This window comes from Pseudoalteromonas sp. NZS127 (genome assembly GCF_015864805.1).
GTDB lineage: Bacteria > Pseudomonadota > Gammaproteobacteria > Enterobacterales > Alteromonadaceae > Pseudoalteromonas > Pseudoalteromonas nigrifaciens.
On the sequence record NZ_JADYWN010000006.1, the window covers coordinates 1 to 57,671 of the forward strand.

At 40.0% G+C, this 57,671-nt stretch carries 46 protein-coding genes and 2 pseudogenes (1 of these 48 running past the window's edge); 28 read left to right on the forward strand and 20 right to left on the reverse strand.

Annotated features, from left to right (window positions below):
* Positions 1–326: 326 nt before the first annotated feature.
* The 4 genes from I6E78_RS07485 to cobU all read left to right on the forward strand — a co-directional run bounded on the left by I6E78_RS07485 (position 327) and on the right by cobU (position 3,449).
* A complete protein-coding gene (locus tag I6E78_RS07485) occupies positions 327–947 on the forward strand; it encodes a histidine phosphatase family protein (RefSeq protein ID WP_225741021.1) in 621 nt (206 codons plus the stop codon).
* A gap of 90 nt (positions 948–1,037) precedes the next feature.
* Entirely contained in the window at positions 1,038–2,099 is a 1,062-nt protein-coding gene (gene cobT, locus I6E78_RS07490; protein WP_011329622.1) for a nicotinate-nucleotide--dimethylbenzimidazole phosphoribosyltransferase, read from the forward strand.
* A 1-nt stretch (position 2,100) separates the two neighbouring features.
* Positions 2,101–2,925, forward strand: a complete 825-nt coding sequence (locus I6E78_RS07495; RefSeq protein WP_197182231.1) for an adenosylcobinamide-GDP ribazoletransferase — start codon at positions 2,101–2,103, stop codon at positions 2,923–2,925.
* Entirely contained in the window at positions 2,922–3,449 is a 528-nt protein-coding gene (gene cobU / locus I6E78_RS07500; RefSeq protein ID WP_182678602.1) for a bifunctional adenosylcobinamide kinase/adenosylcobinamide-phosphate guanylyltransferase, read from the forward strand. The genes I6E78_RS07495 and cobU overlap by 4 nt, the downstream gene beginning before the upstream one ends.
* An 87-nt stretch (positions 3,450–3,536) precedes the next feature.
* On the opposite strand, the gene I6E78_RS07505 is transcribed toward cobU, so the two are convergent.
* Positions 3,537–4,064: a sugar O-acetyltransferase gene (locus I6E78_RS07505; protein ID WP_011329619.1), complete on the reverse strand. Its 528-nt coding sequence runs from the start codon at positions 4,062–4,064 to the stop codon at positions 3,537–3,539.
* 158 nt (positions 4,065–4,222) lie between these two features.
* Between I6E78_RS07505 and I6E78_RS07510 the strand changes: the two genes are divergently transcribed.
* The 4 genes from I6E78_RS07510 (at position 4,223) to I6E78_RS07525 (ending at position 9,920) form a co-directional block, all read left to right on the forward strand.
* Complete coding sequence (locus tag I6E78_RS07510; RefSeq protein WP_041454627.1) at positions 4,223–4,987, forward strand: DeoR/GlpR family DNA-binding transcription regulator; 765 nt, start codon at positions 4,223–4,225, stop codon at positions 4,985–4,987.
* Between the two features lie 60 nt (positions 4,988–5,047).
* Positions 5,048–6,868, forward strand: a complete 1,821-nt coding sequence (glmS, locus tag I6E78_RS07515) for a glutamine--fructose-6-phosphate transaminase (isomerizing) (protein ID WP_197182232.1) — start codon at positions 5,048–5,050, stop codon at positions 6,866–6,868.
* Positions 6,869–7,066: 198 nt separating this feature from the next.
* A complete protein-coding gene (locus tag I6E78_RS07520) occupies positions 7,067–8,443 on the forward strand; it encodes a KAP family P-loop NTPase fold protein (RefSeq protein ID WP_197182233.1) in 1,377 nt (458 codons plus the stop codon).
* A gap of 172 nt (positions 8,444–8,615) precedes the next feature.
* Positions 8,616–9,920 carry a DEAD/DEAH box helicase gene (locus I6E78_RS07525; protein ID WP_089368909.1) on the forward strand — a complete coding sequence of 435 codons (1,305 nt, stop codon included), beginning with the start codon at positions 8,616–8,618 and terminating at the stop codon, positions 9,918–9,920.
* An 83-nt stretch (positions 9,921–10,003) separates the two neighbouring features.
* On the opposite strand, the gene I6E78_RS07530 is transcribed toward I6E78_RS07525, so the two are convergent.
* From I6E78_RS07530 to I6E78_RS07560, 6 genes and pseudogenes are all read right to left on the reverse strand, one after another.
* Positions 10,004–10,249, reverse strand: coding sequence for a DUF3297 family protein (locus tag I6E78_RS07530; RefSeq protein ID WP_172459242.1), 246 nt, complete (start codon positions 10,247–10,249; stop codon positions 10,004–10,006).
* Positions 10,250–10,406: 157 nt separating this feature from the next.
* On the reverse strand, positions 10,407–12,656 hold the full coding sequence (gene rnr, locus I6E78_RS07535; RefSeq protein WP_197182234.1) for a ribonuclease R: 2,250 nt from the start codon (positions 12,654–12,656) through the stop codon (positions 10,407–10,409).
* Between the two features lie 271 nt (positions 12,657–12,927).
* Entirely contained in the window at positions 12,928–13,137 is a 210-nt protein-coding gene (locus tag I6E78_RS07540; protein WP_007377377.1) for a cold-shock protein, read from the reverse strand.
* Positions 13,138–13,324: 187 nt separating this feature from the next.
* Positions 13,325–13,589, reverse strand: a pseudogene (locus I6E78_RS07550) (cold-shock protein).
* 187 nt (positions 13,590–13,776) lie between these two features.
* Positions 13,777–13,986 (reverse strand): cold-shock protein, encoded by a 210-nt coding sequence (locus tag I6E78_RS07555; protein WP_011329604.1) that lies wholly within the window; start codon positions 13,984–13,986, stop codon positions 13,777–13,779.
* 187 nt (positions 13,987–14,173) lie between these two features.
* Complete coding sequence (locus I6E78_RS07560; RefSeq protein ID WP_011329603.1) at positions 14,174–14,383, reverse strand: cold-shock protein; 210 nt, start codon at positions 14,381–14,383, stop codon at positions 14,174–14,176.
* Between the two features lie 439 nt (positions 14,384–14,822).
* Between I6E78_RS07560 and I6E78_RS07565 the strand changes: the two genes are divergently transcribed.
* From I6E78_RS07565 to I6E78_RS07575, 3 genes are all read left to right on the forward strand, one after another.
* Positions 14,823–16,412 carry an alkaline phosphatase gene (locus tag I6E78_RS07565; RefSeq protein ID WP_011329602.1) on the forward strand — a complete coding sequence of 530 codons (1,590 nt, stop codon included), beginning with the start codon at positions 14,823–14,825 and terminating at the stop codon, positions 16,410–16,412.
* 11 nt (positions 16,413–16,423) lie between these two features.
* Complete coding sequence (locus I6E78_RS07570; RefSeq protein ID WP_197182236.1) at positions 16,424–18,217, forward strand: alkaline phosphatase; 1,794 nt, start codon at positions 16,424–16,426, stop codon at positions 18,215–18,217.
* 134 nt (positions 18,218–18,351) lie between these two features.
* Complete coding sequence (locus tag I6E78_RS07575) at positions 18,352–19,065, forward strand: hypothetical protein (RefSeq protein WP_197182237.1); 714 nt, start codon at positions 18,352–18,354, stop codon at positions 19,063–19,065.
* Here the strand turns inward: I6E78_RS07575 and I6E78_RS07580 are convergent.
* The 8 genes from I6E78_RS07580 to I6E78_RS07615 form a co-directional block, all read right to left on the reverse strand.
* On the reverse strand, positions 19,040–20,932 hold the full coding sequence (locus I6E78_RS07580; RefSeq protein ID WP_011329599.1) for a monovalent cation:proton antiporter-2 (CPA2) family protein: 1,893 nt from the start codon (positions 20,930–20,932) through the stop codon (positions 19,040–19,042). The genes I6E78_RS07575 and I6E78_RS07580 overlap by 26 nt on opposite strands.
* A gap of 283 nt (positions 20,933–21,215) precedes the next feature.
* Positions 21,216–23,747 carry a TonB-dependent receptor plug domain-containing protein gene (locus I6E78_RS07585; RefSeq protein ID WP_182684138.1) on the reverse strand — a complete coding sequence of 844 codons (2,532 nt, stop codon included), beginning with the start codon at positions 23,745–23,747 and terminating at the stop codon, positions 21,216–21,218.
* A gap of 291 nt (positions 23,748–24,038) precedes the next feature.
* Complete coding sequence (locus I6E78_RS07590; RefSeq protein WP_011329597.1) at positions 24,039–24,881, reverse strand: DUF4198 domain-containing protein; 843 nt, start codon at positions 24,879–24,881, stop codon at positions 24,039–24,041.
* A 51-nt stretch (positions 24,882–24,932) separates the two neighbouring features.
* Positions 24,933–25,442 carry a DUF2271 domain-containing protein gene (locus I6E78_RS07595; protein WP_089368903.1) on the reverse strand — a complete coding sequence of 170 codons (510 nt, stop codon included), beginning with the start codon at positions 25,440–25,442 and terminating at the stop codon, positions 24,933–24,935.
* Complete coding sequence (locus tag I6E78_RS07600) at positions 25,442–26,074, reverse strand: PepSY-associated TM helix domain-containing protein (RefSeq protein WP_011329595.1); 633 nt, start codon at positions 26,072–26,074, stop codon at positions 25,442–25,444. Before I6E78_RS07600 ends, I6E78_RS07595 begins: the two co-directional genes overlap by 1 nt.
* Before the next feature lie 127 nt (positions 26,075–26,201).
* The gene (locus I6E78_RS07605; protein WP_041454623.1) at positions 26,202–26,597 is read right to left on the reverse strand and encodes a YbaN family protein; all 396 of its coding nucleotides are present in this window, start codon (positions 26,595–26,597) and stop codon (positions 26,202–26,204) included.
* A gap of 184 nt (positions 26,598–26,781) precedes the next feature.
* Positions 26,782–28,101 (reverse strand): porin, encoded by a 1,320-nt coding sequence (locus I6E78_RS07610; RefSeq protein WP_011329593.1) that lies wholly within the window; start codon positions 28,099–28,101, stop codon positions 26,782–26,784.
* A gap of 62 nt (positions 28,102–28,163) precedes the next feature.
* Complete coding sequence (locus I6E78_RS07615; RefSeq protein ID WP_011329592.1) at positions 28,164–28,643, reverse strand: MarR family winged helix-turn-helix transcriptional regulator; 480 nt, start codon at positions 28,641–28,643, stop codon at positions 28,164–28,166.
* Positions 28,644–29,094: 451 nt separating this feature from the next.
* Here I6E78_RS07615 and I6E78_RS07620 point away from each other — a divergent pair, with 451 nt between their 5' ends.
* The 4 genes from I6E78_RS07620 to I6E78_RS07635 all read left to right on the forward strand — a co-directional run bounded on the left by I6E78_RS07620 (position 29,095) and on the right by I6E78_RS07635 (position 35,005).
* Positions 29,095–29,949 (forward strand): D-hexose-6-phosphate mutarotase, encoded by an 855-nt coding sequence (locus tag I6E78_RS07620; protein WP_011329591.1) that lies wholly within the window; start codon positions 29,095–29,097, stop codon positions 29,947–29,949.
* Between the two features lie 44 nt (positions 29,950–29,993).
* Complete coding sequence (locus I6E78_RS07625) at positions 29,994–30,527, forward strand: PH domain-containing protein (protein ID WP_086993164.1); 534 nt, start codon at positions 29,994–29,996, stop codon at positions 30,525–30,527.
* Positions 30,520–32,055, forward strand: a complete 1,536-nt coding sequence (locus I6E78_RS07630; protein WP_182678583.1) for a PH domain-containing protein — start codon at positions 30,520–30,522, stop codon at positions 32,053–32,055. The genes I6E78_RS07625 and I6E78_RS07630 overlap by 8 nt, the downstream gene beginning before the upstream one ends.
* A 118-nt stretch (positions 32,056–32,173) precedes the next feature.
* Positions 32,174–35,005 (forward strand): TolB family protein, encoded by a 2,832-nt coding sequence (locus I6E78_RS07635; RefSeq protein ID WP_197182238.1) that lies wholly within the window; start codon positions 32,174–32,176, stop codon positions 35,003–35,005.
* A gap of 74 nt (positions 35,006–35,079) precedes the next feature.
* Here the strand turns inward: I6E78_RS07635 and I6E78_RS07640 are convergent, their stop codons facing one another.
* A complete protein-coding gene (locus I6E78_RS07640; protein WP_011329587.1) occupies positions 35,080–36,255 on the reverse strand; it encodes a tetratricopeptide repeat protein in 1,176 nt (391 codons plus the stop codon).
* Positions 36,256–36,341: 86 nt separating this feature from the next.
* Positions 36,342–37,475 (reverse strand): PepSY-associated TM helix domain-containing protein, encoded by a 1,134-nt coding sequence (locus tag I6E78_RS07645; protein WP_197182239.1) that lies wholly within the window; start codon positions 37,473–37,475, stop codon positions 36,342–36,344.
* A gap of 283 nt (positions 37,476–37,758) precedes the next feature.
* Here I6E78_RS07645 and I6E78_RS07650 point away from each other — a divergent pair, with 283 nt between their 5' ends.
* The 6 genes from I6E78_RS07650 (at position 37,759) to I6E78_RS07675 (ending at position 47,048) form a co-directional block, all read left to right on the forward strand.
* Positions 37,759–38,373, forward strand: coding sequence for a PQ-loop domain-containing transporter (locus I6E78_RS07650; protein WP_011329585.1), 615 nt, complete (start codon positions 37,759–37,761; stop codon positions 38,371–38,373).
* Positions 38,374–38,446: 73 nt separating this feature from the next.
* The gene (locus I6E78_RS07655; protein WP_089368898.1) at positions 38,447–39,235 is read left to right on the forward strand and encodes a PhzF family phenazine biosynthesis protein; all 789 of its coding nucleotides are present in this window, start codon (positions 38,447–38,449) and stop codon (positions 39,233–39,235) included.
* Positions 39,236–39,581: 346 nt separating this feature from the next.
* Positions 39,582–40,766, forward strand: a complete 1,185-nt coding sequence (locus tag I6E78_RS07660) for an efflux RND transporter periplasmic adaptor subunit (protein ID WP_011329583.1) — start codon at positions 39,582–39,584, stop codon at positions 40,764–40,766.
* A gap of 11 nt (positions 40,767–40,777) precedes the next feature.
* A complete protein-coding gene (locus I6E78_RS07665; RefSeq protein WP_197182240.1) occupies positions 40,778–43,903 on the forward strand; it encodes an efflux RND transporter permease subunit in 3,126 nt (1,041 codons plus the stop codon).
* 265 nt (positions 43,904–44,168) lie between these two features.
* Positions 44,169–44,735 (forward strand): chitin-binding protein, encoded by a 567-nt coding sequence (locus I6E78_RS07670; protein ID WP_086993163.1) that lies wholly within the window; start codon positions 44,169–44,171, stop codon positions 44,733–44,735.
* A 234-nt stretch (positions 44,736–44,969) separates the two neighbouring features.
* Entirely contained in the window at positions 44,970–47,048 is a 2,079-nt protein-coding gene (locus I6E78_RS07675; RefSeq protein ID WP_197182241.1) for a S9 family peptidase, read from the forward strand.
* 104 nt (positions 47,049–47,152) lie between these two features.
* On the opposite strand, the gene I6E78_RS07680 is transcribed toward I6E78_RS07675, so the two are convergent.
* Positions 47,153–47,626 carry a Dps family protein gene (locus I6E78_RS07680; protein WP_011329579.1) on the reverse strand — a complete coding sequence of 158 codons (474 nt, stop codon included), beginning with the start codon at positions 47,624–47,626 and terminating at the stop codon, positions 47,153–47,155.
* Positions 47,627–47,966: 340 nt separating this feature from the next.
* Between I6E78_RS07680 and I6E78_RS07685 the strand changes: the two genes are divergently transcribed.
* On the forward strand, positions 47,967–48,176 hold the full coding sequence (locus tag I6E78_RS07685; protein ID WP_011329578.1) for a hypothetical protein: 210 nt from the start codon (positions 47,967–47,969) through the stop codon (positions 48,174–48,176).
* On the opposite strand, the gene I6E78_RS07690 is transcribed toward I6E78_RS07685, so the two are convergent.
* Positions 48,173–48,778, reverse strand: a complete 606-nt coding sequence (locus I6E78_RS07690; RefSeq protein ID WP_197182242.1) for a PGAP1-like alpha/beta domain-containing protein — start codon at positions 48,776–48,778, stop codon at positions 48,173–48,175. The genes I6E78_RS07685 and I6E78_RS07690 overlap by 4 nt on opposite strands.
* 21 nt (positions 48,779–48,799) lie before the next feature.
* Positions 48,800–49,336, reverse strand: coding sequence for a YaeQ family protein (locus tag I6E78_RS07695; protein ID WP_058374423.1), 537 nt, complete (start codon positions 49,334–49,336; stop codon positions 48,800–48,802).
* Positions 49,337–49,475: 139 nt separating this feature from the next.
* Between I6E78_RS07695 and I6E78_RS07700 the strand changes: the two are divergent.
* The 6 genes and pseudogenes from I6E78_RS07700 to I6E78_RS07725 all read left to right on the forward strand — a co-directional run.
* Positions 49,476–49,628: pseudogene (locus I6E78_RS07700) on the forward strand (helix-turn-helix transcriptional regulator); the annotation flags it as partial.
* A gap of 165 nt (positions 49,629–49,793) precedes the next feature.
* Positions 49,794–51,350, forward strand: a complete 1,557-nt coding sequence (locus tag I6E78_RS07705; RefSeq protein WP_197182243.1) for a type I restriction-modification system subunit M — start codon at positions 49,794–49,796, stop codon at positions 51,348–51,350.
* Complete coding sequence (locus I6E78_RS07710; protein WP_197182244.1) at positions 51,347–52,594, forward strand: restriction endonuclease subunit S; 1,248 nt, start codon at positions 51,347–51,349, stop codon at positions 52,592–52,594. Before I6E78_RS07705 ends, I6E78_RS07710 begins: the two co-directional genes overlap by 4 nt.
* Positions 52,595–54,241 (forward strand): AAA family ATPase, encoded by a 1,647-nt coding sequence (locus tag I6E78_RS07715; RefSeq protein ID WP_231617960.1) that lies wholly within the window; start codon positions 52,595–52,597, stop codon positions 54,239–54,241.
* 4 nt (positions 54,242–54,245) lie between these two features.
* Positions 54,246–55,286, forward strand: coding sequence for a virulence RhuM family protein (locus tag I6E78_RS07720; protein ID WP_231617961.1), 1,041 nt, complete (start codon positions 54,246–54,248; stop codon positions 55,284–55,286).
* Positions 55,283–57,671, forward strand: partial view of an HsdR family type I site-specific deoxyribonuclease gene (locus I6E78_RS07725; protein WP_197182246.1) — the 5' portion only. 725 nt of this gene lie beyond the right edge of the window; only the first 2,389 of its 3,114 coding nucleotides appear in the window; the start codon lies at positions 55,283–55,285; its stop codon lies beyond the right edge, outside the window. The genes I6E78_RS07720 and I6E78_RS07725 overlap by 4 nt, the downstream gene beginning before the upstream one ends.

A 57,671-nucleotide genomic window follows, 5' to 3' on the forward strand; every position in this document is an offset into this window, starting at 1 on the left:
GAAGTGTGGGTGAATAATGTACACAAGTCTCCCGCGTAGGTTGGGCGAGCGTAGCGACACCCGACACTCAAATCATGAAAACATCACCACTAGCCAATGAATGTGGTGCATTTGCACTGTGGCTCTCCACTGCTGTGGGCACCACGACATTCTACTGCGTTGTCGCTACGAAGTAGCGCGCCGACTCCAAATCGAGATAGCCCGATTGAAAATAATCGGTTTTTTTACGTCTGCAGAAAAGTAAAATTCAAGTCATTAATAAGTAAAACTCAAAGATAAAAAAATACTATGCTGATAAACTCAAAGTACATTTATTTTAGACTTGTATGAGCATGACAGCATTTTCTAGCCGAGTTTATTTACTGCGACATGGTGAGCTTACGACTAAAGATGTTTTAGCGGGGCATACCGATTTTATATTGAGTAAAAAAGGGTTTGAGCAGTTAAATATCGCCTGTGGCAGGTTAGCAAATATTGATTTAGTTACCTCATCGTCTTTAAAGCGCTGTAGTGAGTTTGCTCGGCAATTTTGTGATTTTAATAAAATACCACTGAATATAACCGACGATATTAAAGAGTTTAACTTTGGTGATTGGGATGGCCAAAGCTATGATGAACTGTGGCAGCATACTAAAACACCGACAATTGGTGACTTTTGGCAAAGCCCTTGGCTCGTGACGCCACCTAACGGTGAAAGCATGGCTCATTTTTATCAGCGCATAACAACGTGGTGGCAGCAATTATTAGTTAATACTATTTGCCAAGGTACTCGCTCACAACTTGTAATTACGCATGCAGGAGTAATAAAGCAATTACTCGCTATTATTTGTCAGGTGCCAAAACAGTTAAATTATCAAAATATATTTACTGTGGGTTATGGCAAGGTTATTTGTATCGATATATTTTTTGATGAAAATGGCCAAGCTTGGCCTAAAATTATTTTTTAAAAACGCCTGATCCTCTTTTATCACAATGATATCAGTTGTGGGATTTAGCAGTTATCTTTTTACTTTTTTGAAAACGTGAGTTGCTACACAATGTTTAAAATAGCCCCTTTGAATAATCAATTTGACCACCTTATTCACAATAAAATAAATAATAAAACCAAACCCCTAGGGGCACTAGGTCAGCTTGAACTGATTGCATTACAGTTAGTAAAAATACTATCTCAAACGATAAAGAGTGACGTTGAATTTACTGCATTTAAAGCTGAGATTTGTAACCCTACTTTAGTTGTTTTTGCTGGAGATCATGGGATTGCAGCGCAAGGAGTATCAATTGCACCGAGTGAAGTAACTGCACAAATGGTCGCTAACTTTGTCGCTGGCGGCGCTGCTATAAATATATTTTGTCAGCAACTTGGCTGGCAACTTGAGGTTGTTGATTGCGGTATATTAGAAAAAAGCCCTGCTAGCAAGGTACATGATTGCCGACTTGGTAATATAACCGCCCCGCTTAACTTACACATGGCCATGAGCACTGCGCAAGTAAAGCAAGGGTTTAGTAATGCTAAGTCACTGGTTTTACAGCTTAAACAACAAGGCTGTAATACATTGGCTATGGGGGAGATGGGAATTGGCAATACCACGAGTGCCGCAGCTATTATGGCAGCAATATTAAATTTACCTGTGACGCAATGTGTGGGTAGAGGCACTGGCGTGAGTGACGAATTAATTGCGCGTAAAATCAATGTTGTTGAGCAAGCATTACAACTGCATAAGGCCCACTTGGCTGATCCAATAGCGCTGCTTGCTGCAGTGGGTGGCTTTGAAATTGTGCATATTACCGGTGCAATGCTAGCGGCGGCAGAGCAAGGTATGGCCGTTATTGTTGATGGCTTTATTTGTAGTGCTGCGGCTATGGTTGCGATTAAAATTAACCCTATAGTAAAAGAGTATTTAATTTTTGCTCATTGTTCTAATGAACAAGGCCATCAACAAATGTTAAGCAAGCTTGAAGTTAAACCCTTGCTACAATTAGATTTACGCTTAGGTGAAGGCACTGGCGCAGCATTGAGCTTACCTTTGCTACAAGCCGCTCTTGGCTTTTATAACCACATGGCAAGCTTTGCAGATGCCGGTGTTGAGCAGGTTGTATAATATGAGTGACAGTTCACTTTTAGATACCCCAAATAATAAATTACAAACCAAGGTCACGCAGTGGCAGTTAGTATTATTGGCGATTAGCTTTTTAACCCGCATTCCGGTTGCTTTGCGTTTTAATGTTACTAACACCCACCTTAATCAAGCCAGTCGCTATTTTGCATTAGTAGGCTTGTTACTTGGTGGGTTGTTGGCACTTAGTTACTGTGTTTTTCAGCTGTTGTTACCGCCGTCTTTAAGTGTGTTATTAATGATGGCTTTTGGCTTGCTATTAACTGGCGCGTTTCATGAAGATGGCTGGGCTGATGTGTGGGATGGCTTTGGCGGCGGTTGGCAGGTAGAGCAAAAATTAACTATCATGAAAGATAGCCGTTTGGGTACTTATGGAGCTGCGGCATTATTTATAATATTACTGATTAAGTTTCAGAGTCTGGTATTACTTAGTACTTCGCTCACAGCCATTATAACTGCGATATTGCTGGGTCAGTGTTTAAGTCGGGTAATAGCAACCAGTTTAATTATGAGCATGGATTACGTGAGTGAGGATGCCACCTCAAAAGTTAAGCCTATCGCTATGCATTTGTCGTTTAACAGCTTAGCTATTTTAACGCTCACTGCAGTCATTTTATTACTGAGTTTAATTTGCTTAAATATTATTGTATGGCAAACAGCGGTGATTATTATTGTCGTGTTGCTCATTTTACGCAGTGTATTAGTACGCTGGTTTAAGCGCCAGCTAGGTGGTTATACTGGAGATTGTTTAGGCGCGGCGCAGCAGTTATCTGAGGTGGTTATTTACTTAACCTTAGTGGGCTTATTATGAGCAACAACCATGCACTTATTTTAGGTGGTGCCCGCAGTGGTAAAAGTCGTTTTGCAGAACAGTTAGCGATTAAGAGTAATAAATCGGTGATTTATCTGGCCACTGCACAGCCTAATGACGATGAAATGCAAGTACGTATTACGCGCCATCAAAAAGACCGCCCAGCAAACTGGCAATTAGTTGAAGAGCCCATAGCGCTTGCCAAACTACTTAAAGCCCATAGTAAAGCTGATAACTGTATATTGGTAGATTGTTTAACGCTATGGCTTACAAACTGTTTATGCCATAGCGACAAGCATTGCTGGCAAACGCAAAAAGCTGAGTTATTAGCTCAACTTAAAAGCTTACCAGGGCAAGTTATTTTTGTAAGTAACGAAGTGGGGCACGGTATAGTTCCGCTTGGCGAATTAAGCCGTACATTTGTAGACGAATCTGGCTGGTTACACCAAGCATTAGCTGCGCAGGTTTCCCAAGTTGAGTTTATTATGGCGGGTTTAGCGCTTACATTAAAAAATAAACAATAAACCCCTCCCTTAGAAACACACTGCTTAGTTATATATTGTACAACCTGCAGAGTAGGCTTTGTAGGTTGTTTTTAACGAATTACTGCTTCAAATATCTTTAACTTTAACCGCAGGATTTCCAACCACCACGGTGTTGGCAGCCACATTTTTTGTTACTATCGAGCCCGCTCCAATAACGGCGTTATCGCCAATAGTTATTCCAGCTAAAATAATTACGCCTGCACCAACCCATACATTATTACCTATACTAATTGGCTGGCTAAAGTTTTCTTTACTTAATCTTTGCTGCGGATCTAGCGCGTGAGATACAGCTAGCAATTGTACATTAGGGCCTATTAAACAGTCGTTACCAATACTAATGGCCGACTCAGGTAGCGGAGAATCTAAAATGGTGCAGTTAATATTTATAAAGGTACGATCACCAATAATAAGTGTACTACCATAATCGCAGTGAAACCCTGCTTCAATAATTACCTCTTCACCGCAATCAAAAAATAAGCTTTTAATACGCTTTAAATTGCCCTTACTGGGGCTTTTATTAAATAAACGGCAGATATCGCCGGCGAGCTTACGCTGAGTTAAATATTCTTTACTGATACTATTAAATAATTGCATATACTTTACTTTATTCGGCTATTACCCCTAGCTTACCGTATTTTAAGTTTTATTATAATTTGATTAAATTGCTTTATTTTTGCTCGTTCACTTGCCATTTAACTAGTTTCGTTTAAAATTGCGCATCTTTCGAAACGAAACTTAATTGCATATCACTTATGACTAAACGAAACACCCAGCAACGACGTCACAATATATTGGCTCAGGTTAATGAGCTTGGTGAAGTGGTCGTGGAAAAATTAGCTGAGCAGTTTCAAACCTCAGAAGTGACCATTCGAAAAGATTTAACTGCGCTTGAAAAAAGTGGCCTGTTACTGCGCCGTTATGGTGGAGCTATTGCATTACCAAAAGAGATAGTAAGCGATGAGATTGATTCTAAGCGTAAAGTGGCTATAGCCAAGGCTGCAGCCGCACTGATCAAAGATCATAACCGCATTATTATTGATAGCGGGCGCACTACAGCAGCAATGATCCCAGAGCTTGCAAGTAAACAAGGCCTAGTTGTAATGACGAATGCTATTAAAGTTGCTAATCGCTTGCTAGCGCTCGAAAACGAGCCAACATTATTGATGACCGGTGGGACATGGGATCCGCATTCAGAGTCGTTTCAGGGGCAAGTTGCAGAAAGCGTACTATGCTCTTACGACTTTGATCAGCTATTTATTGGTGCCGATGGCATAGACGTAAAGCGCGGTACTACTACCTTTAACGAACTAGTTGGCTTAAGCCAAGTAATGGCAAAAGCAGCACGTGAAGTTATAGTGATGGTTGAATCAGATAAAATTGGCCGAAAAATCCCAAATTTAGAATTACCGTGGCAAATAGTAACCACCTTAATAACCGACAATGGCTTAGCAGACGATAAACGCAAAGCAATTGAGGAATGTGGTGTAAAACTAATTTGTGCAGAGATTATGGAATAGCCCGTTAACTTGAATTCAGGTTATAAGCGGGCAAATATTTAAAAAATTAATGGAGACACTATGTGTGGAATAGTTGGGGCAGTTGCAGAACGTCCAGTAAATAAAATTTTAGTTGAAGGCCTTAAACGCCTTGAGTACCGTGGTTACGATTCAGCAGGCGTAGCACTGCTTGATGGCAACACCCTTAAAACTGTAAAAGCAGTTGGTAAAGTAGTAAACCTAGAATCAGCACTTGAGCAATCAGGTGTTAGCGGCCATACAGGTATTGCACACACTCGCTGGGCTACTCACGGTAGTGTAACTGAAGCCAATGCACATCCACATGTTTCAAGCGGCCAGCTAGCACTAGTACACAATGGTATTATTGAAAATCACGTAAGCTTGCGCGCCGCACTTAAAGGCGACGGTTACGAATTTTTATCAGACACCGACACTGAAGTAATGGTGCATTTAATTCATCAGCTTCGTCAGCAACACAAAACCTTACTCGCATCAGTACAAGCTGCCGTTAAGCAATTTGAAGGTGCATTTGGTACAGTTGTATTTGATAAAGACAACAGCAACGAAATTATTGTAGCGCGCTCAGGCAGCCCACTTGTTATAGGTTTAGGGCTTGGCGAAAACTTTATTGCCTCTGATCAATTGGCACTACTACCGGTTACTCGCAGCTTTATATTTTTAGAAGAAGGCGACGTAGCACGTATTACACGTGACACAGTAGAAATTTTTGATGCCGATGGCAACGCTGTAGAGCGTGAAGTGGTTGAATCAAACATCACTCAAGATGCATCAGGCAAAGGCGATTACCGCCATTACATGCTAAAAGAAATTTACGAGCAGCCACTTGCTGTACGTAATACCCTTGAAGGGCGTTTAAACAACGACCGAGTAGCAATTGACGCTTTTGGCGACAGTGCACAACAAATATTTAAAGATGTAAAACACGTACAAATTATTGCCTGTGGTACGTCTTACCATTCGGGTATGGTTGCACGTTACTGGCTTGAGCAATTTGCAGGCGTAAGCTGTAATGTAGAAATTGCCTCAGAATTTCGCTACCGCCAGTCGTTTGTACACGAAAAAAGCCTACTAGTAACTATTTCACAATCAGGCGAAACAGCCGATACACTTGCTGCACTGCGTTTAGCAAAGCAACAAGGTTACATGGCGTCAATGACCATTTGTAACGTACCTGGCTCATCACTTGTACGCGAATCAGACCTTGCCTTTATGACCAAAGCCGGCGCCGAAATTGGCGTAGCATCTACTAAAGCGTTTACTACGCAATTAGTTGGTTTGTTAATGCTTACTGCGTCTATAGCGCAAGAAAAAGGCTTTGATCAAAGCGCAATTGTTAATGCAATTAAAGTACTACCTGCAAAATTAGAAGAAACTTTACAGCTTGCAGATAGCATTGCCGAGTTAGCAGAAGAGTTTGCCGACAAGCAGCATTCACTATTTTTAGGCCGTGGTTCACAATACCCAATCGCAATGGAAGGCGCGCTTAAGCTTAAAGAAATTTCGTACATTCACGCAGAAGCCTACGCTGCAGGCGAGCTTAAACATGGTCCACTAGCACTAATTGACGCCGACATGCCGATTATTGTTGTAGCACCTAATAACGAACTGCTAGAAAAACTTAAATCAAACGTAGAAGAAGTACGTGCTCGTGGTGGTATTATTTACGTATTCGCAGATAAAGATTCTCACTTTGAATCAGACAACACCATGCGTGTTATCAACGTAAATCACACTGACGATATTATTGCGCCAATTGTTTACACCTTACCATTACAGCTACTGTCGTACTACGTAGCAGTAATTAAAGGCACTGACGTTGACCAACCACGTAACTTAGCTAAATCTGTTACGGTTGAGTAAAAACAAAAGGTTGGTAATTACCTGTTAAAGATCAAAAGGCGCTTAATGCGCCTTTTTTTGTGAATAATTTTAGCCGTGTTTTATTACTGCAAGGTACTTAAATTAAATAACAGTGAAAATAACTTCGTTTGAATACAATGTTTCGTAATCAATGTCTTCATGGCAATATAGCTATAAACAAAATCAGGGAAGATAAAAATGGAACCATGGAATGACGATAAGTTAAATAGAGTTGAAGATGCAAAATATCTAACATCTTACTTACTCAATCGATTTACAGTAAAAAAAGAGGAGCCTTTTGTATTAAATATTGATGCTGAATGGGGATTTGGTAAAACCTATTTCCTTACAAACTGGCAAAGAGATTTAAAAGCTGAAGGATGCGAAGTTGTTTATTTTAATGCTTGGGAGAAGGATTTTACAGATAACCCTTTGCTTGGTTTTATTTCTGCTATTGATAAAGAATTAAGACCCTTTTTTAATAAAAAGGGTAACGAAAGTCAAAAAACTAAATGGAATAAGTTTAAGCTTGCAGCCGCACCGCTACTTTTATCTTTTATAGCAAAAAAATTGACGGGCTATTCACTCGATCAAATAAACGAATTAATTGAGAGTGATGATGAGGAGGATAAAGCTTCTAATATAGATAAAAAAGATACAAATAAATTAGTTGAAGGGTTAACCACTCAAGCAACAAATATTGCTTTAGAGCATCAAGATAGTATTGAAAATAGCATTACTACTTTTAAGATTAATTTAGGGGCGATCGCTAAAAAGGCAGGTAAGGATATAAAGCCAATTTTCATATTCGTAGATGAGTTAGACAGATGTAGACCTAGTTATGCCATTGAACTACTAGAGACAATTAAACATCTATTTCAAATACCGCGCGTTTATTTTGTTGTAGCTACAGCATCCGATCAATTAAGTCATTCAATAAAAGCTATTTATGGTAATGATTTTGAATCTAAAAAGTACCTAAATAGGTTTTTCGATCAAATTTATCATCTACCACCACCAAATCGTTTGTCTTACTCAGAGTATTTATGGAAAACAGAGCTTATTAATGATGATAAGTTAATTGCTGTGCATAAAAATGGTAATGCTTATTTGCTGGCACAAACGGCCATTCTATGTGATGCGGGTTTACGGGATATTGAACAAGCCGTTAAGGTTTTACAAGCTATTCAGCTAACAACTGAAGAAAGGATATATACGTTACCGTTAGTATTTTTAGCTATTCTAAAAATAAGTAAGCCAGAATTATATAAAATTATGATACCAATGTGGAAAGATAAATTTCGAACTAACTCCAGTAAAAATTGGAATATTTTTATTGAAAAAATGAATAATCCTGAATCGAATTTGGGCTCAAAGAAAGCCTCTGAAGGTAAAATTATTAGTATTATAAGTATGTTACTAGGAAAAACCGGAATAAGATCTTCAGAAATTCAACGTGGTACAACAGAGCTTGGCGACATGATCCTATATGATTTTAGCTATAGCCAAAATCGACAGTTTTCAATATTACATTACCCTGAGTTAGTTGAGCGTGCAGGTCGTTTTATATCTTAAAGAAAGGGGTGGAAACAAAAAGTAAGAACAACCAGAGCTATAGTTTATTCATAACTTGCAGCTTACTTTGTGCAGCTGTTACTTAAACCACATTAAAATCACTAACCCCTACTTAATAAGCGTTAAATACGCTAAAATTGCAGGCTAATTTTTAGCAATGAGCCACACCTTTATGACCTCAGCCACAAGCCCTAGCACTTTTAACGAACTTGGCCTTATTCCAGAGCTATTAGCTCGTTTAACCGATTTGGAATATACCCAGCCTACGCCAATTCAAGCTAAGGCTATACCTAGTGTGCTTGCAGGCAGTGACTTAATTGCTGGGGCAAATACAGGCTCAGGTAAAACAGCAACGTTTGCGCTGCCAATGCTACAAAAAATGTTCCTTGAACAAGGTAGTAAAAGCGCAGCCAGCAAAGGTAACTTTGTAACGGGGCTTATTTTAGTACCTACTCGTGAGCTTGCTACTCAAGTAGCCGATAGCGTTAAATCGTATTCTGCTAACTTTAATGGCGCAATTAAAACGATTGCTGTGTTTGGTGGTGTGTCGGTTAATACGCAAATGCAGGCACTTCGTGGTGGCGCTGATATTATAGTGGCAACACCAGGGCGCTTACTCGATTTAATCTCAAGCAATGCTATTAAGCTCGATAAACTAAATACACTTGTGCTTGATGAAGCCGACCGTATGCTAAGCCTTGGCTTTACCGAAGAGCTTGCTGAGTTATTAGCGTTAATGCCTGCTAAAAAACAAACTATGTTATTTTCAGCAACTTTCCCAGAGCAAGTTAAGCTATTAACACAAGATTTATTAAACGACCCTGTTGAAATACAAGTTCAAAGCAAAGACGAAAGCACTTTAGTACAGCGTGTATTTAGCGTTAATAAAGGCGAGAAAACCACTGTTTTAGCGCATTTAATTAAAACCCATAAATGGCGCCAAGCACTGATTTTTGTTAATGCTAAAAAAGATTGTGAACACTTAGCGCAAAAGCTTGAAAAGCGCGGTGTTAATGCACAAGTTTTTCATGGCGATAAAGGCCAAAGTGAACGTACCCGCGTAATAGAAAAGTTTAAAGCAGGCGAAATTGAAGTGCTAATAGCAACTGATATTGCAGCACGTGGTTTAGATATTGAAAAGCTGCCAGTGGTTATTAACTTTAATCTACCACGCAGCCCTGCTGATTATATGCACCGTATTGGCCGCAGCGGCCGTGCAGGTGAAGTGGGTTTAGCGCTTTCATTAGTTGATTATGAAGATTTACATCACTTTAAAATAATTGAGAAGAAAAACAAACTACGTCTTGAGCGCGAGCAAGTGGCAGGCTTTGCAGTGAACCAAGCGAATGTTGATGCCGCACAGGCGCTTAAAAACGAAAAGCCAATGGCAAAACCCGAAGGCACGGGCAAGAAAAAGAACAAAAAAGCAGATCTTGAAGACGATGTTTGGGCTGGTTGGCGAGGTAAATCTAAGTAACCGGAGTTCAAGTTAAGTAATTAGAGTAAACATTGATCTAAAAAGCCGACGTTACGTCGGCTTCTTTGTGCTGCATCAGTATTTTATTTATAAAATACGTCTACAGTACCTTTTACTTTTATAAGTAATGGTTGGCCACGACGATCTAGCGCTTTAGGTGCGGCAACTTTGATCCAGCTTTCGCTGATGCAGTATTCTTCAACGTCAAAACGCTCTTTGCCGTTCAGAGTTACACCAATTTCATGTTCAAATACTTCTTCTACATAAAATTTGCTGCGTGGATTAATCGAAAGTTGGTCTGGTAACTCTGGTTTATTTGTATCAGTCATAATTGTGATCTGCATTGAATAGATAGTGCGCTATTGTAGGCAATACAGGTGTTATGCTCAAGCACGACAACAATAAATGCTAATAAAGTTAGCTATTAAATTTCACAGTTAAGCGCGGCGGTTTAAATTAATAACTAACAGTGCAGCTTGTCTGCAATTAATGAAACGTTAAACTAGCCAGTGAAAAGCTCATTTTACGTTGGCGTAAGTCAATACTTTTTAAGGTCACATTCACACGCTCACCAATAGTAAATTTTTGTTTGCTGTTGCTCCACTGTTGTTTGGCAGCATTAAATACAAACTCACCTTGGCTGAAGCTACTCACTGGCACTAAACCCTCAACGCCTGTGCAGTCTAGCTCAACAAAAAAGCCAGCGCTTGATACACCACTAATAGTGGCGGTAAATGTATCGCCAAGGTATTTTTCCATATAGCTACATTTTAAGGCGCTTTCTACTTCACGGCTAATATCGTTGGCTTTGCGCGATTGTGCTGAGCAATGCAAGCTTAATGTTTCTATACTTTCAAGGTTATAAGGGTATGCCTTTTTAGCTAACTTGCTAACGCTAGACGCTTTATTAGCAAACACATTTAAGAAGCTTATCGCCCGCTGTAAACCATTTTGCTGCTTAGCCTGAATTTTGGCGCGAATTGCACGATGGGTTACTAAATCTGCATAGCGACGAATTGGCGAGGTAAAGTGAGCGTAAGCATCGTATGCTAGGCCAAAGTGACCTTGGTTATTAGCCGAGTATTCGGCTTGCGATTGTGAGCGCAGTAATAAAGTACGGATCACGCTGGCATCGCTGCGCTGACTAATGTTATTTAGTAGTTTATTGTAATCGGCTGGCGTTGGCTTATCACCGCCGCCAAGCTGCAGTCTTTTTTCGGCCAGTAGCGTCCGTAGCGTTTGTAGCTTTTTCTGTTGTGGCCCTGCATGTACTCTAAATAATCCGGGGATTTGGTGTTTATCTAAAAACTGTGCGGTACACACGTTAGCGCACAGCATAAACTCTTCAATCATGCGGTGTGCGTCATTGCGCTCTATTGGCTCAATACTGGTAATTTTTTGATTTTTATTCAGATTAAGCTTGAGCTCTTGCGTATCAAAGTCAATAGCGCCGCGAAGTTTGCGCGCTGCGCTTAAATCTAAATAAAGATAATGCAAATTTTTAATCAGTGGCGACACATCAGCATTCAATTCGGCTAATTGTTTAGCTGAGCTAGAACTAGGTTTAGCGATGACAGCATGTGCTTGTGTGTAGGTTAGCCTTGCATGTGAGTGGATCAGCCCCTCTGTAAAATTAGCTTGAGTCACTTGACCATCTTGGCTAATGGTCATATCACACACTAATACCAGGCGATCTTCATGTGGGTTTAACGAGCACAGGCCATTTGATAATGCTTCTGGCAGCATAGGAACAACTTGTCCCGGGCAATAAATAGAGGTGGCGCGTTGTTGCGCTTCTATATCTAACACATCATTGGGTTTTACATAATGCGACACATCGGCAATAGCGACCAGTAAACGCCAGTTTCCTTGCTCTGTTCTTTCGCAGTATACGGCGTCGTCAAAATCTTTTGCGTCTTCGCCATCAATAGTAACAAACGGAAACAAGCGGTAATCTACACGCGCTAATTTATCTTGCTCGGTTACTTCATTACCAAGTGAACTTGCTTGTGCTAGTAAATCCTTGCTCCAGCTATCTGCAACACCATGACGACGCAGCGCAAGCTTTGTTTCCATACCTGCAGAGTGAGGCAGACCAAGTACTTCGGTTATTTGCACTTGAGTTGCATGGCGAAAAGTAGGGTACTGGGTAATTTTAGTGTTTACATACTGGCCCACACTGGTGTTTGCTAATTGGCACTGCGCTACTTGCACTTTTTGTGGGCATTTTGTGTTATCGGCTACTAGCACGTAGTCTGTGCCTTGGCGCTTTAATATACCGGCTAAATGGGTGGTTTTATGCTCAATAATTTTTATTAATTTATTGTTTGAGCGTTTATGACTAGCGGCTTCTTGTAGTATTTGTACTATATCGCCTTCAAATACGTGAGCTAACTGGTTCTTAGCGATAAATAAATCTTTTTCGCTGGCGCTATAATTAACGAAACCAAAGCCATCTGCATGTAGGGTAATTACACCACTCACAAGTAAGGCTTGATCAATAACTTGGTAACCTTTGTGTTGGCTAAACATAAGTTGGCCATCGCGTTCCATGGCGCGTAAACGCCTTCTGAGGGCTTCTTTTTGCTCAGCATTTTTTAGCTCTAAGGCATGCGCGATTTGTTCACGGTTAAGGTTTTTTTTCATTTTGCCAAAAAGGCTTAAAATAAATTCACGACCCGGGATCGGGTTGTCATAAATTGGTGATGATAATGGTGCGGTTGGGTTCAAATTCATAAAACTCTCTTAAATTCGCCCAGCGCTTTTACTGTGTATCTACAAACTAGGAATATAAAAGACTTAAGATTGATAAAGATAAGGTGGAATAAAGCATAAGGCGAGACTGACTCGAACAGTGAGTCGAAAATAAATTAAGCTGCATAGTACATACTCAATTTTAAATGTTTAGTAATACCAATTACTTAATGTAAGTGGTAAAAAATTAGCTCACAGACAAATTAATTATATGTGAGCTGTTAATACACTAAAGCGTATTATTTAACAGTGTTTATATACAAACAATGTTTTCGGCTTGTGGGCCTTTTTGACCTTGAGTAACAGTAAACTGTACACGTTGGCCTTCAGCTAAAGTTTTGAAACCGTCGCCTGAAATTGCACTGAAATGTGCAAACACGTCTGCGCCAGATTCTTGCTCGATAAAGCCAAAACCTTTTGCTTCGTTAAACCATTTTACTGAACCAGTAGTTGTATTAGACATAACATGTATCCTAAAAAATTAATATAAGTGTGCCTGAAAAGAGGCGATTGAGCCGGAAAAAATAGTTAACTTGAGGATAACGCGTAGGATTATTACTAAAACAACTCGGTACTAACAAATAAAACAGAACTTCTTTCAAACTAGTATTCTAAATGGGTTATTGCTAACCCATTAAATTGTTATGCAATTAGATGCAAACAATGTTTTCGGCTTGTGGGCCTTTTTGACCTTGAGTAACAGTAAACTGTACACGTTGGCCTTCAGCTAAAGTTTTGAAACCGTCGCNGAGTAACAGTAAACTGTACACGTTGGCCTTCAGCTAAAGTTTTGAAACCGTCGCCAGAGATTGCACTGAAATGTGCAAACACGTCTGCGCCAGATTCTTGCTCGATAAAGCCAAAACCTTTTGCTTCGTTAAACCATTTTACTGAACCAGTAGTTGTATTAGACATAATGTGTATCCTAAAAAATTAATATAAGTGTGCCTGAAAAGAGGCGATTGAGCCGGAAAAAATAGTTAACTTGAGGATAACGCGTAGGATTATTACTAAAACAACTCGGTACTAACAAATATAACAGAACTTCTTTCAAACTAGTATTCTAAATGGGTTATTGCTAACCCATTAAATTGTTATGCAATTAGATGCAAACAATGTTTTCGGCTTGTGGGCCTTTTTGACCTTGAGTAACAGTAAACTGTACACGTTGGCCTTCAGCTAAAGTTTTGAAACCGTCGCTAACAATAGCACTAAAGTGTGCAAACACGTCTGCGCCAGATTCTTGCTCGATAAAGCCAAAACCTTTTGCTTCGTTAAACCATTTTACTGAACCAGTAGTTGTATTAGACATAATATGTATCCTAAAAAATTAATATAAGTGTGCCTGAAAAGAGGCGATTGAGCCGGAAAAAATAGTTAACTTGAGGATATCGCGTAGGATTATTACTAAAACAACTCGGTACTAACAAATAAAACAAAACTTCTTTCAAACTAGTATTCTAAATGGGTTATTGCTAACCCATTAAATTGTTATGCAATTAGATACAAACAATGTTTTCGGCTTGTGGGCCTTTTTGACCTTGAGTAACAGTAAACTGTACACGTTGGCCTTCAGCTAAAGTTTTGAAACCGTCGCCTGAAATTGCGCTGAAATGTGCAAAAACGTCTGCGCCAGATTCTTGCTCGATAAAACCAAAACCTTTTGCTTCGTTAAAAAATTTTACTGTACCAGTTGTAGTATTAGACATAATAGTATCCTAAGAATTAATAAAAGTGTGCCTTAAAATAGGCAATTTAACAGGGAGAAAACAAGCATATAACTGAGGATAACGCGCAGGATTATTACTAATAACAACGTGGTACTTACAAATAAGCTGGGTTTTCAATCAACCCGATGCAGGCATGTTAGAGTAAGTTAAAACATGTAGCAAGCTTTATATAATTAAAAGTTATATAAAACGGCATGATTATTTTATATCCTTTTGTAAATTAAGGATTTTATTTTTTAACTTTGTTTTGCATTTTTAATGTGTTTTGATTTTATAGTAGTTACATTCATAAATTTAGTCATTTAACTTTCATAAAAATTACCTTTATTAGTCATATCTATTTTTTATAGTGCAGCGGTTGATCTTTTTGTGGTCACACATTTTTTAAAAAATAATCACTAAATAATGGGAATTATGGATGAAAATTAAAAAAGTTGCTGCGGCAATAGCGCTAACATTTGCGTTTAACGCAGCTAGTTATGCCAATGTATTACCGCAAAGCCAAAAAGACAGCAGTTGGTATAGTGCTGCGCAAACAAAATTAACAACAAAAACCACCCAAGCGCAGAGTGTTAAAGCCACCAAAGCTAAAAACGTAATTTTATTTGTTGGTGATGGTATGGGGGTATCAACGCTAACCGCCGCACGTATTTTACAAGGACAACGCAATAACCAATCGGGGGAGGAGGGTTACTTAAGCTTTGAGGCATTTCCGTATTCCGCACAAGTTAAAACCTATAACGTAGATGCACAAACTCCCGATTCTGCGGGCACTATGACTGCGATGATCTCGGGTGTAAAAACCGATGTTGGCGTAATAGGTGTTGACGAAAATATAGAGCGTGGGATGTGTTCAACAGTTGCGGGCAACGAGTTACTAACAGCAACAGAGCTGGCAGAAATTAAAGGCCTAGCAACTGGGGTTATTTCAACAGCGCGAATTACCCATGCAACGCCTGCAGCAACGTATGCTAAATCGGCCGATCGTAACTGGGAAGATATTTCAGACATGCCAGAGGATGCAATTGCAGCTGGCTGTGAAGATATTGCCTCGCAACTAATTAACTTTGAAAAAAACCTAGAGGCGCGTTTTGTTGGTACTGATATAGATGGCCTTGATGTTGTTATGGGCGGCGGACGTCGGCACTTTTTACCCAAAAACGTAGCAGCTAATTCAACAGACGCAGTAAGCGCAATAGAAGGGGATCGTACCGATAATCGTAATTTGATTAGTGAATGGCAAGCGCAATACCCTACTGCAACGTATGTTATGGACCAAACCGGCTTTGATAATATTGCCGATGACGCTACTAAAGTATTTGGCTTATTTAACGAATCCCACATGCAATACGAAGCAGACCGCGCAAACGATATTGCTGGCGAGCCTTCACTTACCGATATGACTACTAAAGCAATTGAAGTGCTGGGCAAAAACGACAAAGGCTTTTTCTTAACCGTTGAATCGGGTCGTATTGATCACGCGCACCATGCGGGCAATGCCTATAATGCACTTAACGACACAATAGAGTTGGCCAAAGCGGTACAAGCTGCGGTTGATAACACCAATCCAGAAGAAACCCTCATTTTAGTCACTGCCGATCACAGTCATGTATTTACTATTGCGGGCTATCCCAAACGCGGCAACCCTATTTTAGGTCAAGTTGTGGCCGTGGGCGAAACAGCCCCCAGCCTAGCTGCCGATAACAAGCCCTATACCACAGTTGGTTACGCCAATGGTTTAGGGTTTAGAAACTTAGGTGATGAAACAGATGCCGATGCAAGCTATGCAAGTGCTGCTGTGGCAGGGCGCGTTGAGTTACAAGGGATTGATACAACAACCCCTGGTTTTCATCAAGAAACAACAGTGCCATTGGCCTCGGAAACACACGCAGGTGAAGACATTTCATTGCATGCAACAGGCCCCGGTGCTCAGCTTGCACAAGGCGTAATTGAGCAAAATGTAGTGTTTCATATAATTAATCAAGCTCTTGAACTAACTCAGCAATAATGGCGGCTAACATGAAAAAATTAACGGTACTTTCTTTAGCAGTAACTCTTGCACTAACGGGTTGCTCAAGTGACAGCGATAAAAACCAAAATAGTATATTAACTGTCAATAACGTAATTGCTGTCGGGTCTGAGCAATGTGTTAACGGCGGAGTAACAACACAAACAGGCGAAGATACCAACGGTAATGGAATATTAGAAAGCAGTGAGGCTACATCAAGTAACTTAGTATGTAATGCACCAGCTACGTCGCTTAGCAGCGAGCAGTTAGCATCGCTTACTAGTAATGCTTGGTTTAGCGATGCACAAACCAAGTTAGCAACCACAAAAACAGCAAATGCGAGCATAGTGACTGAGTCAGGCAAGGCTAAAAATATTATTTTATTTGTTGGCGATGGTATGGGAATTTCGACAATAACTGCAGCGCGTATTTTAGCCGGGCAGTTAGAAGGTGAAATGGGTGAGGAGCATCAATTAAGCTTTGAAACTATGCCGTATTCAGGTTTTGTAAAAACCTATAACGTAGATGCACAAACGCCCGATTCGGCCGGCACTATGACCGCAATGGCCTCAGGGGTTAAAACCGATGTGGGTGTTATTGGTATTGATGAAGCGGTTGAGCGTGGTAATTGTGTGTCGGGCAAAGGACATGAGCTAGTTACCTCACTAGAGCTTGCTGAAATTGCGGGTAAAGCGACCGGTATTATTTCAACTGCCCGCATTACTCATGCAACACCTGCGGCTATGTACGCAAAATCGGCCGATCGTAACTGGGAAGATATTTCTGATATGCCCGCGAGCGAGTCAGCTAATTGTGAAGATATTGCATCGCAACTGGTTAACTTTGAAGCCAACCTAAAAGCGCGCTTTAATGGTGTTGATGTAGATGGCATTGATGTTGTTATGGGTGGCGGGCGTCGTCATTTTTTACCAAAAGATGCTGCGTTTAATTCAGCCGATGCAGTAAGTGCAGTTGAAGGGGATCGTACTGATAATCGTAATTTAATTAGTGAATGGAAAACGCAATATCCAAATGGTACTTACGTAATGGATCAAACCGGTTTTGATGCAATTAGCGATGATGCTACTAAAGTATTTGGGCTGTTTAACGAATCTCACATGCAGTACGAAGCAGACCGCGCAAATGATATTGCTGGCGAGCCTTCGCTTTCACAAATGACCGAAAAAGCCATAAATGTACTGGGCAAAAACGACAAAGGGTTTTTCTTAACCGTTGAGTCGGGTCGTATTGATCACGCGCACCATGCGGGTAATGCATATAACGCTTTAAACGACACCATTGAATTGGCAAAAGCAGTTAAAGTTGCGGTTGATAACACCAATCCAGAGGAAACGCTTATTGTTGTAACAGCCGATCACAGCCATGTATTTACCATTGCGGGTTACCCTAAACGCGGTAATCCTATTTTAGGTAAAGTGGTGGGCGTAGGCGAAACAACGCCAAGCCTAGCGGCCGATGATATGCCATATACAACGCTAGGTTATACCAATGGTGGTGGTTTTAGAAACCTCGGTAGCGAAACAGATGCTGACGTCGGTTATAACTTTGCACCAGTAACAGGGCGGGTTGATTTAACCAATGTTGATACTACTACCCCTGGTTTTCATCAAGAAGCGCTGGTACCAATGAGCTCAGAAACACACGCAGGTGAAGATGTTGGCGTATATGCTATAGGCCCTGGTGCGCACTTAGTGACAGGCACTAATGAGCAAAGCTTTTTATTTCATGTAATGGACTTTGCCGCAGATTTAGTTAAAACAGCAAACGACAAAGTGGCGCAGTAGTAAGTTTATAATTTGTGTGTGCAAAACAACTCGTACTCTGTGCGGGTTGTTTTTATATTATATTTTGTCATAAAACAGCCATTATTTTTAGCTATGTTAAAAGCATAAATTAGAGCATTTAAAAAGAGTACCCAATGAAAAAAGCATTATTAATGATGACCGTATTATTCAGTAGCAGCGCTTTTTCCCAGCAATGCAATGTTAACCCAGCGCTATTAAAAGCAACTTACACTGTAACCAACAATAAAAATAACGAGCCAACAACTCAAGCGCTAACCCTGTGGCGAAACCAGCAACAAGTAGCGCATCAAAACGAAATAACGACCGAACTGTGGCAGCATTTAACTAATAAGCAAATACGGCCAATTCGTTACTTTAATGCTCAGCAGCGGGGTATTGAATACCAACCGTCAGAAGTACGTGGAGTACAAAACTGGAGTGCAAAAAACCAGCTGGTGGATGCGCATTTAATAGCAAAAATGACGTTAGTAAATACTCAGGGTACAGGTTGTGATGAAGTAAAAAACTATGTGTTAAACGAAGCTGAAACTGAGTATAAGCTGGCTTTATTTACACAGTCAAAGTTGGTTAAAACATTTAGTGTCAGCAGTAAAAAAGGCCAAGTAAACACCTTACTCAGCCTTAATAATGTAAGCAGTAACGAGCAAGCGATAGTTGCTCAGTTTGCTAAATGGGATAACTTTCAAACTACTGACTATGCCGATATAGGCGACAACGAAAACGATCCCTTTTTAGCTAAAATGATTAACCTTGGTTTTATTGAGCATAGCGCCACTGGCTTTTATAACCAGCAGGGGCAAGCTATCCAAGGTGAGCATTATCATTAGATTTTTTGGGCTTGGCAGCGTCCTCTGTTAAGCCCGCAATATAGTCGTTGTCGTCGCAGGTATTTAAATCTTCTTGTGCTTGTTTGTCTTGTTGTAGTACTTGTTTTAAATCTTCCATACGCTGGCGTACAGCTACACCGTAGCTAATATCGTCGCCCCATAATTTTGCTAACTGTAATACACTGGCGCGGTCGTGATCTCTAAATAGCTTACCAGCTCGCTCGGCATCGGGTTTATTGTTACCTAATAACTCGAGCGCTTTAACTGCAAGGCTGATGGCAGAATCAACAGTTTCACGATTAAAGGCATCTACTTTTAAACTAAGTAATTGATAAGCGTGACGACGGTCGATAGCACGTGCAACAATTTTTAACTGCGGGTAGTTTTTTTGCGCAAGCTTAATAATTTCTAATGTTTTATCGGGGTTATCTATAGCCACTACCAGCATTTGCGCTGTTTTTGCGCCTGCGGCTTCAAGTAACTCCTGACGCCCAGCATCACCATAAAATACCGTTTTACCAAAGCGGCGTAATAATTCAATTTGCGTAGGGCTATGATCAAGTACTGTTATTTCGTAACCCTGGGCATGCAGTAAACGCCCCATTACTTGGCCAAAGCGACCGTAGCCCGCAATAATGACATGTTTAGCGCTGCTAATATGCTCGGGTTTATCAAATTCAGGCTTTACGCTGCTATCGCGTTTTTGCAGTTGCTCGTAAAACATTAATAATAAAGGGGCTATTAACATAGAAATAGCCACCACTAAGGTTGTTAATGCGGTTTGTTCGGGCGTTAAAATGCTTAGCGTACTAGTTACACTTAATAATACAAAAGCAAATTCGCCTCCTTGTGCCAAAGCCAGTGTAAATAATAGTTGCTGCTTTTTATTTATTTTAAAGGTAAAAGCCAGCGCAAATAAAATACAGGCTTTAATTACTATCAATAAAACAACTAAGCTAATCACAGTGCTAAATTGATTAAAAAACAGTTCAAAGTTAATCGACGCGCCCACAGTAATAAAAAACAGCCCTAATAGCAGACCTTTAAAAGGCTCTATGTCGGCCTCTAACTCGTGCCTAAATTCACTTTCGGCAAGTACTACGCCAGCTAAAAAGGTACCCAGCGCAGGTGATAAGCCAATACTTTGCATAACCAATGCAATGGCAACCACTAAAAAAAGCGCAAAAATGGTAAATATTTCACGTATATGTGTTTGCGCTATATATCTAAAAATGGGGGCCGATATATATTTACCGCAAGCAATAATGGCGGCAATAACAGCAATCGATGCACCTACTTGTTGCCAAACCGGCCAGTTGGCAATAATTGAATCACTAACCTCGGCGTTGCCACTCAGTGGTGCAAATGCGAGTAAGGGTAATAACGCTAAAATAGGAATAATAGCGATATCTTGAAATAGCAGTACAGAAAAAGCATTTTGCCCAGCTTCTTGTTTTAGCCAGCCTTTTTCTTCTAGGCTTTGCAGTACAATAGCGGTAGAGGAAAGCGCCAGCATTAAACCAATGGCAAGGGCTGTTTGCCAATGCATGGCAAACAGCCAATAACAAGATGCAAAAATAACGGCTGCGGTTAACACTACTTGTAAACCACCTAACCCTAAAATTGAGTGGCGTAATGTCCATAAACGTGAAGGTTGCAGCTCTAAACCAACTAAAAATAGCATCATTACTACGCCAAATTCGGCAAAGTGCATTACATCGGTTTGATCGCCAACCATAGCTAAGGCATAAGGGCCAATAAGTATGCCTGCGATTAAATAACCCAGCACCGATCCGAGTCCTACTCGTTTGGCAATAGGCACAGCTACAATTGCTGCCGCTAAGTAAATTAAAGCTATTTCTAACACGTGTTTTTCCTAGGTGAGTTTTTAAACCCAAGTGGTTTGCGTATAAATAGAATGACTGACACGCTTATAAAATACAATAATTTAAGTGGCTAAAAATGCTGTTTTTTTTAAAATTTTACAGCCTTCAAAGTATTATTAACGCTGACATACCCTAGCTCTGCTTTAATCATAATGAGATTTTTTTCAGGATTAACGCGAATGTTACTTAGATCAATCGTTAAGCAGCAAAAAAAGGATGCGTAATGCATCCTTTATAACTTTCAACTTTTAGCTAGCACTTTTATTAAAAGCGGTAAGTAATATTACCGTATAAAAAGCGGCCATCTAAACTGTATGGCACGTAGGGGGTGTACGGGAATATTTGACCAAAGTTAGAGTAACCAATGTTATCTACAGTTGCTTGTGGGTACTGATCAAACAGGTTGTTAGCGCCTACGGCAAATTTCCATTCATCGTTAGGGCTATAAGCCACTTCAAGATCGGTTATCCATTTTGCATCTAGGTATTCATCTCGGTCGCTGCTTGTAGAAATATCAGCAACTTCGCCATAACGCGTGGCACGCAGTGTAGTTTGCCATTCGTTAAAGCTCCAAACAGCCGATAAGTTTAGTTTGCTATCTGGTGTGCCTTCTTCAAAACGGCCCACTTCACGCCGAGCAAATACAACATAGTCATCACCTAACGAATTGAGTTCTTCAGGGTTGTCGTCTATATGGGTGACTTTAGTGTCGTTAAAGTTAACCGCTGCGTTTAAGCGTACGTCGCCTAGGTTATCTAGTTCCAGTAAATAAGTTGCAACTATGTCTACACCTTGCGTACGTGAGTCTATTGCATTGGTAAAGTAGCGTACGCTTTCGGTGTTTAGCTCACCAGCGTTTGCTAAAATTTGCGCAACTGCTGCACCGGCTAGGTTTTCAGAGAGTACAATCCGGTCATCAATATCAATACGATATGCATCAACCGTTAGGCTAAAATTACCTTGAGTGTAGACAAAGCCAGCGGTTAAGTTTACAGAGTCTTCAGCGTCTAGTTTTTTAGCGCCTAATGCTTGTGCTGCTGGAGAGTCACTTGGAAATAAACCTACTTCAAACGCTTGGTTGTTTTCAAGTATGGTTGATATTTGACGATACGAGCTTTGTGCTAGCGATGGCGCGCGAAAGCCGGTACTTGCTGCACCACGTAACGATAAGTTATCAGTAATACTGTAACGCGTTGCTATTTTTGAGGTGAATGTGTCGCCAAAGTCGCTGTAATCTTCATAACGGCTGGCTAAAACCACATTCCACTTTTCTGTTAGGTAGGTATCAAATTCAACAAAAAGTGCTACGTTGTGGCGGCTTTCGTCGGTAACACTTTGCGGACCAAAACCAGATAGTACCTGTGCACCACCTGCTGCAATTGGGTTGCCGTTACTATCAAGCGCGGTAATATAAGAAGCTTCTTCGCCTTGTTCTATTTTGTAGCTTTCGTGGCGGTATTCAGCACCTATAGTAAAAAATACGTCATCTGGTAAACCTAAATCAAATGCTGTGCTGGCATCTCCATTAACAATAAATTGGTCATAAACCAATGCGCCGTTATCAAATTCGGTTTGGCTGGTGGCACCTAAAGATGTATTTAAGCTATTTACTACGCCTAATGCAAAGTCGTTGCGGCCGTAGTTGGTACTTACATCCCATGTCCAGTCGCCTGTTTCACCTTGTAAACCAAGAGCGAGAGAGTAATCTTCTACGTCGGTTTCAATTTGTGGCAAAAAGCCATTAGGGTAAACGTCTAAAATGTTATTTTTATCTACAGCTCGGCGATAAAACCCGCCTGAGTTGCCTTCACGCTTAGAGTAGCTACCAAAAGAGTATAAGTTTAAGCCGTTATCAAAGTCGTAGCCCATGTTGTAAAACAGTGCATAGTCTTCAAGCTCTGCTTTACCAAAGCGGTGATTGTAACGATCGATAGTGAACTCGCGTGGATCTAGGCTACCATCATCAAGGCGGCTATATTGCTCGCGAGGGTCAAAACCAGAGCGCTGGGTAGAGTCGTTATCACGATATTCAATAGATACGTTTACAAAACCGTTATCGGCTAACGAAAAACCAGAATTAGCGCTAATAGTACGCGTTGCGCCATCGCTCATTTTACGATCGTCGCCAGTATTAAATGCTAAGTTGCCGTTTGCATCTGCGTACACGCTTTCAAGCTGAGGTACTCCAGCCATTTGAGTATCATATTGTCCGTAAGTTACGCTTACACTGCCGCCCTGCGCTGCATCTTTAAGAATTATATTAATAACCCCTGCAATAGCATCTGAGCCGTATTGCGCTGCGGCACCGTCGCGTAATACTTCTACGCGCTTAATTGCCGATGTTGGGATCATATTTAAATCAACAGCTGTTGAACCACGCCCAACTACGCCAGCTAAGTTTAATAGCGCACCTGAATGACGACGCTTACCATTAATAAGCACTAGGGTGTGATCGGGGGCTAAACCACGCAAAACTGCAGGTTTAGCATGGTCTGTACCATCGCCCATTGTTGCGCTTGGGTAGTTAAAGCTTGGCACTTGGTTTGCAAGTACTTGGCTGATTTCAAGCTGGCCTGTACTGGCCATATCGCGACTGGTAATAATATCAACAGGTACTGAACTTTCAGCAATACTGCGTAAGCTGCGACGAGTACCCGTTACCGAAATTACTTCGATATTTTCTTGTGCTTGACTATCTGGCTCTGCGGCTACAGCTACTGAATAAGGCGTGCTCAATGCAGTAGTAACGGCCAAGCTAAGTGCTAATTTTTTCGCTGAAAAGCGCTGTATGGTCATGTGATCCCCCAAGGGCTGCTATTGTTGAGTCTAAAAGCGCCGCATCTTAAAGAAGCTAATAGGATAGTGCAAAGATCAAAACAAACTAAGTTATGCAAATAGCTAAGGCTGGTGTTTACTTTGCGCTGAACGTACTAATTTAAATAGGTGTGCTTGTGTTGAGTAGTTGCAATCACAGGGTGAATTGAGGTGTTTTTTAATACAATTAATTTAGTAAATGTAAATAAAAAAGGCCAAGTAAATTACTTGGCCTCTTTATTGTTTTTAATGTTTTAATTCAAGAGTTAAGTATTACTCTGGCGCAACGTCTAATGTAGTAAATAACGAGTAACGCACGTTATCTATGCCTTTTTCAGACGACTCTTCGCTCACGCTTGCTTCAATTAAGTATAAACCCGGGTGCTGCCACGTTGTGCTAAAAAAGCCGTTTTTGTCAGTGGTTACTTTAACTTCGCCACGTTCGTTACGGTAGCGTGTATCACCTTTTAATATTGCCAGCTCAACGTTTGCTGCCGGCTTACCAGCTTTGAGCAACTGAAAACGCGCTTGTTCACCAACAAATAAATCGTTAGGGTGAGTTGGGCCGCTAATCTCTAAACCTTTACCGAGTAGTGCAGGCTTAGATGTGCCGTTACGACTTACAAACGTATCAACGGTAGAAAATGCTTTGGTTGTTTTAATATCTGTAGCGTCTGCTGGAATATCTTTACTGTTTTTGCCACCAAAAACACGACGACGCTCACCTTTTGCATCTTTATAAAAGGTCATTAAACGTGGTTCACGTTTCATTGCAATATGGTAAGTCCCTTCGTTGGTTAATTTAACTGCCGCAGAGTTTTTACGCTGTAAAAAGTAAGCGCGAATATTATCGCTAATAGGTTTGCCGTCAGGGCCGATAGCCATCAGTAAATTGTCGTCGTATTGTGCGTCTTTCTCAGTTGGGCGGTATGCTTTGTCGGGAGCAAAAATTTCATTAGAAATACTCGCGTCAATCATTACATAATGCGCTTTATCGCCAGATAAAGAAGTATGCGATGGCACTAACCATTGTGCATGGGCGTTAGCATAGCTTGATGCAAGTGCAGTGACTGTAAGTGCGCCAATTAATGCACTTTTAAGTAAATTGATTTTCATAATCGTTCCTTTTTAAATGGTTTTAGCGGATGCTTTATTTGCTGCTATGTATTACTTGGCAATAATAGTGACGAAGCTTTGTGAAAATTCATTGGTACCATCAATCGTGATTTTACCCTCTTGTGTTAGGTCTATTTCGACACGGCTGTAATCTCGGCCGCCTTCTTCGCGTACCACTTCAATATTAAGTAAGTATTTACCCGGTTTTACTGGGTTACCGTCTAAATCATTGCCCTGCCAATTAATGGTGTAAGATCCAGCTCGTTTGGTTGCGCCGCTTATGCCGTCGAAGTTAAGGTTACTCTTACCGGCTTTACGCCACCATTGGCGTAAGTCTTTAAACCATTCGGCTTTTTGTACCCAAAGTGCCAGCGTAGTAACGTGTTTGCGCTCGCTTGTTTCTAGCCAAACTGCAACATAAGGGCGGTGATACGGTTGTACGTCTAATTCGGGTAGGTTTAATTCAATTTCTAATTGTGCAGTTTGTGCATGCGCAGTCGCTTGAAAAAACGTCGCAACTAGCAGTAATGCTGCGCTTATAAACACTTTAAATTTAATCATTAATACACTCCTTTTAATTGTGGAACCCAACATAAATAAATAACGACAGGCGTTGCTATGCCTAACACCGTTATCCATATTCCTGCTAAGCGTTTTTTTCTGTTTTGAAATAAAATAATCATGCCGGTAATGGCAAATAAGATCATTAATACAGCTGAGATATCTATTACCCAACTCCATGCTTCGCCACTATGTCGGCCTTTATGTAGATCGCCAATTAGGCTTAAAAAACCACCTGTTTGGTAATCAAGGTTTAGTGTGCCACTTATAAAGTCGAGCTCGGCGTAGGCAAACCCCGCGGGTAATGGGTAGTCGAGCATTACCAGTGCGTCCTCTTTTTCCCATTCAATGCTTTTTACGTTAGTGAGCGCATATTGCTTGGCTAAGTAAGCTTCTATTTCGGGGTAGAGTGTAGGTAAGGTACTTAACTGCGCATTTGCTTTGGCAGCCAATGCACTTGGAATTGGAGTTGATATTTGGCCATTATTTTTATCATTTTTAAGCCAGTCAACATGGTTAAGTACTATGCCGCTAACACAAAATAAAATAAGCAAAAAAAATAGCGCTGTAGAAATATAAATGTGTAAAGCCCGGCTGGTGCTATATAAAGCTCGTTTGTTAATAAACGCCATAATAACTGTAAACTAATTAATATTTACCACATGATAATGATTTGTATTAGCTATTACAAATATACTTACTAAACTTTACATTAAGTTTTTATAAACAGCGGGTATTTACGTTGTTAAAGCGGGATATTCAACTTTTTGGTATGGAAGAGGGTCTTAAAATTAAATAAATCATTACAGCCACTTCAATTATGGCAACTAAAAAAATAACCCAAACAGCAGGAGATGAAGCCAGTAAAAATATAAAACCAACCAGCATGCCCAAAGCGGCGCAATATTTGGCTTTAACAGGCACTACTTTATGTGCTTGCCACTGGTGCAGGGTAGTGCCGTATCGTGGATGATTTAAAAGCCAATGCTCAAGTGCAGGCGATGAGCGAGTAAAACAGGCCAGAGCTAAAATAAAAAAGATGGTGGTGGGCATAACCGGTAGTACTATACCTATAATTCCAAGTACAACTAGCATTAAGCCAAGTACTTTAAACCATACCTTTTTGTAATATATATAGGTTGTTTTTATATTCACTTAGGTTAGTTTTATTAAATTATAGTTAGTTTGATTATAGAGTAATTAATGCCGAAATTTAAGCGCAATTGCAGTTACTTAATACGTGGACATAAAGGAATAAATAAAATTAGCGCAGCAAAAAGGGCAAACAAAGTTGCCCTTTATAACTAACTAATTAACTAGCTAATTAACCTTGCTTGGCTTAAAAGTAATAACCAAGGTTAATATTAAAGCGACGTTCTGTATCGCCTTCACCAATAATTGTTCCGCCAATAAATGGTTGATTACGTGCTTGGATAAAGTCGAAGTAACTAAAGAAACCACCTGCAGCAACACTCATACCCGTTACATTCATCCAAGTATTTGCGCTGTTATCAGACTTGTCGTAAATAATACCGTAATCGTTGTAAAACTGAATGTCGGTCACTGGGCCCCACTCAAGTGAGTAGTTATAAGCTACGTTGAAGTTAGTCATTGTTGCTTTGCTCGAAACAGTATCGTAATAAGCGTAAGCACCTACAGCAAAACGGTTGCTATTATCGTCTAGGTCGTAGTCGTACTCGCCATGTTGAAATTGTACGTTCCAGTTATTAATTTTGCTATCAAGATGCACAGCCCATGCACCGTAGCTTCCAGCACGGTCATTACCGTCATGTAGGCCGCCACTTAATAGCGATACACCCAGATCGGTAATTACGTTTTTACTATGCTCTACTTGATACGTTGCGCGACCTGCAAAGGTATTGTATTCACCAATTTTATTTACAGGTTCTGCGTATGTACCTTCATTTGGTGCACGACTACCTACAATATCGTACGAGTAACGCTTGCTTTTATCGGAACCACCGTCTACTCCGCCTAGTTCATCATTTTTGAAAAAACCAAGGTCTAGCTTCCAGTTGTCTTTAAGTTTACGTTTTACTACCACACCTAAATCAAAATCGTCTTCTAACCCTACGTAATAGTTAGTGCTAAAAAAATAACTGTGTGAGTTGTACGGGCCGTTACCAAAAGGAACAGATGTTATACCTGCTTGGCCTTCCCAACCATCCACAAACTCATAACCAAGGTAAGCGTATTTAATTACAGTCATGTAATCGTAAAAGCGAATTTCACCATTTAGAGAAATATCATTAATTTCACCAGATACATTTAAACGGAAAATATCAAAATCAAAGTCGCCGCCGCGATCTTTATTGTCATCATCGTATGAATTAATGCTGTAATTAGCGCGAATAGCACCGCCAATTTTAATGCCTTCGTCTTTTTTATCTGATTCAGACTCTGCAACAGCAACAATTTTTGTATCCGCTTTTTTACTTATTTGAGCAACTTGTTGTTCGTGTTGCTCATTAATTTGTTGTTGTTTGGTTTTTTCAGCTGCTAATTGCTGCTCTAGCATCTGCATTTGCTGTTTAAGTTGTTTAAGCTGAGTTTGAAGCGTGTCTAGATCTGCGGCGAATACATTGCTCGACGCACCAGCTAGCATGAGGGCAAGTGTTAATTTCGAAAGTTTAGTCATAAATTGCTGCTCAGATTTTGATTGAAAATTTAAGATGTAAAAGCACATCCTGTGTAAATTTATTATTTAGGAGCTTGAGTAAGCGCACCCACTTCTAACAGAGGCGATGCATCAAGTTTATCTGCATCCATCATTGCGGCAATGCGCTGCATTGACGACAGTAATAGGCTCTGCTCCCACTCTGCAAGTGCCGAAAACTTAGCAATAAAATGCTCTTGTAGTGGTTGCGGTGCTTTATCAAGTAACTCCTTTCCTTTATCGGTGAGGTATAAACTCACTCGACGCTTATCCATTTGGCTACGTACCCGAGTTACTAAGTCTCTACCTTCTATCCTATCAAGAATATTAGTAACGGTTGCCGGGCTTAAATTTACATTTTGAGCTATACGGCTTGCTGTTATCCCATCTGTATGGGAAACCTCTTGCATTATAAGCAGTTGTGGCCCAGTTAAGCCTGAAGTTTTATTCAGTTGCTTAGAGTGTAAATCGATCGCACGAATCACTTTACGTAAAGAAACCAATAACTCGTTATGTTTTTGCATTTAGCTAATCTCGTTAAAAGGGCGCAATGGTTTGCCATAATCGCGAAATGTTACACATCAAGTAAATTGAATTCAAATGATATATTGCATTTTAGCCTGCTTTTTGTGGTTTTTATTAGTTTGAGCAGTAATTAAAATTTGTGTTTTTTAATTTTTAATCTATGTCTGTAGTGTTTTATTCGCCAATGGCTGTAGTATACCTTTAAGCCTATAGAGTATAGATAATGAGTTTTTTTTATCAATTTATAAGTATTGCTAATTTACTGAGGGTGACATTTATAAATAAGTATTAGTACAAAGTAATTATTTATAAATACCTCGCAGGTATTACCGAGTGAAAATAAAGCGATCGATATTTAAATTATTTCGCTTATCATGTAGATGATTTATAAGCTTACTTGACTATTTAGGTGCACATTTAACACTACGTGCCAGCATTATAGGAAATAATATGAAGTTATCACCTTCCGTTAGTATTTGTCATACTGACACCGGTTTAGAATTTATTAATATAAATAGCAGCCATTGCGATGCAAAAATATTTTTGCAAGGCGGGCAAATTACCGAGTTTACCCCAAAAGGTAAGCAGCCATTGTTATGGGTATCTCAAGAAGAAACATTCCAAGAAAATGCCAGTATTCGCGGCGGTATCCCAATTTGTTGGCCTTGGTTTGGAGCACACGATAACAGCGATTTTCCGGCGCATGGTTTTGCTCGAACGAGTTTGTGGCAGGCCGATGAAGTGCATGAAACCGAATACGAAGTTATTGTTAGCCTTAAATTACCCATGAAACTAGTTAATCTTGATTATTGGCCGCATCAATCAAGCTTACGAGTTGAGTTTGTACTAAACGAGCAGTTACAAGTGCGCTTAACAACCACAAATTTAAGCAATACACCGTTTAGCTTTTCGCAAGCGCTGCATACTTATTTTCCAACATCAGATATTAACAATACCAGCGTTGATGGTTTGCAAGGTGCGCAATATACTGAATTTGGCGAAGCTCCAGTAATGCAAAGTGATGTGGTTAGTTTTGCCCGCGAAACCGACATGGTTTATACCCAAGCAGCGCCAGTGCAAACCATTAATACTCCCGAGGGTATAATTAGTGTGGGCCGAGAAAATTCCAGCTCTTGCGTATTGTGGAATCCATGGATAGAAAAATCAAAGCGTTTATCTAACTTTGCTAATACTGAATATAACAACATGCTTTGCCTTGAAGCAGCCAACGTATTAAATGATGCCGTTACGCTCGCGCCAAAACAAAGCCATACCTTAATTACCATCATTAAATGGCTGAGTTGAGCCTTGTATTTATATAAGTAATAGTGAGTTTAAACAATAATATGGTGTTTAATAATCAACAAATAACCAACTTACCACAACATAGTAATATTGAGTTTAAGCCATTGGCGGCTAACGCTTTGCTGCATGTGCAACTTAATTGGCTGGCGTTTTATATTCCTTTAATAACCGGCTTAGTGGTGGCGTGTTACTTAAATGCTGCTTTTGCTAATCTAGCGCAAACGTATTTGTTGATTGGCATGCCAATAATTATCATATTATCAATGTTTTATAATGTAGTGAGTATAAAGCTGCAAGGGGTAGCAATGCGCACCCACGATATCGCGTTTAAAAAGGGAATTATTTGGCAGCAAATAGTTATTTTGCCGCTAGCGCGAGTACAGCATATTGAGGTGCACCGCGGGCCAATTGAGCGCAAACTCGGCTTAGCGAGTTTAAAGCTATACAGCGCTGGTGGCATGAGCGCCGACCTGCAAATTAGCGGCTTAACTCACGACGATTGTAAAAATATGCGCCAGTTTGTACAAAACTACCGCAACGACGATAACATCGCACAAGTAACCCCTGCAGATGAGTAACGCTGGTAGCGCAAGTAGTTTACATTGGCAAGCTGTATCGCCTTGGGCGTTAGTGTATTTTGTTGTCCATTTTATGGTGCGAGTTATAAGAGATGGCATATTTAATTTGCTACCTATTACGATTGTGTTTGTAACTCAAGTTGAAAACAAACTATTTTGGGGACAAATTGCCGGAGCCGTCGCGCTTGTTGCTTTGCTTATTTACTCTTTTTTATATTATAAAAGCTTTCGTTTTTGTATTTCTGAAGAACACGAAATTTTACTCAAAAAAGGCGTATTTAAAAAAGAGCGTTTAACCCTTAAATTTGCTCGCGTACAAAACGTAAATATTGCTGAGCCGTTTTATTTTACCCCTATTAACTTAGTAAATTGTATTTTTGATGCCGCAGGTAGCGTAGCGCAAGAAGTGGTACTGCCGGGAATAACCAAAGAACACGCACAACAAATGCGTAAACAAATTTTTGCTTACAAAGCCCAGCAGCAAGATACTGTAACTGACAATGTAGATCACCAAGTAACAGCACAAAGCAGTCTATTTATTAGCAATAAAGAAATTGCTAAGTTTGGTTTAATATCAAATATGGCTATTTTAGCCTTTGCAGCTATTGCGCCATTTATAAATGTTGTTATCGATTTTTTAGAGCAAAAGCTGATTGCTAAAATGGAGGGCTTTTACCAGCAAGAGCTAGGTATAGTGGCCAATGCTGCCATGTTTGCGGTGATCACCTTAATTGTTTTGTTGGTTATTATTGCGGTGTTGTTATCGGTTGGCATGTCGTTGATTCGGTTTTATAACTACGAGCTGTATTTTAAAGGACAAAAGTTTAAACGCATTGCTGGCTTATTAGAGCGCCATCAGTTATCTATGAGCTTAGATAAGGTGCAATCAATTGTTATAAAACAAAACTTAGTTGCCCGACTATTAAAGCGCTTTACCGTTGAATGCTTGCAAGCGAGCAGTGGTGGTATGGTAGCAGGCGTTGCTGCTAAAAATAATAAACAAACCTTGCTCTTACCGGTATTAAACGCGGCACAAGTAAACAGTGTTTGCCAATGGATTTATCCTTGGTTTAATAGCAAAAACCTCGCATTTACAGGCGCAGAGCGCGCACTACTATATAAAAACTTGGTTTTTTATGCGCTTTTACCGAGCATATTAGTATTTGTTTTTTGCTTAGTAGCTGAGTTTAATATGTGGCTTAGTTTAGGTGTATTTGTTGCATTTTCTGGTTTAGTTACCTTGTCGTATCAGCGTTATGGCTATTACTTACATGAAGATAATGGCCGGTATTATATGGTGGTGCGCAAAGGCTTGATTGGCGTACATTATCGGGTGTTTGAACTGTATAAAACACAAAGTGCCCGTAGTATAAGTACCTACTTAATGCGTCGCTCAGGGTTAAAAAGTGTGTATATACAACTCGCCTCAGGTTACGCTTTTATGCCCTATATAAAGCAGCAAGATGCTGACTTTATAATTGATTTTACACTTATGCAGGTTGAATCTGATCCCCGTAGCTGGATGTAGCTCTACTAAAAGCATGTGTAGTTTATAGTTGCACATGTTTTATTACACTTTATTACTGCCAACTAAAAGTAATTAGTAATAACCTAGGTGCAGTTAAGGGATCATCTAAGGGACTATAATGAAAAAAACACTTATCGCAGCGGCTTTATTACTTACCGCGCCGAGCTATGGCAACGACTGGCAAACCATTCATACCGAGCACTTTAATGTGCATTACAGTATTGAGCATACCGACTTTGCCAAATCGACTGCTGTAGAGCTCGAAATAGTACGTACCAAAGTGCTTGAGCAACAAAACCGCGCACTCGATAAAACTGTAGATGTAGTGGTGTTTGATCCCTTAAATGCAGCGAATGGTTTTGCGCTACCTACCTCAAATAACCCGATAATGGCACTTTTTACCACGCCGCCACAATCAGATACTGTTATATCAAATACCTCAGGTTGGCAGCAGTTATTGGTATTGCACGAGTACATTCACTTAGTGCATTTAGCACAGCCAACACGTAATAACTGGCAGCAAAAAATACGCAGTCTATGGGATCTATACGATCTAACTTACAGCAATACCCCTCGTTGGGTTGCCGAGGGTTATGCCACGTTAATTGAATCTAAAATGACCGGTCGTGGGCGCTTATTTGATAACTACTCAGAAGCAATATTAGTAGAGTTTGCCCAGCAAGGAGCGTTGCCCAGCTACTCACAGTTAAATAGTACCGAAGGTGGCTTTATGGCCAGCTCCATGGCGTATTTAATTGGTAGCCGTTTTTTAAATTGGTTAGAGCAAAACTATTCAGAGCAAACGCTCGATAGCGTTTGGACACGCATGCAAGGCGTAAAAGTGCGTGATTTTGATCAAGCATTTAGCGGCGTGTTTGGGCAAAGTGCCGCTAAGCTGTACCGCCGTTTTGTAGCTGAATACACTTACAAAGCTATGGCCAAAGAGCAATTAGAACCTAAGCTTAATAGTGAGCTGTGGCTACAGCTTAGTTTATATGCAAGTAACCCTGCGCTTGCAAAAGATGGCAGTAAGCTGGCAATTGTAGAGCGTGATAAAAACGATAACACTAAGCTTATTGTGTACAGCACAGAGCAAAATACTAAAGCCGAAAATAGCTTTAATAAAGCACAAAAAAAGCTATTAGAAAATGATCCCCTAGATATTGCTGACACTGCACCTGGTGTATTTAAGCGTGAGCAAAAACAAGTGCTTAACCAAATTAACCGAGCAGGCATAGCTAACCCACAATGGATTAATAATACCACGCTTTACTTTAGTGCTTTTAGTACTGAGGAATCGGGGAGTTATAATCGTGTTTCTGATGTTTTTAGCTACAACACTGAAACCGGCAATATAGAGCAGCTTACCGAGCTTGCAGGTATTCGCCGTTTTAGCGTAACCAGCGATGGTGAAACCTTATATGCTGAGCAAGTAAGAGGTGGTTACTCAGAATTAGTGAAAGTAAATTTAACCACTAAAGTCGTCACTGAGTTATTTAGTAAAAGTTTAAAAACGGCGTATGACTACCCAATATTAAACCCTGATGAAACTAAATTAGCTTACTTATCAGCATCTTTAAACGAAAATTGGCAATTATATATACAAAATACGGATGGTGAGCACCGTCAATCAGTGGCTATGCCAAACGGGTATCAATATTTAAGCCAACCAAGTTTTAGCCAAAATGGAGAGTCGCTTTACTTTATTGCTGGCTTAAATAGCGCTACCGATATTTATAGTTATCATATTGCAAGCAAAACACTCACTAAACTAACTCAAGGGCAAGAAGCGGTTGCACATCCCATTGAAATGACTGATGGCTCATTACTTTATTTCTCGATTAGCGCAGATGGCCCCAATGTAAAACAACTAGCGAAAACACACCAAGGGAATATGGTTAGTGATATTGCAACCACTAAACATGCGCCACTGCTTATGGTTAATCAACACACACTTCCAAAAGCTAACATTTACACTAACCAAGTAGGCACACAAAGTAGCTACAATGCACTTGAGCAACAAGCCACTTTTGCACTAGGCGCGCAGTATTATTCGGCTGCAACCAGTTTGTTGAATTTAGGGGTTAAAAGTAGCGATTTATTAAAACAGCTCGACTTACAGGCAGGGTATAGCGCCGACTTGCACAATGGTGCTTTGCATGGTGGTTTTGTGCAGGCAAAATACAGTGCATTACCAGTAAAATTCAAACTTAGCGTGTTTGATTATAATTTAAATACAGCACGCCAATATAAATCCTTAAATCAAACAAGCTTAAGCGCCGATATTACTGCGCGCGGTGGTTTTGCTGCAATAAGTTACCCTCTTAAATTTGGGCAGTTAAACTTAACGCCAGAGCTTGCTTATAATTACACTGACTACAAACAAAACCATAAAAGCTGGACGCGCTTAGGCGTTACTCAAAGCTGGCAATATGACCGCCAAGACTTTGTTATAGGCCAAAGTATTTATGCGAGCTGGTACGATGGCAGCAGCAAAAGTAATAATTGGCAAGGTTACGATTTAGCCGCCCAAATTTTTGGTAAAGCATTTGGTATTCCTCTTTATGCAAGCCTTGAGCAAAAGCAACGTGATGATGGCAGCCTTGCATTAGGTGGCTTTGGCTCAAACCTGATTAATCAGCAACAAAGTAGCGAATTTGTACTTTCATCTGAGCTGCCTTTTTACAGTGCAACTGCAAAGCGTTATCAAGGTTATGGTGCTGGGTTTAGCTTTAAAGAGGGGTTACCTTGGCTTTATTACAAGCAACACCAACTTGATAGCATGGTATATGCACAAAGTTACGGCTTAAAATATCAAGGTGATATTAGCTTTGGGATGGGGCCTGCAGGTATAAATGATTTAACGTTTAATTTGGGCTTATCGCGCGTAGAAGGCGATAGCTTTGCAGATGAAATGCGCGCGTGGTTAAGTTTTTATTATTCGCTTTAGCGTTTTTAAAAGCAAAGGTAAAAATAATTAATAACGGGGTTTGAGCGGCGATTTAAGTGCCGTAAAACCCACATTTACTTTGTCATACTTAACGACAGTAACTTAGCTTGATACACATTAAGCTTTTGTTTGTCGCGTTCAAGTTCGATGGCTTTTTCAAGTAAGCTTTGTGTTTGTTGAGTTTTACCTTGCTGAAAGCGTATTTTCGCCAGCTCTAAATACAGATCGGCTATATACGGTGCTTTTACTATTGCTTGCTCAACATGTTTGTTAGCGCTATAAATATTTCCTGTTTGTAACTCATTTTTAGCCAGTACTAATAACTCATAAGGATCTTTTTCTATATTTATTAGTTGTAAAGATAACTGCTGCGCAAGCTGAGTATCACCAAGCTTTTGAGCTAATAATTGATAGTTACTAATTAAATTTATGCTCGCATAATTGTTATTTAATGCTGCTTGATAAATATTTTTCGCGCTTTGTAAGTCGCCAGCATGGCGGTGTAATATGCCTGCTAAGTTAAATAGCTCAGGATCTTTAGGGGTGTAGTTATTAGCTTGCAAAATAAGAGAATATGCCATGTTTAATTGTTTGTTTGCTAATGCGCTAGCGGCTAAATTGCTATAAAACTTAGCGAGTAAGTCATTATGGTTAGCACTACCTGAGTAAATACTGTCTCGAGTTGGGAAGTAGTCGATTAACGTACCTGCGCGGGTTGTTATTGTGCTTATTGGATTTATGTTTTTAGCGGTACCTATTTCTTTAGGGGCATAAACCATAGTTCTAAAATGGTTAGCTACATACACTAAGTTACTTTCTTTTGCGTAAACAGGCTCGCTGGTCATTTCTTGAAAACTCGTATCTAAACCAAGAATGCGAGCATAGCTTTGGGTAAGCACCGCTAGGCTAATACAGTTTCCTTGCGCTCGATTAACTGTTTGTGTAGAAGTGAGTGTATCGCCGTGATATGTAAAGTTAGTTAGTTGGTTTTCAAGGTAATTATAAACAACTCTATCGGTACGAATCCCAGATAATAGCTGTTTTTTGGCATACGCTAAAAACTGCTCTGTCTCGACCTCAGACAGCTCAAAAATAGCTTGTTCAGATAAAGTGGGTTGCTGGCTAAATAAAGCATGATTAATTACTTGTGTAAGCGGTATAGTTTGCAGTATTTGCTTTTGATTGTTAGTACTGCTGCAGCCGGTTATTAATGAAAAAATAGTAATTATCACAAGCGTATAAAATTTCATAAACTCACTCCATTGATACAAAAGTAAGTAGCTTAAATAGAGTTAATTACTACTTTACCTAACATTATAATGAGTTTGTTTTTTAATCAAGGGTTTGCTGTGCGGCGTTTATTTAAACGGTTGTGTCGTGACTGCTTTTTGCGTGCACGTCGGGTAAGCCATAAATAAAAGCCAGTACCTGCAAGCCATACAGGGCTTAAGCCAATAACAGCCCACAGCACCTTACTTACAAGCCCTGCAAAGTAGCCAAAGTGGAGCTTTCTAAAGCTATCAATTACTTGCCAGCCAATTCCTACTTCGCGAATATCCCAGTTAGCCATGTGCTCGCCAGTTAGCTTATTGTAAGTAATTGTATTGGCGTATTCACTAGCCAGCGGATTGGTTGTGCTTACTTCACCAAATAAGGTAATGTTTTCGTCTGGCTCTAATGGCAAAACTAAAAAAGTACCGTTAAAAGTAGAGATTTGTTTTTTGCTGTCATCGAGTATTTGCTGCAACGAAATGTCGTGACTGTATAAGGGGTTGGTTAGTACATAATGCTCTTCTTGTGCGTGTTCTATCACTTCGTGATACCACACAGCCCAGTTAAAGTAGCCGCCAGTAATGGCTAAAATAATAATAATGGGTGAGCCTAACACGCCGGTCATTTTATGAATGTCGCTAAGCACTATTTGTAGTGTTGCACGCCAGCGTACGCTAAATAAGCGTCGCCAAAATTTGCGATAAATAATCAGGCCGCTAATACCCAATACGAGTAAAAACACCGCAAAAAAGAACCCTAATACAGTGCCCGTTTGCCCTGGTAAATTTTTAAAATCGTTAAGTAAAAAGGTGTAATGCAGCTCTAAAAACCAATCGGTGAAATAATGGCTGGTACCCACAGGCTCTGACAAAATATCACCTGTGTATTGGTTTAAATGTAACTTAGCCCATTGCTCTGTACCGCGCTTTATTAAGTAAACCCGATCAGCAGTATCATCGTTAAATATTTCCCAACTAGCTACTATATAATTAGGGTAAGTACGCTCTGTTTTAGCGATTAACTTATCAATAGGTAGTCGCTCAGGTAATGCTTTTACCACAAAGTGGCTATTTGGCATTAGCAGGCCATCTATTTCGCTTTTAAATACTAAAACACTCCCTGTAATGCTAATAACAATAAGGGGGATGATAGCAATAAGGGCAACCCAGCTATGAATTTTAAACAGTGTTTTTCGCATATATAAAGCAAGAAAAGATGATAAGTATTGCGCATGATAACAATTATCAATTGCAATTCAAGTTTTGCAGATGGTTATGCTAAAAACAGCAAAAGCGTGAACTTAAGCTAACGATTTTTGTATAGCTAAGTTGCCAGCTGCTAAAAAAATATTTTCAATTTAGTTGAGTAAAATCTAGTCGCCACTACAATGCCGCTATAATATAAAATCCTTTAAAAACATATGTTTATTATATGTTTCCATTTTAATTCCTATTAACACTTACGTAACGAGCGAGGTTGCTTTGGCACATTTTCTGCCTGTATTGTCTTCATTTATTTTAGTCTTTAGTTTTTTACCACTGCTAAATAAAATTCGTAAAAATCGCAGCGTGTCGGGTTTATCGCTGTTGATGATGACCTTTGGTGTTGCACAAAGTACGTACTTTATTGCCTTTAATCTGTATTTTGAGCGCTTTTATATGGCGCTGCCATTTATAGTAACAGGTATATTAAGTGGTTCTATTTTATACTATTTTGCGCGTTATAATGCTGAACGAAAAGAGCGTGTTCAGTTACTGTGTATGTTGGCTTTTTCGCTTATTCCATTTACGTTATTAGCTAACCCAGTACTCGATACAGCTAAGGTACTAACGTGGTTAACCTTTGTTGGTTTGGTAATGAGCTCGGTGCGTGTAATGCCACAAACGTATAAAACTATTCGCAGTGGTGATATTAGTAATTTAAGTGCACGTTATTTTAGTTTGCAGTTTGTGGCGGGTATTTGTGGTTTATTTGCCGAGTTTGCTATGGCTACGCAAAGTATTGCGCATATTTTAACGTTTGTGATGATTTTACTCACCAACGCTGCGCAGCTTGGTTGCATTCAATATTATAAAATGCGCCCTAATACGGTATAACGTTTAAAATAATAGTGATAATTTAATTTAACTGTGGCAGGTTTAAGCTATTCGTAATTATAAAGTTTAAACCATGCAATTAACTATTCATCAAATAGATGCGTTTACTAATGAATTATTTAAAGGCAATTATGCCGCAGTGATCCCCCTTGATACGTGGTTAAGCGACGATTTAATGCTAAAAATTGGCGCAGAAAACAACGTGTCCGAAACCGCTTTTACTTGCCAGCAAAGCGATGGCAGCTTTGCTATTCGCTGGTTCTCACCTTTGATGGAAATTGACTTTTGTGGCCATGCCACACTGGCAGCTGCTTATGTGCTTTGTGAGCAGCATAATTTAGCGCAAGTGCGTTTTTATGCTGCTGCCGTGGGCGAGTTAGTCGTTAATAAAAATAGCGATGGTAGCTTTGCCATGACCTTTCCAAAACAAGCACCGGTTGTTGTATTAAATGCCCCTTCTGCACTGCTAAATGGTTTATCAAAAGCACCCACAAAAGTGCTAAAAAACCGCCAAGCTTATTTTGCTATTTACGATAATGAGCAAGATGTAACTCAGCTTAAAACCGATTCGCAGTTACTAAAAACATTATTTCCGCTCGATGTGGTTGCCAGCGCACCTGGAGATGAATACGACTTTGTGTCTCGCTACTTTTGGCCTGCAAGCGGTGGCGATGAAGATTATGTAACAGGCTCTATTCATACCGGCCTTGCCCCTTATTGGGCTCAGCAATTGGGTAAAACTACGTTAAGCGCTTATCAGGCTTCGAGCCGCGGCGGACAGTTACTATGCGATGTTGGTGATACATATGTAACGATCACAGGGCATGCGGTAAGGTATTTAACCGGCACTATTTTTATTTAGCCAAGCGCTGCATACTTTCTAAATTGTGTATAAATAAACCATGCTATTACTCTTACGCTGCGAATAAAACGCTTTTATTTAAAAATATAATTTTTGAAAGTTAGCACAGGCGACGCAGCCGCCACTATATACTTATTACTCCAAACCGCGCCTCTATTATTTATTCTTGTTTAAAGTTATTGATTTATAAACTTAAAAATTACAGCTTTAATTTCTCTATAGTATTACTTGTTATTCTTTTTATTAATTGAGAGTTATTTTAGAAATAGTTACTTACAAATGCGTCGTTAATATTTGGTTAAGCTCTGTTATTATGTTGTTAGTGAGTTTTTGAGGTAATTAAGTTATGCAAACAAGAATACTTAAATGGGTTTTTCCTTTTGTTGCACTTGCCATTGGCATAGTGAGCTTTATGGGAATTAACGCTATTGCAGAAGAATCAGCAGAAAAAAAACCAGTAGATACACGCCCTACCGTTAAAGTGGAAAGTGCTTTGGCAAATAATCATCAGGTTATTATTAATAGTTACGGTGAAGTAAAGCCGCTTGAAAATACCCAATTGTCGGCGCAGGTGTCGGGTGAGGTATTAAGTTGGCATCCTAACTTTATTGCCGGTGGTGTAGTTGGCCGTGGCGAAACCCTATTTACTATTGAAAAAGATAATTACCAAGCAGCCGTTTTAATGGCTGAAGCTGAGCTTGCACGCGCACAAGCAGGCTTAATTGAAGAACAAGCACAAGCGCAAGTAGCAGCAGACGAAGCAACACGCTTTCCTGGTAAGGCCCGTACAGATTTATTTTTACGTAAACCACAAGTTTTGAGTGCACAAGCGTCGGTTAAATCGGCGCAAGCTGCCTTAAAGCGTGCGCAACGTGACTTAGAAAATTGCGAAATAACTGCGCCATACGATGCGCTCGTTATTAGTCGTAATATTGGTGTGGGTCAGTTTGTATCTATGGGTTCGCAAGTGGCCGAAATTAATAACATAGAAACCGCAGAGGTGATCATTCCTATTGCCGGCTTTGATAGTATTTTTTTACCAGAGCGAATTAAAGGTATTACTGCAACAGTGATTCAAAAAGGACTAAATAGCTTTACTCGTGAAGCAGTAATAGACCGCGATTTAGGTATTGTAGATAGTGCTACCCGCATGAGTAGTTTAGTGGTGCGAATTGACGACCCTTACGGTTTAAAAAGCAAACAACCAGCAATTAAATTTGGCAGCTACGTACAGGTAAGATTTGCAGGCGCTATGCTCAGTAACATTTACCGTTTACCGCAAGCATTAGTGAATAATCAAACGGTATGGATAGTAAATGAGCAGCAGCAACTTGAGCCGCGCAAAGTAACGGTTATTAGAGAAGAAGGTGAGTTTTTTTATATTAACAGCGGTTTAAATGCAGACGATAAACTCGTTGTTACCTTGCCAGAGTATCCGCAAAAGGGCATGGAAGTAAAAGTGGCTGGTACTAGTACTAACAGCGCAACTGAAAGCTCAGAGACAAGCAACTCTAATACTCAGCAGTTGTAAGGCAGCAAAATATGAATGAACCAATAGAGCAAAAACAAACGGGTATTATTGCCTACTTTGCAAAGAATTCGGTAGCTGCCAATTTAATGATGTTTTTTATCATTGTAATGGGGATTATTAGTTACTTTACTATTCAGCGCCAAATGTTTCCTAATGTAGAAATTAACTACATTAATATTGAAGCTAACTATCCAGGTGCATCGCCACAAGAAATAGAAGAAAGCATTCTCATAAAAATAGAAGAGTCGCTTAAGGATGTAACCGAAATTAAAAAAGGCGTGTATCGTGCGTTTCGTAATGGTGGCCGTGCGAGCTTAGAAATAAATACTGACGTTAAACTTACCGACGTGCTCGATAAAGTAAAACTTCGCGTAGATGGTATAGCCACGTTTCCTGGCGGTATGGAGCCGGTAACAATTAGCCAAGTAGAGTTTAGACAAGACGTAATAGGCATGACCTTAGTAGCCGACCTGCCACTGAGCGAGCTTAAGCCAATTGCAAACCAAATAGAGAGTGAGTTATTGCAGCTTTCTAATGTATCGCTAGTTGTTAACGATGTGCCACTTGATGAAATAGCCATTGAAATTGAACCCGATACGCTGCGCCAATATAACTTAACCTTAAGCGATGTAATGAATGCAGTACGCAGATATTCAGCTAACTTTTCGGCAGGGCAGCTAAAAACTGACTCGGGAGTTATTTCGGTACGCGTAGAAAATCAATTTTATAGCGGCGAAGAGTTTCGAAAAATACCGGTAAAAATTGGCGAATACGGTGCAAAAGTATTATTGCAAGATATTGCCATAATTAAAGACCAATTTACTGAAGGTGAGCGCTACTTTAAGTTTAATGGGCAAAATGCGGTGTATCTTTCGGTTAAAGCAACCCAAGAGCAAAACATGATCCCGGTTGCTGGGTCGGTTAAAGCATTTATAGAGCAAAAAAATAATCAGCTGCCACCCAGTATACGGTTAGAGCCATTAATGGATATGACTTATTATCTAAATGCTCGCCTTGATATGATGAAAGCTAACTTGTTTCAGGGCGCTATTTTAGTGGCAATTATGTTGTCGTTATTTTTGCGTTTTAAACTGGCGTTGTGGGTAATGCTAGGGCTGCCAGTGTGCTTTTTAGGTGCGATGATGATGATGCCGGTATTTGGTATTAGCATTAATATTATTTCGTTATTTGCGTTTATTATGGTGCTGGGAATAGTGGTGGACGACGCCATAGTCATAGGAGAGAGCGCCTACACCGAAATAGAAAGAAGTGGTGGTGGTGTTGAAAGCGTAGTGCGCGGCGCTAATCGTGTTGCAACGCCTGCGACCTTTGGCGTATTAACCACAATTGCAGTGTTTGCACCATTTACCTTATCGAGCGGCCCAGAAAGCGCGTTTTTTTACGGTATAGCGGTAGTGGTAATGCTGTGCTTAGTATTTAGTTTGGTTGAATCAAAACTAATTTTACCGGCGCATATTGCTCATACGCACTTTGCACCTATTAAAAAAGGCAGTTGGCGCGATCGCTTTAATACCCGTTTTTTTGGCTTTGTAAATGGCCCGTATAAACGTTTTATAGTGCGCTGCGTAGAATGGCGCTGGACGGTGATGTTTGCATTTATAGCAATGCTTATTCTTAGCGTTGGGTTAATTACCTCAAACAAAGTACGTACTGTACCCACCCCTAAAGTACCGCACGACTTTCCACAAATACGCGTAGAAATGAATGACAATGTTTCAGACATACAAACCATTGCAGCTATTCGCGACATTGAAGCTATGGTGCTGCAAGTTGATGAAGCAACCGAGCGTGAATTTGGTAAAAAAATGATCCGCGATATCTTGGTATTTAACCAAGGTAGAACAGAGTCACAGTTATTAGCGCCATTAGTTGATGAAGACTTGCGTCCGTATAACGCCTTTGAGTTATCGCGTCGTTGGCGTGAGGCTATGCCAACCATAGCTGGCGTTAAGTCGTTAACTATTCAAGATGATGCTGGCGGCGGCGGTGCCAACGGTAATGGTGAGTTTGGCTATTTATTGTATGGCTCAGACATAGACACGCTAAATAATGCAGGGCGTCGTTTTATTCAATTACTGCAGCAACAAAAAGGTTTGTTTGATATTAGCTCGACCATTGATCCTGCTAGTAAAGAAGTGCAAATGAGCTTAAAACCGGTTGCTTACGACTTAGGTTTAGATCTTTCGAGTGTTGCCACCCAAGTCGGTGCTAGCTTTTATGGTGGTGAAGCGCAGCGCGTGATCAGAAACGGCGAAGAAGTACGTGTAATGGTTCGTTACCCTAAGCTTACTCGCGAAGCATTTTCATCACTTAAACATGCAGTGATCACCACACCACAAGGGCGTGAGGTATTACTCGGTGATGTAGTTGAGCTAACCGAAACACCAGGCATTAGTTATATTCGCCGTGAAGGAGGCTATCGTACAGTTTATGTATATGGCAGTATCGACGAAGAACAAATAGAGCCAGGTGAAGTAGTTAAACAAGTTAAAGAGAACTTATTACCGCAGCTTAAAGATGAGTTCCCTACAGTTAAATCTGAGCTTGGTGGCGCAATAGAGGAACAACAAGCGCAAGCAAGTGAGCAAATGATGTTTTTTATTGGTGGCATGATCCTCGTTTATATTTTACTGGCTGTGCCATTAAAAAGTTACTCGCAACCGCTTATTGTTATGTCGGTTATTCCGTTTAGCTTAACGGGGGCTATTTGGGGGCATTATTGGTTTGGTTTAGATATTAGTTTAATGTCGGGCTTTGGTTTAATAGCCGCCGCAGGGGTAGTAATAAACGACTCCCTAGTTATGACCGATTATGTAAACCAAGTGCGCCGTAACGGCGTAAGTATTAAAGATGCCGTTATTGAGGCAGGCTGTGCGCGTTTTAGAGCTATATTACTCACCTCAATTACTACCTTTGCAGGGGTATTACCTATTATGTTTGAAACCAGCCTACAAGCTAAATTTGTTACCCCAATGGCAGTAGCGCTGGGCTTTGCTGTTATGTTTGCTACTTTGATAACACTGATTTTAGTACCGTGTTTATATATTATTTTAACGGATATAGGCGCGTTATTTAAACGCCCGTTTAGTAAAAAAACCACTAAAGCTACAATTTAAAATAGCATTGTTAGTAAGCAGCAAAGTAAAAAGCCAACCGAATTAGGTTGGCTTTTTTGTTTTATATAGAGCTTAAGTATTAGATTTAAATTCTGGTTACATTCTTTTGTTTGATTGTTGCAAGCTTGCGAATTATAATCTTCATCTTATTAATAAACTGAGCTAATATTTAGTTTACATTTGTTTGTTTATTGCTCTAAATGTCTTGGCTGTGTATTTGTGTATTACCAATGCAAGGTTTGGATTTTAAGGTGTTGCTGTGTTTATGCATACGTCATTGGTCTGTGGAAAATGGACACCAATAGGTTGCTTAAATCAGGATGTCCAATTATCTATTGGCGATTCTGTAGTAGTAACCTTTTATGACATGCAAGGAGAGCTAGTCGATTTATCATTTAGTTATGAAGTGACGGTATCTGAGCAGGGAGGGCCTAATGCGTGGCCGCGCCTAATAGCAGAATATATTAATGTGCATGTTCCCTTAGTTAGCGCAGGGCGCATGACCGATACAGGGCTAGTAGTTGCTTATCGTTATAATCAAATATTTGCACTAGAATCAAGCGGTATTTGTAAAGCGGATGTTAGTTTTAATTGTTTGGCTAAACGCAATGTGTCGGTAATAGAAAATAGCGCAGAATACGATAGCGTTTATCCCGCTGGTGGCGATAACTATAATGCGGGCATAAAAGTATTGCAGCCCAAAACAGGGCATATTTATCAGTGTAAAGCATGGCCATTTAGTGAATATTGCCGTGTTAATGGTGAGCAAAGTGCCATGTTTGAACCCGGTGTGGGTAAAAGCTGGGCTATGGCTTGGCAGCAAGTAAAATAAATAGCTTGTATACAGTTTTGAATTGGAATTATTTCTCAAGGTGTTTTTCTTAAGATATTCTTCTTGAGGTACTCTCTTCCCAAGGTGCTCTCTTCCCAAGGTATAAAGACAACAATAAAAATTGCAGAAATTTTAGTAATTGTACTTATACCGTTTAGTCCGCTCAGCAATGAGTGGGCTTTTTTATTTTTATGGTAAACTGGCAAATATTGTTATTTTTTAATCGGTTTATTTGTGTCTACTTCTGATTTTTCTTTGGCCTTGCTGCCAAGCTTCCCTATTGCTGAAAAGCAAGCCTATACCCTTAACACACACGATAAAACACGTATCGATAATTACTATTGGATGCGTGATGACGAACGTCAAAATAAAGATGTATTAGCGCATTTACATGCTGAAAACAGCTATTGTGAAGCGCAATTAGCGCCAATGCAGCCATTGCAAAACACTCTTTTTGAAGAGCTAAAGGGCCGTATTGTAAAAGACGACAATACAGTACCGGTTAAAGATGGCAAATACTGGTATCACTCTGAAGTGCGTGGCGATGACGAATATTCTCGTCATTATCGCAGTAGTGATATGAGTACTAGCGATAAGCAAATTTTATTAGATGTAAATAAGCTAGCGGCCGGATTTGAATTTTTTGAGCTAGGCGAAGTAGCACTGAGCCCGTGTGAGCAATTAATGGCGTACTCAGAAGATACTGAAGGGCGTCGTATTTATACCGTGCACTTTAAAAATATAACCACTGACGAAATGCTCACCGATAAGTTAGAAAACACCGAAGGCCAAGTGGTTTGGGCTAACGACAATAAAACAGTTTTTTATGTTAAAAAAGATCTAAAAACATTATTAGGTTACCAAGTATTTAGGCACGTGCTGGGTACAGAGCAAAGCCAAGATGTAATGGTGTACGAAGAGCAAGACAGCAGCTTTTTTATGGGGCTGGGCAAAAGTCGCGACGAAAGCCTTATTATTATTGATTTAGCCAGCACCGAAACTAACGACACTTGGGTACTTGATGCTGACCAGCCAAACGGCGAGTTCAACGCATTAATGCCACGCGAAGAAGGCCATGAATTTGACGTTGATAAGCTTGGCGATACTTTTTACATAGTGACGAATTGGCAAGCAAAAAACTTTCGCTTAATGACCGCAACCAGTCAAACTATTGCCGACAAAACCCAGTGGCAGCAGCACACAGCTCATCGCGATGATGTACTGCTTGAAGGTGTTGAATTATTTAACGACTTTTTAGTATTAAGTGAGCGCGAGCAAGGGCAAGCCCGTTTTGTGGTTGTTAATAAACAAGGTGAACGCATGACATTAGCGTTTGAAGATCCTTGCTACTACGCCGCCATAGCAATGAATCCAGAGCCAGAATCACGCAGTGCCCGTATTTACTACTCAAGCTTAACTACGCCTGGCTCGCTATACGATGTTGATTTAACTACAGGCGAAAAAACCTTACTAAAACAACAGCAAATATTAGGAGACTTTAACGCCGATAATTATCAGTCAGAACGCCTAATGATAACTGCACGCGATGGCGTAAAAGTACCTGTATCTGTTGTTTACCGTAAAGAGAGCTTTAAAAAGGACGGTACTAATCCGTTGTTTCAATATGGCTATGGTGCTTATGGCTATACTATTGATCCTAGTTTTTCGAGTACATCATTAAGCTTACTCGATCGCGGCTTTGTGTACGTTATTGCGCATGTGCGCGGCTCAGAAATGTTAGGCAGGCAGTGGTACGAGCAAGGTAAAAAACAACATAAACAAAACAGTTTTAACGACTTTATAGACGTTACTAAAGCGCTGGTTGAGCAAGGTTACGGCGATAAAAATAAAGTATTTGCATCGGGTGGCAGTGCGGGTGGTTTATTAATGGGAGCCGTGGTAAACCAAGCACCTGAGCTTTATTGTGGCGTTGGTTGTCATGTGCCATTTTTAGATGTGTTAACCACTATGTTAGATGAAAGTATTCCGCTAACCACCAACGAATACGACGAGTGGGGTAACCCTAACGATGCGCAATTTTATGATGTAATTGCAGCCTATTCGCCGTACGATAATATTTGCGCGCAAGAGTATCCGCATATGCTAATAACCACTGGGCTGCACGACTCACAGGTACAATATTGGGAGCCGATGAAGTGGGTAGCTAAAATGCGCGAGCTAAAAACCGATAATAATATTTTAGTATTTAAAACCGATATGGATGCCGGACACGGTGGCGCATCTGGGCGTTTTAAAAGCTTAGAAGAAAGAGCGCTCGAAATGGCCTTTTTTATCGCCTTACTAAATAATTAGGCAACAATTAAAAAGTGCACAAATAAAAACATCGCCACTGTAAAGTAGGCGATGTTTTTATTTTATAGCTGCTTAAATACAGCGGTTAATGCATTTAACTTTTATTAATCTAAGTAAGCTTTTAACATCCAAACAAGTTTTTCTTGCTCTGAAATATAATCACTCATTAGCGCGGCTGTACCTTCGTCGTTTGCATCGGCTGCTTGGCTTAAAATTTCGCGCTGCATTTTAATCAACACACTGTAACCTGCAAGTAAGTTCTCTACTGCAGCTACACCGTCGCTAATACCTTTAGCTTCTTTAATTTTACTTACTTCTAGGTAATCTGAAAACGCATGCAGTGGCGCACCATCTAGCGTTAAAATACGCTCAGCAACTTCATCTACTTTTAAAAGCAATAAGTTATAAATTTCTTCAAACTTAATGTGTAGTTCAAAAAAGTTACGGCCTTTAATATTCCAATGAAACCCACGTGCGTTCATGTACTGAATTTGATAGCTGCTCAGTAGCGAGTTTAATGACTTAATAATGTCTTCACTTTTTGCACTGTTTAAACCAATAGCATTTACCTGTGACATAGCTTGTTCCTTAAATAACGGTTAATAACGTTAACTGCTAATGAGTATTGCCTATCATCAGCCGTTAGTAAAATAATTTAAATAGATGGGATTAATAGCTTAAATAAATCGTGTACTTACATTACTTATAAAAATAATAAATAGATCATTAATAGTAATGGGTCGGATTAATTAAAATACCACCCCTGAAGGGAAAATATATCTTCAACACTACAAATCATGATCCAAAACAAGCTTTAAACAAGTTAAGTGCGCCGCTGTCGCATTAATTGATTTAGGTCAAAAATCATTCGACTTGATAACGCATAATAAGGAGGTAGCAATCATTAGGAGAAATAAAGTGAGCACAAAAACAGCTAAACAACATAAAGCTGAATTGATCGTAACGGGTATCGCCGTGGTAGTGTTTTTAATTGGCGTAATAGCGCATTTAGCCAGTGCCAGCTTTGCTAACTTTGATACTTTTGGTTATATAGCCGCACCTATACCACTAGTATTAGGTATTATATTTTTAATTAGTTATAAAATTGCAGCAGCGGCAGAAGATTAATCGTCTTCGTTTAAGCGCTCTAAAATATAATCGAGTACTTGGCGAGAGTAAATCATACTGGTATGGCTTAAATGAAACACTTTATGTTCGGCCATACCTTTGAGCTTGGTTTCATCAAGTAATACAGTGCCATCAGAGCAACTGCCTTTAACAATAAGCGGCATAAGCCCTATGGGTAAATCACCAGCAATACTGTAAAGTTTGGCTTTAAAAGGCCAATTACCGTTTTTAGAAAGTAAAAACTCTACGCTATTTTTTAAAAAAGATTCAAACCCTTTTTGCTGCATTTTTTGCGCAATATGGCTGCCTTTATGTGGGGTGCCTAAAGTAATTACTTTTTCAACATGTTGGCTTGCAGGCGAGTTCGCCTCAAGATACGCACGAGCAACAAGCCCGCCCATAGAATGGCAAACAAAAGCCGAAGGCTGATCGCCTATAAACTCATCTATTTGCGCAAAAATAGTATCGCGATTAGGAGTGAGCGTATTGTAAGTTAGGTTTAACACTTTTACGCCAGAACTTTTTAAGCGAGAGCACAACGGGCGCATCACAAAGCCAGACATATATAAGCCGTGTAAAACAATAACCTGCTTAACCTTCATACGCCCCTCACCTTGGTGTTATCACATTAACTGCTGTGGTTTTATTTCAATATTGGTCGTGTCGGTATTAACCCACATCTCGCCATCTTGAATAGTAATAGCAAGCTTTATATTACGATCAACCAAATTGGCCAAAGCTTGGGTAACACCATAATCCAAACTAAATATACTAAGATTTTTAAAATCACGTAATTTAGGCTGCTGTTTTTGCCACCAAATAGCCTGGTTGTTTTCGCCATAAGTGTAAAGCACCACTTTTTTAGCTTTATTACAGGCTTTTTTAAGGCGCTTTTCGTCAGGTAAACCCAGCTCTATCCACAGCTCTATTTCTTCACTGTAGTTTTTATGCCACAGCTCGGGCTCATCGTCAGAACTTAATCCTTTGGTAAATTCTAAACCATCACAGCTATTGAGTGCAAAAGCGAGTAAGCGGATCATCAAACGTTGTTCGGTTTCTGAAGGATGCTGGGCCAAGGTTAAATTAAAATCTTGGTAAACGTGACGGTCCATATCGCTAAGCGACAACTGCACTTTCATAATGGTGGATTTAAGAGCCATAACTACTTATTTGAAAAAATTTGCGCCAGTATAGCGCAATTAAATGAATTGCCTGTGAAAATAGCAAGAAATTTAATGCACAGCTAATGAGCAAATATTCAACCGAAAAATCACATGTGCTTAATTAAAAGAAGAATCAAAAAAACAATCATTAGGTCGTTCAACAATTTATGAGTTTATGATTAAAGGCACATTTCCAAAGCAAATATCGCTAGGAGCTAAATCTGTAGCTTGGCTTGAGTCAGAAGTAGATGATTGGATAATGGACAGAATTGGTGAAAGGGAAGCGTAAGGATAGTAAAACTATTTATAAAGTGAAGCAGCAGATTGATAATATAGAATTTGTGGTAGTATTATTTGGATGATAAGTAAGTGAGATAAAGCCAATACGAGCTTTATCTCACTTACTAGAATATGCGGCTTAATATTAAATAACGTACTTTACGGGAATAAAGAAATGACAAGTAACCAACAACGTGCTGAGCTTCAACGACAAATATGGGCTATTGCTAACGATGTGCGAGGTTCAGTAGATGGTTGGGATTTCAAGCAGTACGTTTTGGGTACTTTATTCTATCGTTTTATCAGTGAAAACTTTGAAGTTTACATCACAGGCGGTGATGAAAGCGTGAATTATGCTGCCATGGTCGATGATGATGAAAACATTCTCGCTGCAAAAGATGATGCAGTCCGTTCGAAAGGATATTTTATCCTTCCAAGCCAGTTGTTTAGCAATGTGGTGGCCAATGCACACAAAAACGAAAATTTAAATACTGATTTGGCAGCTATTTTTGCTGCAATTGAAAACTCAGCTAATGGCTATGATTCAGAAAAAGACATCAAAGGCTTGTTTGCGGATTTTGATACCACCAGTAACCGCTTGGGTAATACGGTAGAGGCAAAAAACAAACGCTTGGCAGCTGTGTTAAAAGGTGTGGCAGGTTTAACTTTTGGTAACTTCGAAGACAACCAAATTGATTTATTCGGTGATGCTTACGAGTTCCTTATCTCCAACTACGCGGCAAATGCCGGTAAATCCGGTGGCGAATTTTTCACCCCTCAGCACGTTTCGAAATTGATCGCGCAGCTGGCCATGCACGGCCAAACCAGTGTGAATAAAATCTATGACCCTGCGGCGGGTTCGGGCTCGTTGCTGTTACAAGCTAAGAAGCACTTCGATGCGCATATCATTGAAGATGGCTTTTTTGGTCAAGAGCTAAACCACACCACCTACAACTTGGCGCGTATGAATATGTTTTTGCACAACATTAACTACGACAAGTTTAATATTCAGTTGGGTGACACTTTAACCGAACCGCACTTTTTAGACGACAAACCGTTTGATGCGATTGTCTCTAACCCGCCTTATTCAGTGAAATGGATTGGTAGCGACGACCCAACCCTAATCAACGACGACCGCTTTGCGCCCGCTGGCGTATTAGCGCCTAAATCAAAAGCCGACTTTGCTTTTGTACTCCATGCCCTCAGTTACCTATCAAGCAAAGGCCGTGCAGCGATTGTTTGCTTCCCTGGTATTTTTTACCGTGGTGGCGCAGAACAAAAAATTCGCCAGTACCTTATTGATAACAACTATGTGGAAACCGTGATTTCATTGGCACCTAACCTGTTCTTCGGCACCACCATTGCCGTGAATATCTTAGTGCTGTCTAAACACAAAACCGACACTACCACCCAGTTTATTGATGCCAGCGGCGAGGCTTACTTTAAAAAGGAAACCAATACCAACGTAATCACCAATCAGCACATTGAAGACATAATGAAAGTGTTTGCCAGCAAAGAGGATGTGGATCACTTTGCCAAATCCGTTGATTTAGATGTCATTGCAGCCAATAGCTACAACCTATCAGTGAGTAGCTATGTAGAAGTCAAAGATAATCGCGTAGTCACAAACATTACTGAACTCAATCGCGATCTAAAAACCACTGTTGCTAAAATTGATGCGCTTCGCAGTGAGATTGATGTCATTGTGGGCGAAATCGAGGGCGAAGCATGAGCCATCTGAATTTTATGGATAAGTTACTTGATGGCTATGAGGTTGAGTGGAAACCATTGGGTGAGGTAGGTGAGTTTATTAGAGGAAATGGATTGCAAAAAAAAGACTTTACTGACACTGGCTTTCCAGCAATCCATTATGGCCAAATTTATACACGGTACGGACTAGAAGCACAGAGTACTTTCGTTTATGTAACTCATGAATTAGCGAAAAAACTAAAAAAAGCCAAAAAGAATGATCTTTTGTTAGCAACAACATCAGAGAATGATGAAGATGTAGTTAAGCCGCTTGCGTGGTTAGGTGACGATGTTGCAATTTCAGGTGACATGATGCTTTACAGGCATAGTAATAACGTTAAATACTTAGCTCATTTTTTCACATCTGATTCATTTCAAGAGCAAAAACGGAAATTTATAACTGGCGCAAAAGTTCGAAGAGTGTCAAAGGACAACCTAGCAAAAATACTCATCCCCATCCCATGCCCAGATGACCTAGAAAAATCGCTGGCAATACAAGCTGAAATAGTGCGTATTCTGGACGCATTTACCGCCATGACCGCCGAGCTGACCGCCGAGCTTAACCTACGGAAAAAACAATACAACTACTACCGCGACCAGTTGTTGAGTTTTGAAGGTGGTGAAGTTGAGTGGAAGACGTTAGGTGAAGTTGCCGAGTATTCAAAGGCTCGTATTAGTCACATAGAACTAGATGACAATAATTATGTTGGTGTTGAAAGCTTGCTTCAGAATCGAGCTGGTAAAATAGACTCCACTCGTACTCCAGATAGTGGAAATCTTACACAATACAATCCAGGTGACATCTTAATAGGGAATATACGCCCTTATTTGAAGAAAATTTGGCATGCAGATCGAGTTGGCGGCACGAATGGTGATGTTCTTGTTGTTCATCCTACTGATAAAACTATAAATCCACGATATTTGTATCAAGTGTTGGCTGATGATAAGTTTTTTGAATACAACATGCAGCATGCGAAAGGTGCAAAAATGCCACGAGGAAATAAGCTAAAAATTATGGAGTATTTGGTTCCAGTACCATTTGCTAGCAATAAAGAGAAATCGCTTTCTGAGCAAGAACGCATCGTTACTATTCTCGATAAATTCGACGCACTAACTAGCTCTATTACCGAAGGTCTCCCACGCGAAATCGAGTTACGCCAAAAGCAATACGAATATTATCGTGACCTGTTGTTGAGCTTCCCTGAACCTATGGAGGAACCAGCGTAAATGAGCGGTCAAATGTACAACCTGATCATGGCAAGCGTGCCTAGCTTTTACTCAGGCGATCAAGGGGAATTCACGATTCCGAAAGACAGGTTTCTTGAATACACGGAAGCCGCTATCAAAGGGCAATTTCAATCATTAGATCAGGATGCAATAAATAAGCTCAAGAATCTGCCAACCATGTTTGCGGTCGAGAATGAAGTTGTTGATGCAAGAATTGGGGAAATTACCGATATTAAAGTTAATTCTAATAATTTACGCATTAAGTATAGATTTGGCAAAGACTACTACCCTTTAACCAGAGGGCTTCTAAAGGAGAAACAACAAAAATTAGATATCGATGATTTTGAGTTTCACCGGGGGCATTGGGCCGTTAAGAAATGTGATATTTCTGAATTTTATGGGGAGTATTTAAAATCACTTGCAGGGATTGCTCATAAATTAAAGAATACTGATAAAAAAGTGCAGTTAATCTATGCCTTTAATGGCACAGGTAAGACGCGTTTATCCCGTGAATTTAAAGAGATTATCGCGCCAAAGGAAGATGGGCTTGATGATCTTGATGGTGCAGAGCAAGCGCCACTGTCGCGCCACAAGATTTTGTATTACAACGCGTTTACGGAAGACTTGTTTTACTGGGATAACGACTTAGATGCTGATTCAGAGCCGAAGTTAAAAATCCAACCCAATACGTTTACCGATTGGATCATAAGAGATCGTGGACAAGATCAAAACATTATTACCAACTTTCAGCGCTATACCAATAATAAGTTAACGCCTCAGTTTATTGAGCAAACAAAACAAATATCTGAGAATGGTCGAAGAGTTAATATTAGTACCTTTCCGGAAGTTAAATTTACCTATGAGCGTGGAACAGAACATACCCCGCCGATTAAAATATCCAAAGGTGAAGAAAGTAACTTCGTGTGGAGTGTTTTTTTTACGCTACTTGAAGAAGTTATGGAGATCTTAAAAGAGCCTGATATAGATAAACGTGAAGATGACTATTTTAATGAACTTGAGTATGTTTTTATCGATGATCCGGTAAGCTCTTTAGATGATAACCACTTAATTGAATTAGCCGTTAATTTGGCAAGCCTTATAAAATCAAGTGAGTGTAATATTAAGTTCGTAATTACCACTCATAACCCGCTTTTTTATAATGTGCTATCTAATGAGTTTAATAATAAATGGTGTAAAAATCCTGAAGCTCAGCCGCGTGTTTGGAACTATAAGCCAAACCAATGCCAGAAATATCGTTTAAATAAAAATATCGAAGAGAAGTTTGATTTAATTGAACTTGGTGTGAAAACGCCGTTTTCATATCATTTGCACTTATTGTCGGAGATAAGAAAAGCCATTAATGATAATCAAGTTAAAAAGTATCACTTTAATTTTATAAGAAATATTTTAGAGAAAACCGCTACGTTTTTAGGGCACGATAAATGGGAAAGCCTTCTTCCCAAAGTCGCTGATAATTCTTTCGACTCATATGCCAATCGAATTCTACAGTTATCTAGCCATTCTGCACATGCAGGTGAAGAGACTGGAGAGGTTGAGGAAAATGATAAAGTAAAACTAGAAGAACTTGTTAATTTTTTAAGCAGTGAATATGGCTTTTTGAAACTGGAGGCTGAAGGTGACCAATAAGAATTTGACCATACAAGACCAAACCTCTGAATTTTTACTCTACACAGCACCTAGTGGCGAAGTTAAAGTGGAAGTGCTACTTAGTGGTGAAACCATTTGGTTGACGCAAGAACGTATTGCAGAGCTGTTTGGCGTGCAGCGACCGGCGATTACCAAACATTTAAAAAATATTTTTGAAAGCGGTGAATTACAAGAGCAACTGGTATGTTCCATTTTGGAACATACCACTGCACATGGCGCGATAGCTGACAAGACCCAAACCAAAGCGGTGAAATACTACAACCTAGATGCCGTTATTTCCGTTGGCTATCGGGTTAACTCAACTCAAGCTACACAGTTTAGGATTTGGGCAACACAGCTGATTAAAGACTACATCATCAAAGGCTTTGCCATGGATGATGAACGCCTTAAAAATGGCCGTTTTTTTGGTAAAGATTATTTTAAAGAGTTGCTGGAACGAGTGCGCTCTATTCGCACCAGTGAGCGACGTATTTATCAGCAAATCACCGATATTTTTGCTGAATGCAGTATTGATTACGATCCTAAATCAGAAACTACGCGTTTGTTTTACGCCCACGTGCAAGACAAGTTTCACTTTGCTATTACCGGCCATACTGCGGCTGAAATTATTGCACTTAAAGCCGATGCCAGTCAGCCATTAATGGGTATGACAACTTATAAAAATGCACCTGAGGGGCGGATACTTAAATCAGATACGACCATCGCGAAAAACTATCTGGCAGAAGATGAAATTAAAAAGCTCGAACGCGCTGTGTCAGCATTTTTTGATTACATAGAAGGTATTATTGAACGCCGTAATACTTTTACCATGGAAGCCTTCGCTGAAAGTGTGAATAAGTTTTTGGCATTTAACGAATACCAAGTATTAGAAGGCTATGGCAATGTAACCCGCAAGGCGGCTGAGCAAAAAGCCCATGAAGCTTATGAGCAATTTAACAAACAACAAAAAATAGAATCTGACTTTGACCGCGAAGTTAAAAAGCTACTTGGGCATGGAAGTAAGAAAAAGGATGTAAACGAATGACGACTTATAAAACGGTGGCAGAATCCAATAATTTTATTGTTTTAGATAAATACACTAAAGACTGGCAAGTTAATGAAAACTTTCAGAGCGAAGGTGATTTAGAGCGTGAGCTGATTCAGGACCTAAGCAACCAGGGCTATGAGTATTTACCTGCGCTAACGACACCCAATGCCATGCTGGTGAATGTGCGCAAACAACTACAAGCCCTGAATAAGGTTGAGTTTACCGATGCTGAATGGGTTCGCTTTTGTGATCAATACTTGAACACACCCAGCGACAATATTTTCGACAAAACCCGCAAGGTGCACAGTGACTATATCTTCGATTTTGTTTTTGATGATGGCCATATAGAAAACATCTACCTGTTCGACAAGAAGACCATTGCGCGTAACAAAGTGCAGGTGATTAAGCAGTTTGAACAAACGGGGAGCCATGCAAACCGTTATGATGTGACGATTTTGGTCAATGGTTTGCCTTTGGTGCAAATCGAACTGAAAAAGCGTGGTGTGGCGATCCGCGAAGCATTTAATCAAATACATAGGTACAGTAAAGAGAGTTTTAATGCAGAGAATTCACTGTACAAGTTCTTGCAGCTTTTTGTGATCTCCAATGGCACCGACACGCGCTATTTTGCCAATACCACTAAGCGAGACAAAAACAGCTTCGACTTTACGATGAACTGGGCGAAGTCAGACAATACACTGATTAAGGATTTGAAAGATTTCACGGCTACTTTTTTCCAGAAAGAGACGTTGCTTGAAGTGCTCTTACATTACTCGGTGTTTGATGTTAGCAATACCTTGCTCGTGATGCGCCCCTATCAGATTGCGGCCACCGAACGTATTTTATGGAAGATAAAAAGTGCATTTAACAGTAAAAGTTGGGCTAAGCCTGAAAGCGGCGGGTATATTTGGCATACCACAGGTTCAGGCAAAACCCTCACCAGCTTTAAAGCCGCGCGTTTAGCCACCGATTTAGACTGTATTGATAAGGTCTTTTTTGTGGTTGACCGTAAAGATCTCGATTTTCAAACCATGAAAGAATATCAGCGATTCTCGCCTGATAGTGTGAACGGTTCAGACAGTACCGCAGGGCTTAAAAGCAACTTAGATAAAGACGATAACAAGATCGTTGTTACGACAATTCAAAAGCTCAACAATTTAATAAAGAATGAGAGCGATTTAGCGATATACAACAAGCAAGTGGTATTTATTTTTGATGAGTGCCATCGAAGTCAGTTCGGTGAGGCACAGAAAAACCTGAAGAAGAAATTCAAAAAGTACTACCAGTTTGGCTTTACGGGTACGCCCATTTTTCCTGAAAATGCCTTGGGTGCAGAAACAACGGGCGACGTGTTTGGTCAGCAGTTGCACACTTATGTGATCACTGATGCCATTCGTGATGAGAAAGTACTTAAGTTTAAAGTGGACTATAACGATGTTCGCCCACAATTTAAGAGTATTGAGACTGAACAGGATGATAAGAAGCTCAGTGCCGCGGAGAACAAGCAGGCATTTTTGCATCCGATGCGCATTCGTGAAATCTCGCAGTATATTCTGAGCCATTTTAACCAGAAAACGCATCGAGCCTATTCTGGCGCGAAAGGGTTTAACGCCATGTTTGCGGTAAGTAGTGTTGATGCGGCTAAAGCGTATTATGAAAGCTTTAAAACATTGCAGGCCCAGGATGAGAATGGACCCACAAGTAAGCCTTTACGCATTGCTACTATCTTCTCATTTGCTGCTAATGAAGAGCAGGACGCCATTGGTGATATTTTAGATGAGAGCTTTGAAGTAAGTAGCCTAAACAGCAGTGCGAAAGAGTTTTTGAGCGCCGCGATCACTGATTATAACGCCATGTTTAAATCCAACTATGGCGTGGACAGTAATGGCTTTCAGAACTATTACCGCGACCTTGCCCAACGAGTTAAGAACCAGGAAATAGACTTGCTCATCGTGGTGGGTATGTTTTTAACGGGCTTTGATGCGCCTACGCTCAACACTTTGTTTGTTGATAAGAATTTGCGCTATCACGGCTTGATGCAGGCGTTTTCTCGCACTAACCGCATTTATGATGCGACTAAGACCTTTGGCAATATTGTTACCTTTCGGGACTTGGAACAGGCAACCATTGATGCCATCACCTTGTTTGGTGACAAAAACACCAAAAATGTGGTGTTGGAGAAGAGCTACAAAGAATACATGGAAGGCTTCTACGATATTGTTAACAAACAAGCGCGTCGAGGTTTTGTTGATATCGTAAAAGAGCTGCAAGAACGCTTTCCAAACCCAGAAAACATTGAAAAAGAACAAGATAAAAAAGAATTTGCAAAGCTGTTTGGTGAATACCTAAAAGCAGAAAATATTTTACAAAACTACGATGAGT

Coding starts and splice junctions, on each gene's coding strand:
- I6E78_RS07485 (WP_225741021.1), top strand. CDS start 327: ATGAGCATGACAGCATTTTCTAGCCGAGTTTATTTACTGCGACATGGT.
- cobT (WP_011329622.1), top strand. CDS start 1,038: ATGTTTAAAATAGCCCCTTTGAATAATCAATTTGACCACCTTATTCAC.
- I6E78_RS07495 (WP_197182231.1), top strand. CDS start 2,101: ATGAGTGACAGTTCACTTTTAGATACCCCAAATAATAAATTACAAACC.
- cobU (WP_182678602.1), top strand. CDS start 2,922: ATGAGCAACAACCATGCACTTATTTTAGGTGGTGCCCGCAGTGGTAAA.
- I6E78_RS07505 (WP_011329619.1), bottom strand. CDS start 4,064: ATGCAATTATTTAATAGTATCAGTAAAGAATATTTAACTCAGCGTAAG.
- I6E78_RS07510 (WP_041454627.1), top strand. CDS start 4,223: ATGACTAAACGAAACACCCAGCAACGACGTCACAATATATTGGCTCAG.
- glmS (WP_197182232.1), top strand. CDS start 5,048: ATGTGTGGAATAGTTGGGGCAGTTGCAGAACGTCCAGTAAATAAAATT.
- I6E78_RS07520 (WP_197182233.1), top strand. CDS start 7,067: ATGGAACCATGGAATGACGATAAGTTAAATAGAGTTGAAGATGCAAAA.
- I6E78_RS07525 (WP_089368909.1), top strand. CDS start 8,616: ATGACCTCAGCCACAAGCCCTAGCACTTTTAACGAACTTGGCCTTATT.
- I6E78_RS07530 (WP_172459242.1), bottom strand. CDS start 10,249: ATGACTGATACAAATAAACCAGAGTTACCAGACCAACTTTCGATTAAT.
- rnr (WP_197182234.1), bottom strand. CDS start 12,656: ATGAATTTGAACCCAACCGCACCATTATCATCACCAATTTATGACAAC.
- I6E78_RS07540 (WP_007377377.1), bottom strand. CDS start 13,137: ATGTCTAATACAACTACTGGTTCAGTAAAATGGTTTAACGAAGCAAAA.
- I6E78_RS07555 (WP_011329604.1), bottom strand. CDS start 13,986: ATGTCTAATACAACTACTGGTTCAGTAAAATGGTTTAACGAAGCAAAA.
- I6E78_RS07560 (WP_011329603.1), bottom strand. CDS start 14,383: ATGTCTAATACTACAACTGGTACAGTAAAATTTTTTAACGAAGCAAAA.
- I6E78_RS07565 (WP_011329602.1), top strand. CDS start 14,823: ATGAAAATTAAAAAAGTTGCTGCGGCAATAGCGCTAACATTTGCGTTT.
- I6E78_RS07570 (WP_197182236.1), top strand. CDS start 16,424: ATGAAAAAATTAACGGTACTTTCTTTAGCAGTAACTCTTGCACTAACG.
- I6E78_RS07575 (WP_197182237.1), top strand. CDS start 18,352: ATGAAAAAAGCATTATTAATGATGACCGTATTATTCAGTAGCAGCGCT.
- I6E78_RS07585 (WP_182684138.1), bottom strand. CDS start 23,747: ATGACCATACAGCGCTTTTCAGCGAAAAAATTAGCACTTAGCTTGGCC.
- I6E78_RS07590 (WP_011329597.1), bottom strand. CDS start 24,881: ATGAAAATCAATTTACTTAAAAGTGCATTAATTGGCGCACTTACAGTC.
- I6E78_RS07595 (WP_089368903.1), bottom strand. CDS start 25,442: ATGATTAAATTTAAAGTGTTTATAAGCGCAGCATTACTGCTAGTTGCG.
- I6E78_RS07600 (WP_011329595.1), bottom strand. CDS start 26,074: ATGGCGTTTATTAACAAACGAGCTTTATATAGCACCAGCCGGGCTTTA.
- I6E78_RS07610 (WP_011329593.1), bottom strand. CDS start 28,101: ATGACTAAACTTTCGAAATTAACACTTGCCCTCATGCTAGCTGGTGCG.
- I6E78_RS07615 (WP_011329592.1), bottom strand. CDS start 28,643: ATGCAAAAACATAACGAGTTATTGGTTTCTTTACGTAAAGTGATTCGT.
- I6E78_RS07620 (WP_011329591.1), top strand. CDS start 29,095: ATGAAGTTATCACCTTCCGTTAGTATTTGTCATACTGACACCGGTTTA.
- I6E78_RS07630 (WP_182678583.1), top strand. CDS start 30,520: ATGAGTAACGCTGGTAGCGCAAGTAGTTTACATTGGCAAGCTGTATCG.
- I6E78_RS07635 (WP_197182238.1), top strand. CDS start 32,174: ATGAAAAAAACACTTATCGCAGCGGCTTTATTACTTACCGCGCCGAGC.
- I6E78_RS07640 (WP_011329587.1), bottom strand. CDS start 36,255: ATGAAATTTTATACGCTTGTGATAATTACTATTTTTTCATTAATAACC.
- I6E78_RS07645 (WP_197182239.1), bottom strand. CDS start 37,475: ATGCGAAAAACACTGTTTAAAATTCATAGCTGGGTTGCCCTTATTGCT.
- I6E78_RS07655 (WP_089368898.1), top strand. CDS start 38,447: ATGCAATTAACTATTCATCAAATAGATGCGTTTACTAATGAATTATTT.
- I6E78_RS07660 (WP_011329583.1), top strand. CDS start 39,582: ATGCAAACAAGAATACTTAAATGGGTTTTTCCTTTTGTTGCACTTGCC.
- I6E78_RS07665 (WP_197182240.1), top strand. CDS start 40,778: ATGAATGAACCAATAGAGCAAAAACAAACGGGTATTATTGCCTACTTT.
- I6E78_RS07670 (WP_086993163.1), top strand. CDS start 44,169: ATGCATACGTCATTGGTCTGTGGAAAATGGACACCAATAGGTTGCTTA.
- I6E78_RS07680 (WP_011329579.1), bottom strand. CDS start 47,626: ATGTCACAGGTAAATGCTATTGGTTTAAACAGTGCAAAAAGTGAAGAC.
- I6E78_RS07690 (WP_197182242.1), bottom strand. CDS start 48,778: ATGAAGGTTAAGCAGGTTATTGTTTTACACGGCTTATATATGTCTGGC.
- I6E78_RS07695 (WP_058374423.1), bottom strand. CDS start 49,336: ATGGCTCTTAAATCCACCATTATGAAAGTGCAGTTGTCGCTTAGCGAT.
- I6E78_RS07705 (WP_197182243.1), top strand. CDS start 49,794: ATGACAAGTAACCAACAACGTGCTGAGCTTCAACGACAAATATGGGCT.
- I6E78_RS07710 (WP_197182244.1), top strand. CDS start 51,347: ATGAGCCATCTGAATTTTATGGATAAGTTACTTGATGGCTATGAGGTT.
- I6E78_RS07715 (WP_231617960.1), top strand. CDS start 52,595: ATGAGCGGTCAAATGTACAACCTGATCATGGCAAGCGTGCCTAGCTTT.